Annotated in this window: 54 protein-coding genes, 1 tRNA gene and 17 pseudogenes (2 of these 72 running past the window's edge); 18 read left to right on the top strand and 54 right to left on the bottom strand. The window is 62.3% G+C overall.

Features of this window, described 5'->3' with window-relative positions; genetic code table 11:
• The 12 genes and pseudogenes from L0A91_RS15860 to L0A91_RS15805 all read right to left on the bottom strand — a co-directional run.
• Nucleotides 1–64: pseudogene (locus L0A91_RS15860) on the bottom strand (histidine phosphatase family protein); it reaches 583 nt to the left of the window's first position.
• A pseudogene (hemL, locus tag L0A91_RS15855) lies at nt 61–1399 on the bottom strand (glutamate-1-semialdehyde 2,1-aminomutase). The pseudogenes L0A91_RS15860 and hemL overlap by 4 nt, the downstream one beginning before the upstream one ends.
• A complete protein-coding gene (locus L0A91_RS15850; protein ID WP_235245261.1) occupies nt 1392–1985 on the bottom strand; it encodes a MarR family winged helix-turn-helix transcriptional regulator in 594 nt (197 codons plus the stop codon). The pseudogene hemL and the gene L0A91_RS15850 overlap by 8 nt, the downstream one beginning before the upstream one ends.
• Nucleotides 1982–2977 carry a porphobilinogen synthase gene (gene hemB / locus L0A91_RS15845; protein ID WP_235245260.1) on the bottom strand — a complete coding sequence of 332 codons (996 nt, stop codon included), beginning with the start codon at nt 2975–2977 and terminating at the stop codon, nt 1982–1984. Before hemB ends, L0A91_RS15850 begins: the two co-directional genes overlap by 4 nt.
• Nucleotides 2974–3549, bottom strand: a complete 576-nt coding sequence (locus tag L0A91_RS19350) for a uroporphyrinogen-III synthase (protein WP_311197884.1) — start codon at nt 3547–3549, stop codon at nt 2974–2976. The genes hemB and L0A91_RS19350 overlap by 4 nt, the downstream gene beginning before the upstream one ends.
• Nucleotides 3497–4603, bottom strand: a complete 1107-nt coding sequence (locus L0A91_RS19345) for an SAM-dependent methyltransferase (RefSeq protein ID WP_311197883.1) — start codon at nt 4601–4603, stop codon at nt 3497–3499. Before L0A91_RS19345 ends, L0A91_RS19350 begins: the two co-directional genes overlap by 53 nt.
• The gene (gene hemC / locus L0A91_RS15835) at nt 4600–5547 is read right to left on the bottom strand and encodes a hydroxymethylbilane synthase (protein WP_311198178.1); all 948 of its coding nucleotides are present in this window, start codon (nt 5545–5547) and stop codon (nt 4600–4602) included. The genes L0A91_RS19345 and hemC overlap by 4 nt, the downstream gene beginning before the upstream one ends.
• A 49-nt stretch (nt 5548–5596) precedes the next feature.
• Nucleotides 5597–7560 (bottom strand): annotated as a pseudogene (locus L0A91_RS19340) (redox-sensing transcriptional repressor Rex); the annotation flags it as partial.
• A gap of 100 nt (nt 7561–7660) precedes the next feature.
• Nucleotides 7661–7963, bottom strand: a complete 303-nt coding sequence (locus L0A91_RS15820) for a glutaredoxin family protein (RefSeq protein ID WP_235245258.1) — start codon at nt 7961–7963, stop codon at nt 7661–7663.
• Nucleotides 7964–8034: 71 nt separating this feature from the next.
• Nucleotides 8035–8133 (bottom strand): 30S ribosomal protein bS22, encoded by a 99-nt coding sequence (locus tag L0A91_RS15815; protein ID WP_003792170.1) that lies wholly within the window; start codon nt 8131–8133, stop codon nt 8035–8037.
• Between the two features lie 175 nt (nt 8134–8308).
• Complete coding sequence (locus tag L0A91_RS15810; protein ID WP_220121285.1) at nt 8309–8509, bottom strand: helix-turn-helix domain-containing protein; 201 nt, start codon at nt 8507–8509, stop codon at nt 8309–8311.
• A gap of 179 nt (nt 8510–8688) precedes the next feature.
• Nucleotides 8689–9871: pseudogene (locus tag L0A91_RS15805) on the bottom strand (acetoin utilization protein AcuC).
• Between the two features lie 138 nt (nt 9872–10009).
• Here L0A91_RS15805 and L0A91_RS15800 point away from each other — a divergent pair.
• The gene (locus L0A91_RS15800; protein WP_311197882.1) at nt 10010–10600 is read left to right on the top strand and encodes a TrkA family potassium uptake protein; all 591 of its coding nucleotides are present in this window, start codon (nt 10010–10012) and stop codon (nt 10598–10600) included.
• A gap of 24 nt (nt 10601–10624) precedes the next feature.
• Here L0A91_RS15800 and L0A91_RS15795 read toward each other — a convergent pair whose 3' ends face one another.
• The 5 genes and pseudogenes from L0A91_RS15795 to L0A91_RS15780 form a co-directional block, all read right to left on the bottom strand.
• Nucleotides 10625–11164, bottom strand: a complete 540-nt coding sequence (locus L0A91_RS15795; protein WP_220121288.1) for a GNAT family N-acetyltransferase — start codon at nt 11162–11164, stop codon at nt 10625–10627.
• A gap of 66 nt (nt 11165–11230) precedes the next feature.
• Nucleotides 11231–11493 (bottom strand): annotated as a pseudogene (locus tag L0A91_RS20155) (pyrroline-5-carboxylate reductase family protein).
• Nucleotides 11490–12035, bottom strand: coding sequence for a pyrroline-5-carboxylate reductase (locus L0A91_RS15790; RefSeq protein ID WP_311197881.1), 546 nt, complete (start codon nt 12033–12035; stop codon nt 11490–11492). The pseudogene L0A91_RS20155 and the gene L0A91_RS15790 overlap by 4 nt, the downstream one beginning before the upstream one ends.
• Before the next feature lie 133 nt (nt 12036–12168).
• Nucleotides 12169–12795, bottom strand: coding sequence for a proline dehydrogenase family protein (locus L0A91_RS15785; RefSeq protein ID WP_311197880.1), 627 nt, complete (start codon nt 12793–12795; stop codon nt 12169–12171).
• A gap of 271 nt (nt 12796–13066) precedes the next feature.
• Complete coding sequence (locus L0A91_RS15780) at nt 13067–13867, bottom strand: sugar phosphate isomerase/epimerase (protein ID WP_235245256.1); 801 nt, start codon at nt 13865–13867, stop codon at nt 13067–13069.
• 31 nt (nt 13868–13898) lie between these two features.
• Between L0A91_RS15780 and L0A91_RS15775 the strand changes: the two genes are divergently transcribed.
• From L0A91_RS15775 to L0A91_RS15760, 4 genes and pseudogenes are all read left to right on the top strand, one after another.
• Entirely contained in the window at nt 13899–14555 is a 657-nt protein-coding gene (locus L0A91_RS15775) for a hypothetical protein (RefSeq protein WP_311197879.1), read from the top strand.
• Between the two features lie 250 nt (nt 14556–14805).
• A pseudogene (radA, locus tag L0A91_RS15770) lies at nt 14806–16174 on the top strand (DNA repair protein RadA).
• Between the two features lie 117 nt (nt 16175–16291).
• The gene (disA, locus tag L0A91_RS15765) at nt 16292–17377 is read left to right on the top strand and encodes a DNA integrity scanning diadenylate cyclase DisA (RefSeq protein WP_235245254.1); all 1086 of its coding nucleotides are present in this window, start codon (nt 16292–16294) and stop codon (nt 17375–17377) included.
• Nucleotides 17374–18255 (top strand): annotated as a pseudogene (locus L0A91_RS15760) (A/G-specific adenine glycosylase). The gene disA and the pseudogene L0A91_RS15760 overlap by 4 nt, the downstream one beginning before the upstream one ends.
• A 1-nt stretch (nt 18256) precedes the next feature.
• On the opposite strand, the gene L0A91_RS15755 reads toward L0A91_RS15760, so the two are convergent.
• The 4 genes and pseudogenes from L0A91_RS15755 to L0A91_RS15735 form a co-directional block, all read right to left on the bottom strand.
• The gene (locus tag L0A91_RS15755) at nt 18257–19096 is read right to left on the bottom strand and encodes a peptidoglycan bridge formation glycyltransferase FemA/FemB family protein (RefSeq protein WP_235245252.1); all 840 of its coding nucleotides are present in this window, start codon (nt 19094–19096) and stop codon (nt 18257–18259) included.
• A gap of 365 nt (nt 19097–19461) precedes the next feature.
• Nucleotides 19462–21968 (bottom strand): annotated as a pseudogene (locus tag L0A91_RS15745) (ATP-dependent Clp protease ATP-binding subunit).
• A 154-nt stretch (nt 21969–22122) separates the two neighbouring features.
• Nucleotides 22123–22638, bottom strand: a complete 516-nt coding sequence (locus L0A91_RS15740) for a (2Fe-2S)-binding protein (protein WP_235245251.1) — start codon at nt 22636–22638, stop codon at nt 22123–22125.
• A complete protein-coding gene (locus L0A91_RS15735; RefSeq protein WP_235245250.1) occupies nt 22628–23521 on the bottom strand; it encodes a Ku protein in 894 nt (297 codons plus the stop codon). Before L0A91_RS15735 ends, L0A91_RS15740 begins: the two co-directional genes overlap by 11 nt.
• A gap of 40 nt (nt 23522–23561) precedes the next feature.
• Between L0A91_RS15735 and L0A91_RS19335 the strand changes: the two genes are divergently transcribed.
• From L0A91_RS19335 to L0A91_RS15725, 3 genes are read left to right on the top strand one after another with little or no spacing between them, the layout of a single operon-like run.
• Nucleotides 23562–23855, top strand: coding sequence for a hypothetical protein (locus L0A91_RS19335; RefSeq protein WP_311197878.1), 294 nt, complete (start codon nt 23562–23564; stop codon nt 23853–23855).
• Nucleotides 23852–24505: a hypothetical protein gene (locus L0A91_RS15730; RefSeq protein ID WP_311197877.1), complete on the top strand. Its 654-nt coding sequence runs from the start codon at nt 23852–23854 to the stop codon at nt 24503–24505. Before L0A91_RS19335 ends, L0A91_RS15730 begins: the two co-directional genes overlap by 4 nt.
• Nucleotides 24502–25329, top strand: coding sequence for an ATP-dependent DNA ligase (locus tag L0A91_RS15725; RefSeq protein WP_311197876.1), 828 nt, complete (start codon nt 24502–24504; stop codon nt 25327–25329). The genes L0A91_RS15730 and L0A91_RS15725 overlap by 4 nt, the downstream gene beginning before the upstream one ends.
• A gap of 176 nt (nt 25330–25505) precedes the next feature.
• On the opposite strand, the gene L0A91_RS15720 is transcribed toward L0A91_RS15725, so the two are convergent.
• The 4 genes and pseudogenes from L0A91_RS15720 to L0A91_RS15705 all read right to left on the bottom strand — a co-directional run bounded on the left by L0A91_RS15720 (nt 25506) and on the right by L0A91_RS15705 (nt 29715).
• Nucleotides 25506–25841: an Lsr2 family protein gene (locus L0A91_RS15720; RefSeq protein ID WP_220121302.1), complete on the bottom strand. Its 336-nt coding sequence runs from the start codon at nt 25839–25841 to the stop codon at nt 25506–25508.
• Between the two features lie 334 nt (nt 25842–26175).
• A pseudogene (gene lysS / locus L0A91_RS15715) lies at nt 26176–27610 on the bottom strand (lysine--tRNA ligase); the annotation flags it as partial.
• Nucleotides 27611–27691: 81 nt separating this feature from the next.
• On the bottom strand, nt 27692–28615 hold the full coding sequence (locus L0A91_RS15710) for a DNA-3-methyladenine glycosylase (RefSeq protein ID WP_235245249.1): 924 nt from the start codon (nt 28613–28615) through the stop codon (nt 27692–27694).
• Nucleotides 28615–29715, bottom strand: coding sequence for a calcium/sodium antiporter (locus L0A91_RS15705; RefSeq protein WP_235245248.1), 1101 nt, complete (start codon nt 29713–29715; stop codon nt 28615–28617). Before L0A91_RS15705 ends, L0A91_RS15710 begins: the two co-directional genes overlap by 1 nt.
• A gap of 25 nt (nt 29716–29740) precedes the next feature.
• Between L0A91_RS15705 and L0A91_RS15700 the strand changes: the two genes are divergently transcribed.
• From L0A91_RS15700 to L0A91_RS15690, 3 genes are read left to right on the top strand one after another with little or no spacing between them, the layout of a single operon-like run.
• A complete protein-coding gene (locus tag L0A91_RS15700; protein WP_235245247.1) occupies nt 29741–30526 on the top strand; it encodes an SAM-dependent methyltransferase in 786 nt (261 codons plus the stop codon).
• 1 nt (nt 30527) lies between these two features.
• Nucleotides 30528–30695 (top strand): hypothetical protein, encoded by a 168-nt coding sequence (locus tag L0A91_RS15695; protein WP_235245246.1) that lies wholly within the window; start codon nt 30528–30530, stop codon nt 30693–30695.
• A gap of 51 nt (nt 30696–30746) precedes the next feature.
• Nucleotides 30747–31880, top strand: a complete 1134-nt coding sequence (locus L0A91_RS15690) for an NADH-quinone oxidoreductase subunit D (RefSeq protein ID WP_235246655.1) — start codon at nt 30747–30749, stop codon at nt 31878–31880.
• 39 nt (nt 31881–31919) lie between these two features.
• Here L0A91_RS15690 and L0A91_RS15685 read toward each other — a convergent pair whose 3' ends face one another.
• Entirely contained in the window at nt 31920–32420 is a 501-nt protein-coding gene (locus L0A91_RS15685) for a DUF3180 family protein (RefSeq protein ID WP_235245245.1), read from the bottom strand.
• Between L0A91_RS15685 and L0A91_RS15680 the strand changes: the two genes are divergently transcribed.
• Nucleotides 32413–32658, top strand: a complete 246-nt coding sequence (locus tag L0A91_RS15680) for a hypothetical protein (RefSeq protein WP_235245244.1) — start codon at nt 32413–32415, stop codon at nt 32656–32658. The two genes, L0A91_RS15685 and L0A91_RS15680, sit on opposite strands and share 8 nt — an antisense overlap.
• Here L0A91_RS15680 and L0A91_RS15675 read toward each other — a convergent pair.
• The 12 genes and pseudogenes from L0A91_RS15675 to L0A91_RS15630 all read right to left on the bottom strand — a co-directional run.
• A pseudogene (locus tag L0A91_RS15675) lies at nt 32581–32766 on the bottom strand (2-amino-4-hydroxy-6-hydroxymethyldihydropteridine diphosphokinase); the annotation flags it as partial. The gene L0A91_RS15680 and the pseudogene L0A91_RS15675 sit on opposite strands and share 78 nt — an antisense overlap.
• 13 nt (nt 32767–32779) lie before the next feature.
• Nucleotides 32780–32923, bottom strand: coding sequence for a hypothetical protein (locus L0A91_RS15670; protein WP_235245243.1), 144 nt, complete (start codon nt 32921–32923; stop codon nt 32780–32782).
• Nucleotides 32920–33294 carry a dihydroneopterin aldolase gene (gene folB, locus L0A91_RS15665; RefSeq protein ID WP_235245242.1) on the bottom strand — a complete coding sequence of 125 codons (375 nt, stop codon included), beginning with the start codon at nt 33292–33294 and terminating at the stop codon, nt 32920–32922. Before folB ends, L0A91_RS15670 begins: the two co-directional genes overlap by 4 nt.
• 6 nt (nt 33295–33300) lie before the next feature.
• Nucleotides 33301–34128, bottom strand: coding sequence for a dihydropteroate synthase (gene folP / locus L0A91_RS15660; RefSeq protein WP_235245241.1), 828 nt, complete (start codon nt 34126–34128; stop codon nt 33301–33303).
• A 4-nt stretch (nt 34129–34132) separates the two neighbouring features.
• Nucleotides 34133–34718, bottom strand: a pseudogene (gene folE / locus L0A91_RS15655) (GTP cyclohydrolase I FolE).
• Nucleotides 34699–36671: pseudogene (gene ftsH / locus L0A91_RS15650) on the bottom strand (ATP-dependent zinc metalloprotease FtsH). The pseudogenes folE and ftsH overlap by 20 nt, the downstream one beginning before the upstream one ends.
• Nucleotides 36672–36809: 138 nt before the next feature.
• Nucleotides 36810–37361: a hypoxanthine phosphoribosyltransferase gene (hpt, locus tag L0A91_RS15645; RefSeq protein ID WP_235245240.1), complete on the bottom strand. Its 552-nt coding sequence runs from the start codon at nt 37359–37361 to the stop codon at nt 36810–36812.
• Nucleotides 37362–37435: 74 nt separating this feature from the next.
• Nucleotides 37436–38364 (bottom strand): annotated as a pseudogene (gene tilS / locus L0A91_RS15640) (tRNA lysidine(34) synthetase TilS).
• Between the two features lie 70 nt (nt 38365–38434).
• Nucleotides 38435–38839, bottom strand: a complete 405-nt coding sequence (locus L0A91_RS17790; protein ID WP_260115247.1) for a zinc-dependent metalloprotease — start codon at nt 38837–38839, stop codon at nt 38435–38437.
• Entirely contained in the window at nt 38817–39149 is a 333-nt protein-coding gene (locus tag L0A91_RS17785) for a zinc-dependent metalloprotease (protein WP_260115246.1), read from the bottom strand. Before L0A91_RS17785 ends, L0A91_RS17790 begins: the two co-directional genes overlap by 23 nt.
• A gap of 17 nt (nt 39150–39166) precedes the next feature.
• Complete coding sequence (locus L0A91_RS17780; RefSeq protein ID WP_260115245.1) at nt 39167–39490, bottom strand: zinc-dependent metalloprotease; 324 nt, start codon at nt 39488–39490, stop codon at nt 39167–39169.
• A 38-nt stretch (nt 39491–39528) separates the two neighbouring features.
• Complete coding sequence (locus L0A91_RS15630; RefSeq protein ID WP_235245239.1) at nt 39529–40971, bottom strand: D-alanyl-D-alanine carboxypeptidase/D-alanyl-D-alanine-endopeptidase; 1443 nt, start codon at nt 40969–40971, stop codon at nt 39529–39531.
• A 153-nt stretch (nt 40972–41124) separates the two neighbouring features.
• Here L0A91_RS15630 and L0A91_RS20150 point away from each other — a divergent pair, with 153 nt between their 5' ends.
• From L0A91_RS20150 to L0A91_RS15620, 3 genes are all read left to right on the top strand, one after another.
• Nucleotides 41125–41448, top strand: a complete 324-nt coding sequence (locus tag L0A91_RS20150; RefSeq protein WP_397333754.1) for an inorganic diphosphatase — start codon at nt 41125–41127, stop codon at nt 41446–41448.
• Nucleotides 41432–41638 (top strand): inorganic diphosphatase, encoded by a 207-nt coding sequence (locus tag L0A91_RS20145; RefSeq protein ID WP_397333753.1) that lies wholly within the window; start codon nt 41432–41434, stop codon nt 41636–41638. Before L0A91_RS20150 ends, L0A91_RS20145 begins: the two co-directional genes overlap by 17 nt.
• Nucleotides 41639–41812: 174 nt before the next feature.
• On the top strand, nt 41813–43357 hold the full coding sequence (locus L0A91_RS15620) for a DUF3352 domain-containing protein (protein WP_235245238.1): 1545 nt from the start codon (nt 41813–41815) through the stop codon (nt 43355–43357).
• A 503-nt stretch (nt 43358–43860) separates the two neighbouring features.
• On the opposite strand, the gene L0A91_RS15615 is transcribed toward L0A91_RS15620, so the two are convergent.
• The 8 genes from L0A91_RS15615 to L0A91_RS15580 all read right to left on the bottom strand — a co-directional run bounded on the left by L0A91_RS15615 (nt 43861) and on the right by L0A91_RS15580 (nt 48730).
• Nucleotides 43861–43933: transfer RNA gene (locus L0A91_RS15615), tRNA-Thr, on the bottom strand.
• A gap of 73 nt (nt 43934–44006) precedes the next feature.
• Complete coding sequence (locus L0A91_RS15610) at nt 44007–44207, bottom strand: alpha/beta hydrolase (protein WP_235245237.1); 201 nt, start codon at nt 44205–44207, stop codon at nt 44007–44009.
• Nucleotides 44120–44470, bottom strand: coding sequence for a hypothetical protein (locus tag L0A91_RS15605; RefSeq protein ID WP_235246693.1), 351 nt, complete (start codon nt 44468–44470; stop codon nt 44120–44122). Before L0A91_RS15605 ends, L0A91_RS15610 begins: the two co-directional genes overlap by 88 nt.
• A gap of 115 nt (nt 44471–44585) precedes the next feature.
• Complete coding sequence (locus L0A91_RS15600; RefSeq protein ID WP_235245236.1) at nt 44586–45572, bottom strand: alpha/beta fold hydrolase; 987 nt, start codon at nt 45570–45572, stop codon at nt 44586–44588.
• Nucleotides 45573–45588: 16 nt separating this feature from the next.
• Nucleotides 45589–46740 (bottom strand): DNA polymerase III subunit delta', encoded by a 1152-nt coding sequence (locus L0A91_RS15595; RefSeq protein WP_235245235.1) that lies wholly within the window; start codon nt 46738–46740, stop codon nt 45589–45591.
• Nucleotides 46677–47408 (bottom strand): dTMP kinase, encoded by a 732-nt coding sequence (tmk, locus tag L0A91_RS15590; RefSeq protein ID WP_235245234.1) that lies wholly within the window; start codon nt 47406–47408, stop codon nt 46677–46679. Before tmk ends, L0A91_RS15595 begins: the two co-directional genes overlap by 64 nt.
• A 14-nt stretch (nt 47409–47422) precedes the next feature.
• Nucleotides 47423–48115, bottom strand: a complete 693-nt coding sequence (locus L0A91_RS15585) for a MerR family transcriptional regulator (protein ID WP_311197875.1) — start codon at nt 48113–48115, stop codon at nt 47423–47425.
• Nucleotides 48116–48322: 207 nt separating this feature from the next.
• Entirely contained in the window at nt 48323–48730 is a 408-nt protein-coding gene (locus L0A91_RS15580; RefSeq protein ID WP_235245233.1) for an Lrp/AsnC family transcriptional regulator, read from the bottom strand.
• Between the two features lie 111 nt (nt 48731–48841).
• Between L0A91_RS15580 and L0A91_RS15575 the strand changes: the two are divergent.
• Together L0A91_RS15575 and L0A91_RS20140 are read left to right on the top strand one after the other, a co-directional pair.
• Nucleotides 48842–49866, top strand: a pseudogene (locus L0A91_RS15575) (trans-sulfuration enzyme family protein).
• Nucleotides 49867–50192: 326 nt separating this feature from the next.
• Nucleotides 50193–50696, top strand: coding sequence for a 2'-5' RNA ligase family protein (locus L0A91_RS20140; protein ID WP_397333881.1), 504 nt, complete (start codon nt 50193–50195; stop codon nt 50694–50696).
• On the opposite strand, the gene L0A91_RS15565 is transcribed toward L0A91_RS20140, so the two are convergent.
• From L0A91_RS15565 to topA, 6 genes and pseudogenes are all read right to left on the bottom strand, one after another.
• Entirely contained in the window at nt 50590–51078 is a 489-nt protein-coding gene (locus L0A91_RS15565) for an HAD hydrolase-like protein (RefSeq protein ID WP_235245231.1), read from the bottom strand. The genes L0A91_RS20140 and L0A91_RS15565 overlap by 107 nt on opposite strands.
• Nucleotides 51060–51251: an HAD hydrolase-like protein gene (locus L0A91_RS15560; RefSeq protein WP_235245230.1), complete on the bottom strand. Its 192-nt coding sequence runs from the start codon at nt 51249–51251 to the stop codon at nt 51060–51062. Before L0A91_RS15560 ends, L0A91_RS15565 begins: the two co-directional genes overlap by 19 nt.
• 8 nt (nt 51252–51259) lie before the next feature.
• Entirely contained in the window at nt 51260–51529 is a 270-nt protein-coding gene (locus L0A91_RS15555) for a topoisomerase C-terminal repeat-containing protein (RefSeq protein WP_235245229.1), read from the bottom strand.
• 141 nt (nt 51530–51670) lie between these two features.
• Nucleotides 51671–51724 (bottom strand): annotated as a pseudogene (locus L0A91_RS15550) (hypothetical protein); the annotation flags it as partial.
• Complete coding sequence (locus tag L0A91_RS15545) at nt 51721–52062, bottom strand: topoisomerase C-terminal repeat-containing protein (protein ID WP_235246654.1); 342 nt, start codon at nt 52060–52062, stop codon at nt 51721–51723. The gene L0A91_RS15545 and the pseudogene L0A91_RS15550, both read right to left, overlap by 4 nt.
• An 18-nt stretch (nt 52063–52080) precedes the next feature.
• Nucleotides 52081–53952, bottom strand: a pseudogene (gene topA / locus L0A91_RS15540) (type I DNA topoisomerase); the annotation flags it as partial.
• A gap of 237 nt (nt 53953–54189) precedes the next feature.
• Here topA and L0A91_RS15535 point away from each other — a divergent pair.
• Entirely contained in the window at nt 54190–54852 is a 663-nt protein-coding gene (locus L0A91_RS15535; protein ID WP_235245228.1) for a hypothetical protein, read from the top strand.
• A gap of 489 nt (nt 54853–55341) precedes the next feature.
• Here L0A91_RS15535 and L0A91_RS15530 read toward each other — a convergent pair whose 3' ends face one another.
• Together L0A91_RS15530 and L0A91_RS15525 are read right to left on the bottom strand one after the other, a co-directional pair.
• Nucleotides 55342–55620 (bottom strand): hypothetical protein, encoded by a 279-nt coding sequence (locus L0A91_RS15530; protein WP_235245227.1) that lies wholly within the window; start codon nt 55618–55620, stop codon nt 55342–55344.
• A 490-nt stretch (nt 55621–56110) separates the two neighbouring features.
• Nucleotides 56111–56538: pseudogene (locus L0A91_RS15525) on the bottom strand (ABC transporter ATP-binding protein); it runs 1562 nt beyond the window's last position.

Below are 56538 nucleotides of genomic sequence, written 5' to 3'. Positions count from 1 at the left end.
GGTCAGGGTTGAAGACTTCGCCGTGGCGAACCACGTGGATCACGGTCTCGGCTGAGGTCGTCATGGGCGAGATCCTGCCAATTCAACCTGAGTGATGTCTGACGCGGCGCCATGGATGGCATCGACGATGTGGGCTACAACTTCGTCGTCGTGCGAGGCACTGACAAACCACGACTCAAAGCAACTCGGCGGCAGGTGCACACCCCGTTGCAGCATGGCGTGGAAGAAACGACCGTACAGGGCAGAGTCCTGGGCTTTGCTTCCTCGAAGTTGGTCACTTCGTGCTCGGCAAAAAAGACGCTGAACATCGAGCCAGCAGTCTGGATGCGGTGTGGGATGCCGTGCTTGGTGAAAGCCTCGGTCACCGCGGCTTGCAAGGTCTCAGCGACCGCGAGCAGGCGTTCGTAGACCTCTGGCGTGCATTGCTGCAGCGTTGCCAGACCGGCAGCCGAAGCCACCGGGTTACCCGACAAGGTGCCGGCCTGATAGACCGGGCCGTCGGGCGCCAGCATGTCCATCACGTCGCGACGACCGCCGAACGCTGCCGTGGGGAAACCTCCGCCCATGACTTTGCCAAAGGTAAAGAGGTCAGGTGCGCCACTGGCTGGCTCGCCCTCCAGCCCATACCAACCTGCGGCGCTGCATCGGAATCCGGTCATCACCTCATCAGAGATGAGGAGCGCGCCATGCTCAGCCGTGATCCGGCGCAATCCTTCGGTGAAGCCCGAGGCCGGTGGCACAACGCCCATGTTGCCTGGAGAGGCTTCGGTGATCACCGCGGCAATCTCCTCGCCGCGAGCAGCAAAAGCCTCTTCGACTGCTGCCAGGTCGTTGAAGGGCAAAACAATGGTCTCGGCGGCGCTCGATGGCGGCACACCGGGCGAATCAGGCAGGGCAAATGTTGCGACACCCGAGCCTGCTGCAGCCAGCAAAGCGTCGACATGGCCGTGATAGCACCCGGCAAATTTCACGATGACCGAGCGGCCAGTGAAGCCGCGAGCGACCCGGACAGCGCTCATCGTGGCTTCGGTGCCGGAGTTGACGAGGCGAACTGCTTCGACCGGCTCAACTCGGGCAACGATTTCTTCGGCCAACCGCACTTCGCGCTCCGTTGGCGTGCCAAAGCTAAAACCCTCAGAGGCTGCTGTGGTCACCGCATCTAGGACCGCAGGGTGAGCGTGACCCAAGATCATCGGCCCCCAGGAGCACATCAAGTCGGCATAGCGATTGCCGTCCACATCCTCCAGCCATGGCCCAGACGCCTTGGCGATGAAGCGGGGGTTCCACCCACCGATCGAAAGGCCCGCACCGGCGAGTTCACACCACCAGGGATGACGCGTTTTGCTTCGGCGAGCAACTCAACAGATCGGGCTGCGGTGGTCGTATCAGCGTTAACCATCAGTGTTGGTGGTGCCTTTCGGATCGTTGTCGTCAGGGCTGGCCTCACCCAGGCCATCAATACCCTGCAAGTCAGAGGTGCGGTTGGCTAGAATGACTCGACGCATCACATCGGCCACGACCTGCGCCTCTTCATCAGTCATCAAATCGGTAAAGCCCTTGCGCACACTCTCGACGTGCAACGGGGCCATCCGCTCAAGCGTGCTCAGCCCAGCCGGGGTGAGATGCAACTCAATCCCGCGGCCGTCCTCCCGGATGCGTCGGCGGGTCACCAGGCCAGCGGACTCCAGTCGCTTTGCGGTATGCGTCAACCGGCTACGAGACTGCACGACCCGATCGGCGAGCGATGACATCCGCAGCCGGGTGCCGGGCGCCTCGGAGAGCATTGACATGATTTCGTACTCGCCCATGCGGTGACCGTGCTCGGCCAGGGCGCAGTCCAGAGCATCAAAGAGCAGGGAACTCCCCCGCAGCCAGGCGCGCCAAGCATCCTGTTGTTCGGTGCTCAGCCACTGCGGGTCGTGGGGTTCTGATTTTGAGCCCGAAGCCATCGCCTCAAGGTCGTGTGACGCGGTTGAATCATTCACGGGGATTCACTGTCCTCTATCCAGCGGGCCACGTCGGCGGCGTAGTACGTCAGGATGACGTCGGCACCGGCGCGCTTTATAGACTGTAAGGATTCCAGCACAGTGCGCTTGCGGTCTAGCCATCCCAATTGAGCTGCGGCCTCGATTTGGGCATACTCGCCAGAAACTTGATAGGCCGCGACCGGTACATCGCTGTGGTGAGCCACATCGCTGAGCACGTCTAAGTAGGGCCCGGCCGGCTTGACCATCACTAGATCGGCGCCTTGCTCTAGGTCGAGTCGCAGCTCTCGGGCTGACTCGCGCCGGTTGGCCGGATCTTGCTGGTATGTCGCACGGTTGCCTTGCAATGTGGAGCCCACGGCCTCGCGGAAGGGGCCGTAGTAGGCGGAGGCGTACTTGGCTGTGTAGGCCAAAATCACCACGTCGGTGTGGCCCGCTTCGTCCAGGGCCGCGCGGATCACGGCGACCTGGCCGTCCATCATTCCCGAGGGCCCCACGACGTGCGCTCCAGCCTCGGCCTGCGCAACAGCCATCTGCGCATACCGTTGCAAAGTCGCATCGTTGTCAACCGTTCCGGTTGCCGTGAGAACTCCGCAGTGACCATGATCCGTGAACTCATCGAGGCAAAGGTCAGCCATCAACACGAGACTTTCGCCAAACTCTGCACGCAGATCAGCAAGTGCGAGATTGAGAATGCCGTTTGGGTCAGTGGCTCCTGAGCCAATCGCGTCCCGATGCTCTGGGACGCCAAAGACCATCAGGCCGCCAACGCCGAGAGCGAGCGCTTCGCGGGCAGCCTCGAGCAACGAGGCTCGAGTGTGCTGCACAACTCCTGGCATCGACGAGATGTCGACGTCCTCTTCGATGCCCTCGCGGACAAAGACCGGCAAGATGAGATCAGCAGGGTGCAGCCGATTTTCGCGCACCAGGCGCCGGATCGCAGACGTCGAGCGGAGCCGTCGCGGCCGCTCGCCTGGCAAGACCAGACTCATGCACGTTCCTGGCTTGCTTTGCGGCCACGAGTGGTGCGTCGTTGGCTCGGGCGCAACGGACGCTCGCCCGTTGCACTCGCTGCGGCGGCCAACTCCAGGCCATAGTTGGCTAGAGCATTCACCAAAGATGCAGACGATGGCTCTGGGGCGATGACATCGACCCGCAGACCGTGCTCTTCTGCCGTCTTGGCCGTTGCCGGCCCGATGCACGCGACGACCGTCGTGTTGTGCGGTTTGCCAGCAATACCCACCAGATTGCGCACGGTGGAAGAAGAGGTAAAGCAGACCGCATCAAAGTCGCCAGCCTTGATGGCCTCGCGGATCGGCGCCGGGGGCGGCGAAGCGCGCACCGTGCGGTAGGCCGTCACATCGTCAACTTCCCAGCCCAACTCTTGCAGCCCTGCCGTGAGCGTTTCGGTGGCGATATCCGCCCGAGGCAAGAACACCCGGTTAATCGGGTCCAGCACCTCGTCGTATTCGGGCCACTCTTCGAGCAGTCCCTTCGCTGACTGCTCAGCCTCAGGCACCAAGTCGGCGTTCAGTCCCCAATCGTTCAGGGCGTTCTCGGTCACACCGCCGACCGCAGCGATCTTTAGTCCAGAGAACGAGCGAGCGTCCAACCCCACTCGTTAAACTTTTCACGCACCGCGCGAACGGCGTTGACGCTGGTGAAGCCGACCCACTCATACCGACCCGTGACCAAACCACGAATGGCCTTGTCCATCTGCGTCGGCGTGCGCGGGGTTCAACACTGATGGTGGGCACGACGGAAGCGGTGGCTCCGTGCGAGGCGATCTGGTCCACCATGGGGGCGGCCTGATCCTTGGTCCGCGGCACTAGCACGCGCCAGCCGAACATCGGCTTGGACTCATACCAGGACAACTCATCGCGCAGGCCAACCTGGGCACCAACCACGAGCACAGAGTCCTCGTTGTGGTCCATCCGCTCCAAGAACGAGGCAGCCTGGCCCAGAGTGGTGACGTCGGTGCGTTGGGTGATCATCGTCCCGTGTTCGGTGAGCGACACCGGCGTCTCCGCGCTGCGCCCGGCCGCCAACAGGCCCTGCACGGCGCGGCCCAGATCGGTGGCACCGCCCAAGACAACGACCGTGACTTCATCAGCCACCGATCGGGACCAGTCAACCTTGCCGGTGGAGGCATTGATCATGTGCAACTCGCCGATGCCCTTGCCGCTGAGCGGCACACCTGCATACGCCGGGACCGACCAAGCGGTAGAAACACCGGGAACGATGTCGAAAGGCACACCGGACTGCGAGCACGCGAGCGCCTCAGCCGAGAGACCGCTGAAGGCGCTGGGGTCCCCATCCATCAGGCGAACAACAAGGCAAGAGTTGGGGTATTTCGCGACCGTCTTGAGTAGCAACTTCGACCGCGAGTTCGCGTTCATCAGTTTGCCGGTGCCCGTTGCTGCGCCGTCTACGAACGCGACCTCGGCCTTGGTGAACGGCTCGATCTGCTCCGCGAGGTGATACGAGTCAAGGATGACCACATCAGCGGCAGCCAGATATTCGCGGGCGCGCACGGTCAGCAGACCTGGGTCACCCGGCCCGGCACCAACAAAGGCGACACGGGTCGAAGTGTTGTGGGAAGTGATCTGGGTGCTCAAGAGTCACGCTCCGTTGCTGTTGTCCGATCGCCCGCTAGGTCAACCGGAGTCGGAAGTTGCTTCAACAAAGAGTCAGCAAGCTGTTTTCCCAACTCGCTGGGATCAAGCCCGGTCATCGCCTCGCGTAGGGCAACGCCGTCATGAGCCAGGAAGGCCTCCAGGTGGAGACCGTGCTCGCCGTGCTGTGCCAAGGCACCAATCGGTGCCGTGCAGCCGGCCTCTAGGCGCGCAAGGAGCGCGCGCTCGGCAGTGACCGCTTGGTAGGTCGCCTGGTCATTAAGTGGTGTGCACGCGGCCACTACCTCGGCGTCGTCACTACGGCATTCGACTGCCAGCGCACCTTGCCCGGGTGCTGGCAGCATCTCGGTGAACTCCAAGGTCTGGGTCGCTTCACTCATCCGGCCAAGTCGGTTCAATCCGGCCGCGGCCAGGATGGTTGCATCGACTTCACCAGAGAGCACCTTAGTAATTCGTGTCCCGACGTTGCCACGGATGTCGACAAGAGACACTTGCGGCGCCAATAGCTGTAATTGAGCCGCCCGCCTTGGCGACCCGGTGCCGACCAGCGCACCCTGCGGCAGATCCGCCAACTGCGCTCCACGAGTAATCACGACGTCGCGGGGATCCTCTCGGACCGGCACCGCTGCCACCATCAAACCGTCTTCCGGTGCAGTGGGCAGGTCCTTCAAAGAGTGCACCGCAATATCGATGTGGTCTTCGCGCAATGCTGTGCGCAGCGCACTCGCAAAGACTCCTGAACCACCGATCTGGGTCAGTGGGGCACTGTTGACGTCGCCCTCAGTGCGGACTTCGACCAACTCAACGTCATGGCCCAGCGCCCTGAGCGCATCGGCAACGTGCCCCGCTTGGTCGTTGCCAAGGTGCTGCCCCGAGTGCCCAGCCGCAGGATCCGAGTCTGACGGTGTTCCGCCCCGGGTGCGCACTCTTGCTCCGCCGCAGTGAACGGCGGGGTATGCCGAAGGTTGGGGCTCATGCGTCATCACCTGGTCCGATCAACGGCGGCGTAGAAACAGCCGCCACGTCGTGGGGGTCGAGGTCAAAGAGGTCGCGCAGAGCGTGGGCATAGTCGCCCACGCTGTCGGTCGCTTCTAGCTCTTTCACCCGCACGGTTGGGGTGTGCAGCAACTTGTCGACGACCCGCTGCATACCCATTCGCACTTCGTCGAACTCGTCTGCGCTGAGGTGCGGCATCCGCGATTCGATCCGGCCCAACTCTTGGGCAACGACGGCCTCAGCTCGAGCCCGCAGGGCAACGACCGTTGGGCCTACCCGTCGAGCACGGCGGTGCGTTAGATACACGGCGACTTCGCTGGTCACCAGGTCACGGACCTGCTCGACGGCATCCGACTCATCGCCCTGCTGTGCGACGACCTGCAAGTCGGCAAGCCCCCAGACGGAAACGCCGGGCAGCGCAGCCACTTCGGGTGCCACGTCGCGCGGCATGGCTAGATCGAGCACCGCTGTCGCTTGGCTGCGTCGCCCACGAGCCGCCAACATCGCCTCGGCAGTCAACACGTGGCCAAGGGATCCGGTGCAGGTAATGACCAGGTCGGCCTCCGACAGCACCGTCTCGAGCTCGTCCCAGAGGTGCGCTGTGCCGCCGTTGGCGGCGGCTAGCCGCTCACCACGCTCGGCGGTGCGATTGACGATGTGTAATGACCCTGCCTGCGCCCGGGAAACCGTCGCGGCGGCCAATCCGGACATCGCACCGGCCCCGATCACGACGACATTGGCGCCAGCCATCGCGGGCATCACTTGTTGAGCCTGCTCAAGCCCCAACGCCACCAGAGAGCGAGCAACCATGTCGATATCAGTTTCCGTGTGGGCGCGCTTGCCAACGCGAAGCGCCTGCTGGACCAGACGGTTCAGGGCTGGGCCAACTTGGCCATTGCGCTGCCCGGCAGCCAGCGACTCGCGCAACTGACCGAGGATCTGGCTCTCCCCCACGGCCATTGAGTCAAGGCCACAAGCTAGCGAAAAAGGTGGCAGACCGCACGATCGTCGTAGTGGACGTAGAGGTGATTGCTTAGTTCATCGAGGTCAACGCCAGTCGTCACGGCCAGCGCAGCACCAGCATCGCGCAGTGCGCCGTGGAAGGTCTCAACCTCCATCACCATCTCTACCCGGTTGCAGGTGGCCACCACGAGGGATTCGGTGATGGCGCCGCTCTGCATGAGGCGAGCCGATAGGTCGGCAGCCGCCAACGGGCCTAGCGCCATGCTTTCAAGCAACGCAATGGGGGCGCTGTGATGCGAAACTCCGACAATCAGGACGGTCATCCGACTCCTCCTCCCCTTGGCCACATCGCGCCGCTGGGCGTGAAACGCCAAAATCTGCAGCTCGGTCGACAAGTCAACGCGACGAACGTCCACGGTGCTTGGGACTCGCAAGGCAATGGCAGCAAAATTGAGGATGCTGTGCACGCCGTGCTCGACGAGCCGATCAGCAATCTGCTGAGCCTGGTCGGCTGGCGTGGTGATGACACCGATCGCTAGCCGCTCATTGGCCGCGAGCGAATCGGCGAGCCGGCAAACCGGAAGCCCCTGAACGCTATCCCCAACAATGCTCGGATCGTCATCGGCGAGAGCCACGATGCGAAAGCCACGCTGACCAAAGCCACCGTAGGCAGCGAGCGCACGGCCCATATTGCCCATCCCGACGATGATGACTGGCCAGTCTTGGGTCAGCCCCAACTCGGCGGTGATCTCATCAATCAACTGAGACACGTCATACCCGACCCCGCGAACGCCATACGTGCCCAGGTAGGAAAGGTCTTTGCGCAGTTGGGCCGAACGGACGCCGGTCACGCTGGCCAATTCTTCGGAGGCGACCCGACGGCTGCCTGCCTCGCTCAACTCGGTCAGAGCCTGAAGGTATTCCGGGAGTCGGCCCACAGTGGCTCCAGGCACGACGCGCTTGTTGGACTGAGGCAACATCGGCACCGATCCCTTCACGAACTGGCCTGCAGATGCAGACCTTGAGGCGAACTCCGTAACCTCCAGAGTAGACCTTGTGAAGAAAAGCACAAAGTCGAAATCACCGTTTGGTTAAAGCTTCAACCAGCCTGGGGACGTCGAGTTGGTAGTAGTCGAACTGCTGCCCGTCAAGGAAAATCACGGGAATCCACTCCCCATACCTGCTGAGCAGGTCAGGATGGTCATCGATGCTGGCTTCGATGAAGAGCTCCGCAGTTTGGGCCGTGACCTGCTCCAGGCCCGTGCGCACTCGATCGCACAAGTGACAACCAGGCCGGCCGAGCATCGACACACGGATCGGCTTGCCAGAATCGGCAATCAGATCCTTGCGCGGAAAGGCTTCTTCCGCATCATGTGGACGCACAAACGGCGCCGAACCCGGTGAAGGGCGGCGCCGTACGTGTCTAAACATCGGTCCCTAGTGGTAGAGCCGAGTTACTTCTTGTTGCGACGCTGGTGACGCGTCTTGCGCAGCAGTTTGCGGTGCTTCTTCTTTGCCATCCGCTTGCGGCGCTTCTTGATCACAGAACCCATGTGTGAACCGTGGCTTTCGTCTCGAGGTGCATCGCGCGACGGCGACACTTGGTGCTGGTCGACCCGCACAGGCACGACACGTATGTCCGTGCCCCAGCGGGATAAGTCGGCTCACCTTACCTGTCCGGCTGGTGCTGCCTCAAATGCAGCGTTAGCGCAGGCGGCGAGGCTTCACTCAGGCAGTGCCGTGGTACGACTCGTTGAGGTAGTCGTCAACAGCTTGGCGGGGGACGCGAAATGAGCGCCCCACACGCACGGCGGGCAACTCATTGTTGTGCACCAAGCGGTACACCGTCATCTTGGAGACGCGCATCAAAGCGGCCACTTCGGCCACTGTCATGAAGTTCATCTCTGCCACTTGGCGGTCCTCAGCCATGGACGGTTCCCGTCTTGTTGTTCTGGGCCACTGTCGTGGCACCACGAATTCAGCAATTCCTGCGTGCCCCGTAACCATAGAGGCAAACGTGGCTATTGGGAAAGTCCAATCTTCATGTTGTCCATCGCGACACGCAGGCGCAGTCTAAATGTGCGACGAATCACAGAAGTGCCATTTGGCTAGTCGAAGAACGGGTCGAGCCCCCACCCCGGAAAGACTGCCTTGCGTGTTGCCATCACGGCGGAGTCCACGCCGTCTTCGGGGTTATACCCTGGGCCCAGTCACCAAAGTCAATCGTGACCCCGCCTAGGTCGCCCATGAGGGCGGGCGGCTCGACAGAAAGCGTCTCGCGCACATGCCGCTGCCATTCCGGCGGCGTGGGTGCTTGCAGATCAATGGGCTGATGGGCCGCGATAGCAACCGTGTGTCCACGCCCGCGGCACAACCTGCACGACCTCATAGCCTCCACCCCCAAGCGCGACCCACTTTCCGCCCGTGTGCTCATGAGCCAGCGCATCGACCCACTCATAGGCCTGCTTCATGCCATCAATAGAGAGCGAGAGGGTGGCCAGCGGGTCGGCAAAGTGCGAATCGCAACCATGTTGGCTCACGATGATCTCGGGCTCAAAGGCCGCCACCATTGCTGGGACCACGGCTTGGAAGGCACGCAACCAGCCAGCATCGCCAGTATGCGAAGGCAGGGCGACGTTGACCGCAGTATCGGGCGCCTTGCGGCCACCTGTGTCCCCTGGGAAGCCGCTTCCGGGATAAAGCGCCGCCCCTGTTTCGTGCAACGAAATCGTCATCACCCGGGGTCGTTCCAAAGATCGATTCAACGCCATCGCCATGATGGACATCGAGATCCAGATAGAGGACACGCTTTGCGCCCTGGTCCAGCAGCCACTGGATGCCGACGGCGATGTCGTTGTAAACACAGAAGCCACCCGATCGGTCGGCCATTGCGTGGTGCAGCCCACCCGCGAAGTTCACGGCGTGCTCGGTAGCCCCGGTCCACACTGAGCGCACCGCTGCGAGAGTGCCACCCACCTGCAGCGAGCTAGCTTCATGCATACCGGCGAAAGCAGGTGTTTCCTCATCGCCGATGCCATTGCGCGCCCGGCCGCTATATGGGTCGGCGGAAAACCGCTGCACGGTGTCGATCAAGGCTCGAGTATGCACCGAACTGAGGTGTTTGTCCGTGACCGGATCCGGTGGGCTGACTGAAACCCCCTCGGCCCCAAATAGTCCCAACTCTTCGCAAAGCGCCGCAGTGAGGTCTAATCGAAGTGGGTGCATTGGGTGCCCAGGGCCAAAGTCGTAGGCCGTGAAACCCTGGTCCCAGACGACTTTGGTGTGGATCATGGCACCTACGCTAGCGAATAGAAATCGGCATGAGACACATCGGCGCTACCAGGAGGCATCAATGAGCAGGCATAGGCTGTTTGACGAAGACATTTTGGTCATTGGCTTGGGTCGATTGGCGCGGCCGCCGCCCTGGAGATGGATCGTCTTGGCTACCGAGTCCACGCGGCAGAGAGCAACGGTGAAGTCGCCGAGCGCTACTCCCGCAAGCTAGTCCGGGTGCAGGTCTTGGACTCCACCGACCCCGAAGAGTTGCGCAAAGCCAAGCCACAGGACTTCCGAGTTGCCGTGGTGGGGATCGGCACCAACATTGAGGGCTCGCTGCTGACCGCTGGCAACCTCGTCGACGCTGGCGTGCCGGCCATCTGGGCCAAGGCCGTCAGTGTGGAGCACGCTCGGCTGCTGGAGCGCATCGGCGTGCACCACGTCGTTTTCCCCGAAGCTGAAGCCGGTGGCCGGGTAGCCCACCTGGTGAACGACAAGATGGAGGGCTACATCGAGTTTGAGGATGGTTATGCCATCGTCAAAATGCGCCCGCCGCAGGAGATGATCGGCTTCACCTTGGGCGAGACCGACATTCGCAAGAAGTACGGCGTCACTGTTGTTGGCGTCAAAGCCCCCGGTGAAGATTTCACCCACGCTGTCCCCGAGACCAAGGTTGGACAGCACCACATCATGATTGTGTCTGGCCCCAGCAAACACATTGAACAGTTGGCTGGCCGCCCCTAAGCGACCAGCCCTCCCCACTGGCCCCTAGAGGCTGGTGGGGATATTGCCCGACGAGGAGCCCAGAGGCAGGACCATGGCCATCTCTTCGGCGTCCTCGTCGTCGACGTCTGCGCCGCGGATTTCCATCGGGCGACGGTTATCGGTGGGTCGGAAACCGAAGCTGCTAGCGAAAGCCACTGCCCGGCCATTGTCGGTGCCTACCCAGTAGGCCAAGTGGGTCAGGTTGTCCTCGCGGGCTGCGTTGGCCGCGGCCTCCAGGAGTCGGCGGGCAACACCGGTGCCGCGGGCAGACGGGCTCACCCACAGACCGAAGAGTTCACCGATGTGGTCTTCTGCAGTGTTCTCAGTGCCGATTGATGCGACCCCTACCGCTTCAGACTCAGTCGATGCCAGCAGGCGCTGTGACCTGGTCATCCGACCACGCCAACGCTCTTCGGGGTAGTCCTCTTCTTCCTCGGCAGAGGCCACGAATGCTTCCGGAGATTCACTCAAAGATCGCAGGCGAAGGGCGCGGTATTCAGCCCAGTCCTCTTCGGTCAACCGGCGCACAGTGATTTCAGTCATAACGGTTACTCTCCCACATACTGTCTTGGTGTTACCCCTTTGGCGGGTGAACTTTTGGTGATTTGGCTAGGACAAACTACCGGAGGATAGTTCCGCTGAGCGTTTGGCCGCGGCCTCCATCGCCGACATAAAAGCGGCTCGAACCTTGTGATCCTCCAGTTGGCGCAGCGCCGCGACGCTCGTGCCTCCGGGGAAGAAACTTGCTCCCGCAACACTGTTGGGTGCTGGCCGGTCTCGCGCAACATGGTCGCGGCGCCAAACAAGGTCTGCACTGACAGCTCCGTTGCCGTCGCCCGAGGCAACCCGAGCAGGACCCCTGCTTCGATCATCGCCTCGACCACATAAAAATGTAGGCGGGACCGCTGCCACTGATGGCCGTCACCGCGTCCATGTGGCCCTCATCCAGCACCACCACCTTGCCCACCGTGGCAAGCAGATCTTCGGCCTGTGTCATATGCTCCTCGGTGCAGTGTTGCCCCGAAGCCAGCGCCGACATTGCCTGGTCAACGAGTGCTGGAGTGTTGGGCATGACCCGAACCACCGAGGTGCCAGCAGGCAACCTGTCCTCGAGGTAATCAGTGCTGATTCCGGCTGCGATGGAGAGCACGAGGGCATCGCTCGACACGTTTGCGTGGCATTGGGCCAGCAAGCCGGGCATATCCTGGGGTTTAACCGCGATGATGACGATATCTGCGTCTAGGACTGCCTGGTCGGGAGTTGTCCCAGTCACGCCAAACTCGGTCGCGACTTCGGCGGTGCGAGCCGCCATCTTGTCACTGACCGCCACATCGGCAGGGTCTTGACCAGCACGGATCAAGGCGGACAGCAGAGTCGCTCCCATGACACCAACGCCAAGGACAGCAATACGCATCAACTAGCCCTTGGTCGCGAGCGCGCGCAGGAAGAAGGCCATGTTGGCTGGACGCTCGGCCATCCGGCGGACGAGGTAGCCGTACCACTCTTCGCCGTAGGGGTGTAGACCCGGACCTTCGCGCCGGTGTTGGCTAATCGAACCTGCTCATCGGGCCGGATACCCAGCAGCATTTGGTATTCGAAGGAGTCGGCGTCGCGTCCGTTGCGATCGGCCAGCACGCCGGCGATCTCCACCATGCGGGGTCGTGGGTTGCCACCATTGGATAGCCCTCGCCCTCCATCAGCACCTTGAGGCAGCGCACGTAAGACTTATCGACCTCAGCCTTGTCCTGGTAAGCGACCGACTCAGGCTGCTTGTAGGCACCCTTGCAGAGACGCACACGGCTACCTTCGGATGCCAAGGCACGGCAGTCCTCTTCGCTGCGGTAGAGATAACTCTGGATGACGGCACCGACCCAGGGATAGGTCTCGCGCAGTTCGCGCAGCGCCGACAGGGTGGCATCGGTGGTGGTGTAGTCCTCCATGTCGAGGGTCACGGTGGTGCCGGCCGCTTGCGCCGCCTCACAAATCTCCCGAGCAAAGTCCAGCGACATTTGATAGCCATCGTCACCAAGGGCCTGCCCCAGCGCACTGAGCTTGAGAGACACCTCGGCGCGACCGTTGGCCGCCTGACCGTCAGCGGACAGTTGGGACAGCAGCTCCAGATAACTGTCTCGGGTATGCCGCGCCATCTCGATGTCGAGGGTGTCCTCGCCCAAAAGTCGATAGTGGCGAGGCGACCTGAGTCGAGCAACTCGCCCGTCACCTTCACCACGTCTTCGTTAGCTTCACCAGCCACAAAGCGCTTGACGACATCGCGGCTGATGGGAGCTTGCTCAACCACCGTCCGCAACTGATCGTTACGGGCCGCCACGAAAAGGCCCTGCCGCATCAAGTTCGCTGGGTCTAGTACACCGAGGTCCATTGGCACAGATTACGGCCTATAGCGCTCTGTTTGCACCCCGGTCCCCCGTCGGGTGTATTTCACCCCTACGCTGACGCGTCAACCCGACCCAGGTGCGCTCGGGCGAACGCGAGCGACTCGGCTAAATCGATCTCTCGCTGCTTGCGCCCCACGGTTCGAGTGCCGACTTCAAGGGTAACGATGCCACCGAAGTCGTTGGCAACAAGTTGCTCGAGCACCTCGGCACAGGGCTGTGATCCGCGACCGGGCACCAAGTGCTCGTCTTTGAAACTGCCGAACGAATCGCCTAGGTGAATGTGCGATAGCCGGTCGCCAATGCGGTTCAACAGGTCAATGGAATCAGTGCCTGCAGTTGCCGCGTGCGAGATATCCAGGGTCATATGTGCGTAGTCCTGGCTTGTTGGGTCGTGGTCAGGCAGGTAGGCCTGCATCTCACGACCCGCAGCCCGCCACGGGAACATGTTCTCCACAGCCAACACCATCCCGGTGGCTGCCTCACGCTGAGCCACTCCTGCGACAAACTCTTCGGCATAGCCGCGCTGCCACCGAAAGGGCGGATGCAAGACGACACAGCCGGCACCAACCTCGTGGGCTAACTCGATCGAACGGTCGATCTTGCCCCACGGGTCCCAGCCCCAAAGTCGCTGTGCCAACAACAACGTCGGCGCATGGATGGCACCAATCGTTAACTCGTGGAGTTCACAGAGATTCTTAAGAACGCCGGCCTCTTGGGTCACCGGATCGGTCCACACCATGATCTCAACGCCGTCGTAGCCAAGCCGTTGCGCCAACTCGAAGCCGTATGCGGCGTTGTTCGGATAGACCGCGGACGTGGACAGGTGGATGGGGATATCCCGGTTTGCCATGTGGCCCAGGCTAGCCGCTTAGGCTGTTGATATGCCCAGTGCTGACTTTGCCCCCGAAGTCGACCTCAACGCACCCCGCTGGTGGGTTGAGTTTGAGGATCCCGCTGACTCCGACCAGCGCCTGAGATGTGACCTCACGTGGCTGACCTCTTACTACAACTGCATTTTTGGCCAAGGGTGTCCCGGCATCTACGACGAGCGCCCTGACGATGGCTGCTGCACCCTGGGCGCGCATTTCACCGATCAGGACGACATCGATCGTGTCAGCAGCGTTGTCGAGGGCTTAGGGCCTGATGAGTGGCAGTTGCACGATTCGGGCCGAGACGGCTTCTGGCTCGATGTGGATGGAGATGACGCCTCGACGAAAGTCGTTGACGGGGCCTGCATCTTTCTCAACCGGCCCGGCTTTGCTCAGGGCGCTGGCTGCGCTCTTCACCAGGTGGCGATGCGGGCAGATGTGCCGCCACTGACGATGAAGCCGGACGTCTGTTGGCAGTTGCCGATCCGACGGACCTACCGCACCGTGGAGTTGCCCGACGACACGTCATACCTGGAGATCAGCATTGGTGAATATGACCGTCGCGGCTGGGGGCCCGGGGACACGAGCTTGATTGGTATTGCACGGGGCAACCGGGTGCTCACACCGGGGCGGATCCGGTGTACCTGTCATTGCGGGACGAGCTCGTAGAGTTAATGGGCCTGGCCGCGTATGAAGAGTTGGCTAGGCTGTGCGCCGAAGCAATGCCCGCGCCGCATGCCAGGAAGGCGCCCAATGGACGCACTTTGCTACCCGTGTTTGTCCACCACGCTACCGAAGCAGCCCTGAAGGCTTAAGCCTCCTGGCATCTGCAGCGACCTCATTCAGGCGCTCCTCATTGCCTAGCAAAATTCGAAGGGCCGGAGCAAGGTATGTCGGTGGCTGAACCTAGTCTCTAACTATGGCTTCACGTTCATCATCCGCACGCCCTAGCTTTCGTTGCACTGACTGCGGTTGGACCACCCTGAAATGGGTCGGCAAGTGTGGCGAGTGCCAAGCGTGGGGCACCGTCAGCGAGACAAACGCCATGACTGTCCGCACGGCTGCTGCAGCCCCTTCACGCCCGGCACTGCCGATTGCAGACGTCGACGCTGACGTCGCCAGGGCCACCAGCACAGGAGTCGGCGAGTTTGATCGCGTATTGGGCGGCGGCCTGGTGCCAGGTGCAGTGCTCCTCATGGCTGGGGAGCCTGGCATTGGCAAGTCCACTCTGGCCCTCGAGGTGGCGGCACGGGCTGCGCGTGCCGGACACACTGTTCTCTACGTGTCAGGCGAAGAGTCCGCGGCTCAGGTCAAACTCCGAGCACAGCGCATTGATGCGCTAGCACCGAATTTGTTTCTCGCATCAGAGACTGATTTGGGCGCAGCTCTGGGCTTGCTGGATCAAGTTAATCCAAGCCTGCTGGTGGTCGACTCAGTTCAGACCTTGGCCAGTTCCCAGATCGATGGCGCTGCTGGCAACGTGGGGCAGATCCGCGAGGTTGCCTCCGCTTTGATTCAGGCAGCCAAGGCCAACAACATCTCCGCGCTGCTAATCGGCCACGTCACCAAGGACGGCTCAATTGCCGGGCCTCGAGCCCTAGAGCACCTCGTCGATGTGGTGATTCAGTTTGAGGGTGAGCGTCACTCGCGGTTGCGTTTGGTGCGCGCAATTAAGAACCGCTACGGCCCCACCGATGAAGTCGGCTGTTTCGACATGGGCGATACTGGCATTGTTGGGCTCGCCGACCCCAGTGCACTCTTTCTCACCAGCCGAGATCGCCCCGTGGCGGGGACGTGTGTGACCGTGACTTTAGAGGGCCGCAGGCCCTGGTTGCAGAGGTTCAAGCTCTGGTGACCGACTCCACCGGTGGCAGCCCCGGCGCACCACCAGTGGGCTCGATTCCTCAAGGTTGGCCATGGTGCTCGCCGTGCTCACCCGCCGTGCAGGCCTCGACGTCAACGGGGCTGACTGCTATGCCTCCACGGTCGGCGGGGTTCGTCTAGGCGAGCCTGCGACGGACTTGGCTGTGGCCCTCTCGGTGGCCGGCGCCAAGCTTGATCGCGCGCTCCCCCAGGGCCTCGTGGCCTTCGGGGAAGTGGGGCTGGCGGGCGACCTTCGCCCAGTCACCGGAGCGCCCCGGCGACTCGCTGAGGCAGCGCGGATTGGCTATCGCCGAGCCATCGTGCCCGCTGGCTCGATGTCCGAGGGCGACGCGCCTAAAAACATGCGAGTGATTGAGGCCAGCACCTTGCCCGAGGCGATTCAATTGGGCTTAACCGGATCGTGACCGCTACGCACGTGGCCCACTAGTTACGGGCCGGTACGATTGCAGCAATACTGTGTGGGCTCCGATCACTCTTCGACGGCATTATTCGCACACAGCGTCACGGCAAAGCGGGGATGGATGAGCAACGAAGGGCCCACAGACCAGGAAGTCCTGCGCTCGGTCATTGCTGCTATTGCCCCCGGCACCGATTTGCGTGACGGGCTGGACCGCATCTTGCGAGGGCGCACCGGCGCCATGATCGTCTTGGGCGACGACGACGCCGTCACCGCCATCAGCACGGGTGGCTTCCAGTTAGACATCGAGTTTTCTGCTACCCGCTTGCGTGAGCTAGCCAAGATGGACGGCGCGATCGTGCTCGACCGTGCCGGCAGCAAAATCGTCCGCGCAGCCACCCAACTCGTGCCCGACCCCACGATCGAGACGCGCGAGAGCGGCACCCGGCACCGCACCGCAGAGCGAGTGGCCAAACAGACTCGTCACCCAGTGGTGTCAGTCAGCCAGTCGATGGCCATCGTTGCTATCTACGTCGGCGACGTTCGTTATGTCCTTGAAGACTCAGGTCAGATTTTGGCGCGCTCTAACCAAGCCCTGCAGACCCTAGAGCGTTACCGCTCCCGCTTTGATGAGGTTGCGGGCTCCTTGTCAGCCCTGGAGATCGAAGACTTGGTCACGGTGCGTGATGTCGCCAGTGTGCTGCAACGCCTCGAGATGGTCAGCCGCATCAGCCGTGAGATCGAGCAGTACGCCGTGGAGTTGGGCGTCGATGGACGCCTCATCAGCCTGCAATTGGCCGAGCTCACCGGCGGGATTGGCAATGACCGTGAGTTGGTCGCCCGCGACTACACCGGCCAAGGTGGCGCGCAGCGCTCGCCCAGCGAGGTCCTGGCCTGCCTGGGTCGGCTTTCTGGTCCCGACCTGCTCGACTTGGCCCAAGTCGCTCGGTGTATGGGCTTCTCTGCTCAAAGCGACGCTCTCGACACATCGGTGTCGCCCTGCGGCTACCGTCTCCTGGGCAAGGTGCCCCGCTTGCCCATCGCCGTAGCTACTCGACTGATCATCCACTTTGGCACGTTGCAGGCGCTGCTCGCCGCTGGCGTTGGCGACCTTACTCAGGTCGATGGGGTGGGCGAACACCGCGCCCGCACCATCCGCGAAGGGCTTTCCAGACTGGCCGAGACCAGCATCCTCGAGCGCTACGTGTGACTTCCGCAGTTGAGGAGCAACTTCAATCTGAAGTGCTCGACTGGTTTTCCCGAGCTGCCCGCGACCTGCCGTGGCGAGCGGCCGACTGCTCGCCCTGGGGTGTTCTCGTCAGCGAAATCATGCTGCAGCAAACTCCCGTGGTGCGGGTCTTGCCGGTATGGCACGAATGGCTGGCCCGTTGGCCAACCCCGGTGATCTCGCCGCCGAAAGCTCCGGCGAAGCAGTCCGCGCTTGGGGCCGACTGGGCTATCCACGCCGGGCCCTTCGCCTACACGCCGCAGCAACCTTGATCGCCCAAGATCACGACGGCCGTGTGCCCCGCGACCCCGTCGAGTTGCGCGCGTTGCCCGGCATTGGTGAATACACCGCAGCCGCGGTCAGCGCCTTTGCTTTGGCGACCCAGCCACCGTCGTGGACACCAATGTCCGCCGTGTGTTGGCTCGGGCTCGCAGCGGTGAGGCCCTGCCAGCAATGAGCCTCAACCGCGCCGAAATGCGATTGGCCCACGAGAACGTCCCGGCTGATCGCGAACGTGCTGCCGCTTGGAATGCTGGCGTCATGGAGTTGGGCGCTCTCGTCTGCAAGGCTCGCTCCCCGAGTGCGATGTCTGCCCGATTCGCTCACACTGCGCATGGCGGGCTGCAGGCTATCCGCCCTATGCCGGCCCGCCGCGCAAGGGGCAAGCGTGGGATGGCACCGATCGCCAATGCAGAGGTGCCCTGCTGCAGGTGCTGCGATCACGCGATCAGCCAATCCCGGCCGAGCAACTCTCGCTAGCCTGGGCCGATGCCGAGCAGCGCGAGCGCTGTGTGGCATCGCTCCTTGCGGATCAACTACTCGAGAAAGCTCCCGCAGGGCATTACCGGCTCCCCGGTTAAGTCACAGAATGTCGTCAGTGGTGCCGCGCGAGCGATAGTTCACATACTGCTTGCGCACCTTCAGTGCCTTTTGCAGCACTGGGCTGACCGGGCTGAGCGCCAAGTCATAGGCCGGGTACCAGTAGCGCTTGGTGCTGAACTTCAACTTCATCTTGAACACGCCGTACGAGTGCTTGGATTCATCCAACAAACGCGGGATGCCCCAGAAGTCGAACGTCGTGTAGCCGTGCGCTTTGGCATCCCGCATCGACTCCCAGTAGAACGCGTCAGGGGCCTTGGTATCCTTGCGCTTCTGCCCCTCTAGCGGCGGGCGGTCATCACGGATCGAACCGCCATAGAGGTAACAGGTTGAGTCACCGATAGCGAGGAACATGCCCCCGGCTAGCGGTCGGCCCTCATGTCGGGACAGCACGATGTATGCCTCACTGCCATCGCCATTCGCTTCACGCAGCAGCGTTTCGTAGTAGGCCCGCGGGAAAGAGCCCAACTGGGCACGCTCGTTGGTCGCCGTGAAGATGTCCCAGAAGCCCTCGAAGTCGTCATCGCGCCCCGCTTCAACGCCCATGCGCTGCGAGCCACGGACGTTGCGCCTGGCCATTTTGTGCAGGCCGTTAAACAGTTCGTCTTCACTAGCACTGAGATCGGCCAAGATGGTGTGCTCTGGCTGCTCGGCGACACCACGCTTGAACGGTCCCAGAGCGGCCGGAATCACCGACTGCTCTTCGTCAAGGTCCGTTTGGGTGGCTTCGGTCCCAGCCAAGATCGGCACTGAAGGCTCAATCTTGACGTGAATATCGGTGCGCCGGGCAATCTTCTTGATTGCCTTGGCGACCTCGGGCAAATCGTCCAGCGTCTGCAGCGCCGGGCCGCGGGGGCGTACAGTGTGGCCACACCGGGGACCAGCGTTTTGCGGATCAACTGGATCGCGCCAACGGTCTCGCCGTCTCGGCGGATGAAGAACCTCATCGGCTCTTGGCCGATGACCTTCCGCGCCTCGCCATAGCCCCAACTTTGCAGCGGGCTCGTGATGGGCATCTGCGCCACAACAGCGTTGTAGGCGTTGCGGTCGACGGCTTCAATCAGGAGAGGGACACGCTTTGACCATAGCGACAACCTATGGGCCGCACATAACTTGACGCGGCCCAAAACGCCGAATTGGCGAGCCCGTTTCCGGGCCCGCCATTTCGATGTCTATTCAGTGCAGAACTACTCCGAGGGCAGTTCCTCAACCTCGATCACATCTGGCAACTCCGACTTGTCGGTGCCGCTGAACGTGAACTCAGCCTTCTTACCCTCGCCGACAGCGTCGACCAAGATGATCTGGCCAGCGCTGATCTCCTTGAAGAGGATCTTCTCGGACAGTTGGTCTTCGATGTCGCGCTGAATCGCACGGCGCAGCGGACGAGCACCCAAGACCGGGTCATACCCGCGCTTGGCCAACAGTGCCTTGGCAGCCGGCGTGATCTCCAGGCCCATGTCCTGGTCCTTCAGACGGACATCGACCTTGGCGATCATCAGGTCCACGATCTGCTCGATCTCGACCTGAGTCAGCTGCGGGAAGACGATGGTGTCGTCAACACGGTTGAGGAACTCGGGGCGGAAGTGCTGCTTGAGCTCATCCGTCACCTTGTTCTTCATCCGGTCGTAGTCGCTGCTGGAGTCTGCGCCGGGGCTGAAGCCCAACGAGACGCCCTTGGCAATGTCGCGGGTTCCCAGTTGGTCGTCATGATGATGACGGTGTTCTTGAAGTCGACGACACGTCCCTGGGAATCGGTCAAGCGACCGTCTTCCAAGATCTGCAGCAGCGAGTTGAAGATGTCCGGGTGGGCCTTTTCGACCTCATCGAACAGCACCACCGAGAACGGCTTGCGGCGCACCTTTTCGGTGAGCTGGCCACCCTCTTCATAGCCGACATAGCCGGGAGGCGAGCCGAACATACGAGACACCGTGTGCTTCTCGGAGTACTCCGACATGTCCAAGGTGATGAGGGCATCCTCGTCACCGAACAGGAACTCGGCGAGTGCCTTAGCCAACTCGGTCTTACCAACACCGGTCGGACCAGCGAAGATGAACGAGCCACCAGGACGACGCGGGTCCTTCAGACCAGCACGAGTGCGTCGAATGGCCTGAGACATTGCCTTGATGGCCTCGTCCATACCAACGATGCGCTTGTGCAGTTCGTCTTCCATGTGCAGCAGACGGCTGGACTCTTCCTCGGTCAACTTGAAGACCGGGATGCCGGTCGATGCAGCAAGCACCTCAGCAATCAGCTCTTCGTCGACCTCGGCAACGACGTCCATGTCGCCGGCCTTCCATTCCTTCTCACGAGCAGCGCGCGCCTGGGTGAGCTTGTGCTCCTCGTCGCGCAGACGTGCTGCCTTCTCGAAGTCCTGGCTGTCGATGGCCGACTCCTTCTCCAACTTGGCGGCCGCGATCTTGTCGTCGAACTCGCGCAGGTCTGGCGGAGCGGTCATCCGACGGATGCGCAAGCGCGCACCAGCCTCATCGATCAAGTCGATGGCCTTGTCCGGCAAGAACCGGTCGTTGATGTAGCGGTCTGCCATGTTGGCAGCAGCAGCCAATGCGCCGTCGGTGATCGAAACGCGGTGGTGTGCCTCGTAACGGTCGCGCAGGCCCTTGAGGATTTCGATGGCGTGCGCCAGCGTCGGCTCATTGACCTGAATCGGCTGGAAGCGACGCTCAAGAGCGGCGTCCTTCTCAATGTGCTTGCGGTACTCATCCAGCGTGGTGGCACCAATGGTCTGCAGCTCACCACGAGCCAACATCGGCTTCAGGATGCTGGCAGCGTCAATTGCGCCCTCGGCTGCACCTGCACCGACCAGAGTGTGAATCTCGTCGATGAACAGAATGATGTCGCCACGGGTGCGGATCTCCTTGAGAACCTTCTTCAGGCGCTCTTCGAAGTCACCGCGGTAGCGGCTACCGGCAACCAATGCACCGAGGTCCAAGGTGTACAACTGCTTGTCGCGCAGCGTCTCGGGCACCTCGCCGCGCACGATGTCGGCAGCGAGACCCTCAACAACAGCGGTCTTACCAACACCGGGCTCACCGATGAGGACAGGGTTGTTCTTGGTGCGGCGCGACAGCACCTGCATGACGCGCTCAATCTCGCTGGAGCGGCCAATCACCGGGTCAAGCTTGCCCTCGCGGGCAGCCTGGGTGAGGTTGCGACCAAACTGGTCAAGCACCAACGAGCCAGCCTGCTGGCCCTCTTGGGCTCCGGCGCCAACTCCAGCGGAGGCGGCCTCCTTGCCCTGGTAGCCCGACAGCAACTGGATCACGGTCTGGCGCACGCGGTTGAGGTCGGCACCCAAAGCGATCAGCGCCTGGGCAGCCATGCCCTCGCCTTCGCGGATGAGGCCGAGCAGGATGTGCTCGGTGCCGATGTAGTTGTGACCCAACTGCAGACCCTCACGGAGGGAAAGCTCCAGCACCTTCTTGGCACGTGGCGTGAAAGGAATGTGCCCGGTTGGGGACTGCTGGCCGGGGCCGATGCTCTCTTGCACCTGGTTGCGGACAGCATCTAGTGAGATGCCGAGGGATTCAAGGGCCTTTGCGGCGACCCCTTCGCCCTCGTGGATCAGGCCGAGCAAGATGTGCTCGGTGCCGATGTAGTTGTGGTTGAGCATTCGCGCTTCTTCCTGCGCGAGAACTACAACCCGGCGGGCCCGGTCGGTAAACCGTTCGAACATGGTCTCTCCTGACGTTCGAGATACCTCGATGGTATGTGCGTCTGACTGGCTCAACGCCGCTTTGCGCAGGACTGTTCCACATTCAGGCCCAATATGAGCCTATGTTCGCCCACGGCATAAGGCGCTGGAGGGAATCAGGCGAAATTAACGGCGCCTAGCGACGTCGGGGACATCCTGCGCACTCGCTTGCACCTGGCAACGCGAAGATAAAACAGCAGGCTTGGCGGCCTGCCCCAGTGTTAGCGCTTGGCTGGGCCGCCGCATTCCACACGTCCTCGACCAATCCGAGTCGCTGCTTGCTGCTCATCGCCGCCTCAGGGCGATAGCCAGCAAGGAACTGCGCGGCCCACTCCCGGTATGCCCGCTCTGCAGGAGCCGCCCAAGCCTGGCTGCGTGCGGTGTTGCTTCCAGGCTCCTTCGCCAGGCAGAGGACCCGCGGGAAGAACGTGCGCGGGTGTAATGACACCGTCGCTCCGTCGGTGATCACGCCGGGCGCCTTGCCGAGGTGACTCGCCACGATCGCGGCTGACACCAACACCTGCAGGCTCCACTGGGCGACAAAGGTTGCAGCGACCGCGGGTGGAGCCTGCGTCCCGGCGCTCTGCGCATCACGCGTCGCACGCCGCCAGCCCACTTGCCGCCGCCCGGTAAGGACATCGTCAAAGGTCAACTGCGAGCCGGCACCTGGGTGGCCCTGGCAACCAATATGGACGGGCACTGGCAGCGCGGCCTCGGCGGGAGCGGCCAGCGACGTCACCCCGTTTCGAGTCTGTGCTGCTGGTGTCGTCTGAGCGGCTGGCCTTAGCCCGATCGACACTGCGCTGCAGGGCGGCCAGCAGGTCGACAACCTCACCGCCGTCGTCCTCAGCGTCGGCTGCCGGCTTGGTTTGCGTGTCTCCGCCCTCGATCTTGGACTTCACCAGCGCCTCGACCGCCTGCTGATAGTCGTCTTCGTAGTCCTCAGGCTCAAAGTCGCCGGCCATCGACTCGATCAGCATCCGAGCCATCGCCACTTCGGACTCTTTGGGCTCGGTGTCGGTGTCGAGATGGTTGAGCTCTTTGGTCGCCCGAATCTCGTCGGGCCAGAGCAAGGTCTGCAGCAGGATCGCATCATCTTTGACCCGCAGGGCCGCGATCGTCATCCGGTTGCGGATAGCGACGGTGACGATCGCGACGCGGTCACTATCGCGCAGAGATTCGCGCAGCAGCGCATACGCCTTGGCACCCAGCGCATCGGGCTCGATGTAATACGGCTTGTCATACAGAATCGGGTCGATCTGGCTGGCCGGCACGAACCGCTCCACCGCGATCTCTTTGGAGCTGCGGTTAGGCAGCGACGCAAAGTCCTCATCGGTCAGCACAACCGTCTGGCCGTCCTCTGATTCATACGCCTTCGCGATGTCGCGGTAGGCCACTTCCTCCCCGTCGGCCTGCGCGATCCGCCGCAGCCTGATCCGGCTGCCATCGCTGGCTCGTACCTGGTGGAAACTCAAGTCGTGGTTTTCGGTCGCCGAGTAAAGTCGCACCGGGACGTTAACCAACCCGAACGACACTGCGCCCTTCCAAATAGCTCGCACCCCTCAGGATGGACCCATGAGACCCATGCTCGCCACTCCCGGTGCTGCAGCGGGCCCAGTATTGGTGCCTCAAGGTGCAGGGTGGCGCCACGAAGTGAAGTGGGACGGCGTGCGGTTGCTGGTGGATATCGGGGCCGATGGCCTCGTCGCCACGTCCCGCTCTGGCCGCAATGTGTCGGTGGGATTCCCCGAGTTTGCCGGTCTGCAGAGCCTCGCCTCCGACATGCTGCTCGATGGTGAGGCCGTGGCCCTGATTGACGGCAAGCCGGACTTTTCCACATTGTGGACCGGGTCCACCACTCGTCGGTGACATCAGCGGCCCAAGCCGCAGCCAGCCGCCCAGCGACCTTCATGATCTTTGACCTCTTGCGCTTTGATGGGATGGACTTGAGCGGTCTGCCCTGGGCCGACCGGCGGCGATTGCTCGAGGACCTCATCCCACCGGCCCGTCACTGGCAAGTGCCACCCACGTATGCCGATGGGCAGCAACTCTTGGAAGCCACCGCTGAGCAGGGCCTTGAGGGCGTGGTCTCCAAGAGGGTCACCTCGCGCTACTACTCCGGCCAGCGCAGCGAAGACTGGCTGAAGTTCCCCCATCGACGGACCCAAAGCGTGGTCATCGGCGGCTGGCGCCCTGAGATGGGGCGCCAGGTGCTCGGTGGCCTTCTGGTGGGGACACCTTCGGCTAGCCAAAATCAACTCACTTTTCTGGGACGAGTTGGCAGCGGACTCAGCGGCGCTGCGGGACGAGCACTGCAGGCGACCATAACGGGTTTGGCCAGCGACCACAGCCCTTTTGCTCAACAGATCCCAGCCGAAGACTCCGCGAGAGCCCGCTGGCTTCACCCCTCACTCGTCATCGACGTCGCCTCACTCGGCGCCACCCGCGGCGGGCGCTTGCGGCAACCATCTTTCCAACGAGTCCGCACTGACCTCACACCCCAGGACGTCACGCCGTGAACAACCCAGCAAAATCCGTCACCACGGTCGAGGTTGATGGCCGAGCCCTCCAGATCAGCAACTTAGACAAAGTGCTCTACCCGGCCACGGGGACCACCAAGGGCGAGGTTTTGCAGTACTACGTCAGTGTTGCCGATCGGATCCTGCCGCAACTCAAAGACCGACCCGTGACGCGCATCCGCTGGCCACACGGCGTTGCCGACAACCATTTCTTTGAAAAGAACCTGCCCAGCGGCGCGCCTGATTGGCTGCCACGCGTCGAAGTCACCGGGCACGGCTCTCGTGGGGGCGCCAGGGTGACCTATCCCCTGGTCCGTGATGTCGCCACGTTGGTCTATCTAGTCAATCTCGGCTCGCTGGAGTTGCATTCTCCCCAGTGGCGAGTCGATGGAGACGGCAAACCGACGAACCCCGATCGGCTAGTCATCGACCTTGACCCTGGCCCCGGCGCAGGCCTGGCGGAATGCGCCCAGGTCGCGTTGTTGGTCCGGGAAGTGCTGACCTCGGCTGGCTTGGCCTCGTGGCCGTGCACCAGTGGCAGCAAAGGCATGCAAATGTATGCCGAGTTAGATGGTCAACGAGGCAGCCATGAGGTCAGCGCTGTGGCTAAGTCACTCGCCATGCACCTCACCGACAAGCATCCCGACCTGATCTTGTGGAAGATGACGAAGGCACTGCGCGACGGCAAAGTCTTTTGGATTGGTCACAGAATGTCGCAGCGAAGACGACGATCACCCCTGGTCGCTGCGCGGGCGGGAGCAGCCTCGCGTTGCTTGCCCTCGCGAATGGTCAGAAATCGAAGATTCGGTCAGCGGCAAGGCTGAACTGCAGCACGTTTCGCTCGCCGAGGCGATAGAGCGCGCACGGGCCTAAGGCGCGAACAGGCATAGGAAAGGCCCTCACCACACAATTCGTGTGGTGAGGGCCTTAGCCAATAGCTCAGATCAGCGAGTTAGTTCGCTGCCGCGCAGAACCGTTAGTTCGCTGCCGCGCAGAACCGTTAGTTCGCTGCCGCAAACGCATCCTGCAGCTCCTGCGAGACACGGCCACGGTCGCTGACGGCGAAGCCGTTGTTGCGGCCCCACTCACGCATGCGGGCCAGCTCTTCACGGCCTGCGCCGGATGCGCCGGTAGCCCCGCGACGGCGAGTCTGACGACGGCCGCCCGAACGACGTGCCTGCCCGACCCACTTGGCCAAGTCATCGCGCAACTGCGCCGCGTGAGCGTCATTGAGATCGATCTCGTAGGTCACGCCATCGAGAGCAAACTCAACTGTCTCCGATGCCTCAGAACCGTCAACGTCGTCTTCAAGAATCACTTGCACACGTTGTGCCATTAAAACCTCATCAAATACGGGAGCCTGTTGGCGATAACTATGCGCAACAAGCAATGGAACGTCTAGGACATCTTAAAAGTATCACTAATTACGACCGTCAAACGACAAACGACAATGCTACTGCGGAGTATCCTTCCGCGGCTCTTGAACGTCCTCCTCCGCGGCCGCTGCACGCGAGTTCTCCCATTCACGTTGAGCCGCGCGTTCTCGCCTGTCGCCCTCAAGAATGTGCTTCATGATCACCCAAAAGAGGAACAGCAATCCAGCTGTGGGGATCAATGCCGCGACATAGGGCCAAACGTTCGCAAGCGCGTCCATAGTCAGGCCTCCGGCTTAACAAAGGAAAGAGAATCGTTTCGCGAATACCGGAACCGCTCAACAGCATCATGACCCGGTCTAGGCCGAGCCCAAGCCCACCCATGGGCGGGGCGGCATACTCCAGAGCCTGCAGGAAGTCCTCGTCGAGTTGCATGGCCTCCGCGTCGCCACCTGCGGCCTTGAGCGACTGTTTGGTCAGTCGCTGCCGCTGCATCTCAGGATCGACCAACTCACTAAAGGCGGTGCCACGCTCGGTGCCATCAATGATTAGGTCCCAGGCTTCAATCAGCCCAGGCTCAGTGCGGTGCGGCCGGGCTAAGGGCTGCGCTGACGCGGGGTATTCGCAGACGAAGGTGGGCTGCAACAACGTCGGCTCTACCAACTCGGAGAAGAGCTCCATGGCGATCTTTTCGCCATCCCAGACTGGGTCAATGTCCACCTCGTGCTGCTTCGCCAGCGCCGTGAGCTCTTCTGCCGGTGTTTGCACAGTGACAGCAACGCCGAGCGTGTCAGACAGGCCGCGATAGAAGGGCAGCCATTCCCACTGCGCGTCAAGATCAATCTGGCCGCGCGGAGTCTCAATCTGGCGAGACCCAATCGCGTCGGCCGCGGCCAAAATCATCTCTCTAGTGAGATCAGCCATCGATCGCTGATCGCCATAGGCCAAATACGCCTCAAGCATCGTGAACTCAGGGCTGTGGGTGGAATCAATTCCCTCGTTGCGGAAAATACGACCGATTTCAAATACTCGGTCGATTCCGCCCACAACGGCACGCTTCAAATACAACTCCAACGCGATGCGCAACGTCATCGGCAGGTCCATGGCGTTCAAATGCGTGTGAAATGGCTTTGCATTCGCTCCACCATGAACAGGCTGAAGGATCGGCGTTTCGACCTCGATAAACTCATGCGCCTCAAGCACCCCGCGAATGGCCCGCACCATAGCGGCCCGGTTCATCACCATCTGGCGCGCCTCATCGCGAACAATCAAGTCCACGTAGCGCCGACGCACGCGCTGCTCTTCAGAAAGTTCTTTATGCAAGACCGGCAACGGGCGCAGCGCCTTGACGCCATCTGCCACCGGCTCGCCATCACCGACAACTCACCGCGGCGCGAGGAGATGACCCGGCCATCAATGAACACGTGGTCACCCAGGTCGACGAGAGACTTCCAGTCCGCCAACTGATCGCCCCCCACCTCAGCCAAACTCAGCATGGCTTGCAGCCGGGTGCCATCACCAGCCTGCAAGGTGGCAAAGGCCAATTTCCGGTGTTGCGCACAAAGACAACGCGGCCAGCAACCCCAACAGCGTCCTGGGTCTCCTCGCCGGTCCCCAGGTGGCCCCATTCGGTGCGGACCTGGCGCAACGTGTGAGTGACCGGAACCGTGACTGGATAGGCCTCACGGTCTGAGTCCAGGAGTTGCTGGCGCTTAGCGCGACGCACCTGCATTTGCTCAGGAAGCTCGTTTTCCAGCGGAGCATCAGTCGGCTCGTTTGATCCAGCGGAAGCAGCGGGGTTTCAGTCACACCCTCAGGATACCGACCGATCCTGGGGCATCTGGGCAGCCTCGTGTCCTGAGCTTGCCCAGAGCAGTTGAGTCGCATACGAACGCCATGGGCGCCAAGCCTCACCCCGTGCTGCCAGCGCTCGCGGTTGGTCGGGTAAGCCCGCGCCTTTCGCGGCCACCAGCACACCTAAATCGGCGTGCGGGAAGGCGTCCGGATAGCCCAAGCCACGCAGCGCGATCATCTCGACCGTCCACGGGCCCACCCCTTTCAGCGAGTGCAATTGGGCCCGGGTTTCTTCGATCGGAGCGGCAGGATCAATCACTAGTGACCCGTCGGCCAACGCGGTCGCCAGGCGGCGCACAGTCTCTCGCCTGGTGCGCGGCATACCGGGGAAGTTGTCATCACTGAGCTCGGCGACACAGCCCGGACTCGGAAACAACCTGCCTGGCGCCTCCGGCACGGCTGCCAGCAGTTCGGCCCGCACCGATTGCCCGCAGGCATCGACAAACTTTCGCGCCATCGTTGCTGCCGCTTTGGTGGAGACCTGCTGCCCAAACACCACCCTTAGCGCCATCTCTGCCGGATCTACTGTCCCGGGCAGTCGAACGCCGGGGTGCTGTGTCACGAGGGCTGCAAGGTCAGGGTCAGCACCGAGTCGCTCGTCGATGGCCGGTGAGTCGGCATCCAGATCAAGCCAGCGCCGCACGGTTGGCTCCACCAGGCTCAGGTCGCCACCTTCGGCAAACCAGCCCCGTACGAGTAAGGGGTAGCCCGGTGTGATGTGCAGAATCGCCTGGCCCCGGCCCAGTTGCAAAGCGCGCATCAAGCCGCCATCAATCCACCGCTCCACACCGGGGACCAGCGTGGCAGCGAAGTGGCCAAAGAGGCTGGGCGCGTGCAGCGGATGCTCGTAGGCCAGCTCCCAATGCCGCTGTGTGATCGCCACTAAGAAACGCGAGCAGCCGTCTCGGCCCGCCGCTTCACCTCATGGAGCAACGACCCAGCCAACACGACTCCGAGCACGGGGAGCACGAAGATCACCATGGTGCTGGTGAAGCCTTCCAGCGCGTCGTGGTGAGTAGCGGCCAAGACGACGTATGCGGTGTAGGCAACGTAGAGCGCCACAAACACCAGGCCCTCCCAGCGCACGATCCAAGCCCCGGTGAACGCCACGATGAAGAGCCCCCCGACCGTGGCAACCATGACTGGCACGTCAAAGGCGCCCACCGACGCGGGCACGTCGAGACCACCGGGAGCCAGCAACGATGGCAAACCCAGGACCAGACCAATGTTGGCCAGACAACTGCCGACGACGTTGCCGACCGCGAGATCGGTCTGACCACGGATGGCAGCAATTGCAGAGGCGGCCAACTCTGGCATCGAGGTGCCGATCGCCACGACGGTCAGTCCAATCACCAATCCACTGACGCCAAGGGCCGAAGCAATGCTGGCCGCTCCATCGACTAGAAGTTGCGAGCCCACCACCAGCAGAGCAACGCCCAACAACACAAACCCGGCGGCGATCGGCATCTTCATTGTCTTGGTGTCGGCCTCTTGTGAGGGGTCCGCTGGCTTTGCCCTGCTCGCGCGGATGCTCATGGCGATGTAGGCAATCCAGACGCCCAGCAACAGCATGCCCTCGACAGTGCCGATCCTGCCATTGTTGGCAAAGAGCAACAGGGCCAGGGTCAACACCAGCAAGGCCGGCAGGTCGAGTTTGAGCATTTGACGCCGCACCAGCAGCGGTGTGATGACGGCGCAAACACCCAAGATCAGCAGAACGTTTGCAATGTTTGATCCCACGACATTGCCAATCGCCAGATCAGTTTCGCCACTGAGCACTGCGCCGGTGGTAACCGCCAACTCGGGGGCCGAGGTTGCCACCGAGACGACTGTGAGCCCAACAATCAACGGGGAGAGGCCGGTCTTGATCGCGAGCGCCGAAGCACCCCGCACCAAGACTTCTCCCCCGCCGACCAACATCACGAGGCCGACAAGAACAAAGACACCATCAAGAATCACTGCCTCAGTGTAGGTGGGCGCCAAGCAGGCGCGGTGAGAGGATGCCCAGGTGGCAGGCTCCCCAGACTCAGTGCCGTGGCATGACGCCTGGCACGCCGCGCTTTACGGCTCTCAAGGCTTCTATCGTCGCCCCGAGGGCCCCGCTGGTCACTTCACAACTTCAGCCGTCGGCATCCCCCACGCGACGCCGATCTTGGCTCAAGCGCTGATTAACCTCGCGGACCGCCACCACCTGAGCACCATCGTCGATTTTGCTGCTGGTGGAGGCGCGTTGATCGCCGCCATCGCTGCCCACGACTCGAGCAAGCACTGTGTTGCCGTCGATATCACCGAGCGCCCCACTTCACTACCAGCCAATATTGGATGGTGGCGAGCAGATGGTGGCGCCATGCTGCCGTCGGAATGGGAGGGACTGCACGATTGCCTTGTTGTTGCGCACGAGTGGCTCGATGTGGTGCCCTGCCCGGTGGCCCAGCGCGACCAGGACGGCTCCTGGCGACTCGTCCTCGTCAATAGCGCTGGGGCTGAATCGCTCGGCGGACTAGTCACGGGCGCCAACCTGGACTGGCTAACTGAGTGGGTCTCCTCAGCGGTCGAGCGCGCAGAAGTCGGTTCTGCCCGCGACCAGGCTTGGGACGGGCTCTGCGCTGGCATCAGCAATGGGCTTGCCGTGTCCATCGACTACGGCCATGAGTATGCCGAGCGTCCAGTGGGTGGGACGCTCATCGGTTTTCACTGCGGCCGGGCGGTCACTCCTGCTCGATGGCAGCACCGACATCACCGCGCATGTGGCTGTCGACTCCCTCGCTGCGGACGTTCGATCGCAGCAACGTGACATGTTGGCTGACCTCTTGCCCACGATGGCTCCCCCGAGTCACGCCCTGGCGAGCACCCAGCCAGCGGCATACCTGCAGGGTCTGGCGACCCACGGCGCCTGGACAACCTTGCGCGCGGCTGACGGCCTGGGCGAGTTTTGGTGGGTTCAGCGACGCCTGGGGCGATAACGTGGCAGTGTGACCGGCGCTGAGATTCCCCAACGGACGCTCGATGTCACGATGGGCGCGGCCGGGCTGAGCACCACCGAAATGGTCCTCAACATCGGCCCGCAACACCCAGCGACCCACGGCGTGCTGCGCATCAAGATCACCGCCGACGGCGAGCGGATTCGTGCCGCTGAGCCGATCGTTGGCTATATGCACCGGGGTGCCGAAAAGCTCTTTGAGGTGCGCGACTACCGGCAGATCATGATGCTGGCCAACCGGCACGACTGGCTCTCCGCCTTTAGCAATGAGATCGGCGTCGCGCTGAGCGCTGAGTCGTTGATGGACATTGAGGTGCCCGAGCGTGCCACCTGGGCCAGGACCCTGCTCTCCGAGCTCAACCGGGTGCTCAATCACCTGATGTTTCTGGGCTCCTACCCACTCGAACTTGGCGCGATCACGCCGATCTTTTATGCGTTCCGCGAGCGCGAGCAGTTGCAAACCGTGATGGAAGAAATCTCCGGCGGCCGTATGCACTACATGATCGCGCAGATAGGTGGCCTGCGGCATGACCTTCCGCCGGGCTGGCTGGATCGTGTCGACGATGCCGTGGCACAGGTGCGGGGGCGACTTCCAGATCTGGAATCGCTGTTGGTCAGCAATGAGATCTTGCGTGCTCGCACCGTTGGCGTTGGCGTCTTGAGCAAAGACACGGCGCGGGCGTATGGCGTCAGCGGGCCAATCGCTCGGGCTAGCGGTGTAGATCTGGACTTGCGCCGAGATGAGCCCTATCTGGCCTATGGCGAACTCTTTGCCCCTGGCGGCCCCGGACGTGTCGTGACGCGCACAGCGGGGGATGCTCATGCCCGACTCGAAGTGCTGCTGGAGCAGGTGCAGGTGAGTCTGGATCTAGTCACTGCCTGCACGGAAAAGCTGCGCTCGCTGCCCGAGGGGCCGATCAACGTGCGACTGCCCAAGATCGTCAAGGTGCCCGCTGGCAGTCACTACTTCGCCACCGAGAATCCTCTGGGTTTCAACGGCTACTACCTCGTCAGTCGCGGCGAGAAAGTGCCCTGGCGGCTCAAACTTCGCTCTGCTTCGTTTAACAATGTGCAGGTCCTGACTGAGTTGCTGCCAGGCACGGTCGTGGCCGACATGGTCGCGATATTGGGCTCGATGTTCTTCGTCGTTGGGGATGTCGATAAGTAGGTCTCGCATCTGATTGACTGCGAGAGCATGGTCTATCGCTCAGCCTCGCTCTAAGAAGCGGAGCCTGGGGTCGTCGTCGTCATCATCTGGCGGCACCCGGCACCACTCTTGGGCGACGAAGCCACTGACGCTGACGGCCAGGGCCGCCAGAGCAGCCAGGCCCGCCCGCAGGATCAACATCTGCACCGAAGGCACGTCGACGTTCGCCAGGTGCAAAGCGATGTAGGAGAGATAGAGGCCAACCAACGTGGCTCCGCCGAGCGCGGCCGCTTGGGCTGCCACCAACGAACCTCGCGCGCGCTGCGGCGTCGGCATCGTGGTGGCCTTGCCCTTGGTGTAGCCACGGATCTGCCAACCGCTGTAGAGCACCAGGACAGCTAAGAGCAGCAGCGGCACAACACTGATCCAGGGCACCACCGGCAACTCGATGCTGGTGCGTGCCCAGCGCATACCGAGTCCACCCAAGACGAGTGCGGCGAAGCCGATCAGCAGCGCACCGCGGATGGTGATGGCGGAGTCTTCGGGCTCTTCGTTGCTCATCGGAGCTCCGGCTTGGCAAGGCCCGGACGCCGTCGGCATCAGCCTGCTCGGCCAACTCAGCCACTGGCACCACAGCCTCACCGACGCGCAGCGCAGCGGCTGGGTCAACGTCGAGCCAGGGGATCAGCACAAAGCCACGCTCGTGGGCGCGAGGATGGGGCAAAGTCAGGCTGGGATCGTCACTGACCAGGTCGTTGCCGGTCAGCGGATCGCCGTGCTGAATAAGGTCGAGGTCTAGAGTGCGGGCACCCCACCGGACTTCCCGAGTGCGGCCAAACTCTGCCTCAATAGCGTGCAACCGGGCCAGGAGGTTTGCCGCAGTCAAGCTGGTGTGGGCTGTGGCCACCGCGTTGACGTAGTCAGGCTGCTCGGGCCGCCCACGGGGTCAGTGCTGAACAATCCCGAAGCCCGCACACCCCATACCCCCGTATGCGGCGCAGGTGCTGGACCGCGCGCACCACTGCCTTCCTCGGGTCTTCGAGGTTGGCGCCCAGCGCGATCACGACGGGCACGTCGCGTCGACGCGTGAGGGCCACGGCAACATCGGTGAAGGGGACGCCGACTGGCGCTTGCGGCTTGTGCACGGTGACCGCGATCGACTGCACCAGGGTTGGGCTGCCAGCACTTGATCGCCGATCTTGCCAGCGACGGCCTCGATCAGGTCAAATGAGGGGCCCTCGATGACCTGAACAGCGACCGCAGCCACTTCGGCATAGTTCACGGTGTGGCTGAGGTCGTCGGTGGCAGCTGCACTACTCAGATCGACGTCGAGATCAATGTCGACGATGAAGTCCTGTCCCTGCTCCTTTTCGAAGTCAAGGACACCGTGATGGCCGTAGGCCTTCACCCCGCGCAGCCAGATCGCGTCAACCACTGTTTGTCATCTCCCAAACGGCAAGGGTGTTTTGAGTGGCCGGGACATCGTGCACGCGCACGGCCCAGGCCCGGCTTGCGCGGCCAGCAGGCTCGTTGCTGCCGTCGCGATGTCGCGCGCGTTGGTTGCCGACGGCGCGGCGTCCGGGTCGAGATCTGCACCGGGTCGGCTAGGCAATTGGCCCAAGAACCGCTTGCGGGACGTCCCCACCAAAACGCGGAGGCCCAGCGCGGTGATCTGCGGCAGACCAGCCAACAGCGTCCAGTTGTGCTCAGCGTCTTTAGCGAAACCAAACCCAGGGTCCAGGATGATCTGTTCGCGCTGGACCCCAGCAGTGGTTAAGGCCTCGACTCGCGACTGCAGGGCAGCCAGGACCTCATCGACAATGTTGTCGTAGTGAGCCAGATCGTTCATCACATCTGAGTGGCCGCGCCAATGCATCGCCACAAAAGGCAACTGACGCTCGGCTATCAGCGCAGGCATCTGCGGGTCAGCCAGTCCACCTGACACATCGTTGACCAGGGTGGCGCCCGCATCGATGCAGCGACGAGCAACGTCGGACTTCATCGTGTCAATCGACACAGTGACGCCTTCTTGGGCCAGCCCAGCGACGACCGGCAGCACCCGGTTTAACTCTTCTGCAGGCTCGACTCGTCCCGCACCTGGCCGAGTCGATTCACCGCCCACGTCCACAAACCGCGCCCCTTGGCTGACCAGTTCGAGACCATGCGCAACGGCGGCATCCGGGTCAATCCAGTCGCCGCCATCGCTAAAGGAGTCAGGAGTGACGTTCACGATGCCCATAATCTGCGTGGGCTCGCGAGTCGCCGACACTAGATCACCGCCGCGGGGCAAGGATGAGGCTCATCGCCTCGGCGCGAGTGGCCGTGTCCCGCAATTGGCCACGCACTGCCGAGGTCAAGGTGCGCGCCCTGGCCTTGCGAATGCCGCGCATCGACATACACAGGTGCTCTGCCTCGACCACGACGATGACACCCTTGGGGTCCAACTCTGCCTCAATTGCGTCGGCGATCTCGGTGGTGAGCCGCTCTTGGACTTGAGGGCGGCGGGCAAAGATATCGACGAGGCGTGCGAGCTTGAGAGCCCGGTCACTTTGCCATCATCGCCAGGGATGTAGCCCACGTGCGCGACGCCGTGGAAAGGCACCAGGTGGTGCTCGCACACGCTGTACAACTCGATGTCTTTAACCAAGACCATTTCGTCGTGATCCACGTCAAAGTGGTGCTCAAAACCTTTGATGGGTCTTTGGAAAGACCAGCAAAGATCTCAGCGTATGCGCGCCCCACGCGGGCGGGAGTGTCCTGCAAGCCATCTCGGTCCGGGTCTTCACCAATGGCGAAGAGGATCTCGCGGACCGCAGCCTCGATGCGAGGCTGATCGAAGTCAGGCTTGTCCGAACTCATTCGTGCCACCCTCGCTGGTGTTCTGCCATGACGTGGAGGGCATGCCCTCCGAGACCTGGTGGCCATTGGACTGTGCGCGCACCTCTGCGGGCGTCAAAACCGGTCCGCGTTCATGCACGGTGCGGGCATCGTTGGACAGCCAGATCGGACGACGAGGACGCTTGATGACATCAGCAAACATGACCGCCAACTCTTCGGCGTTTAATGTCTCCTTTTCCATCAACTCCAGCACCAACTTGTCGAGCAAGTCACGGTTGTCGTTGAGTGCGTGCCAGGCCTCGTCGTGAGCGGCCTCAATGAACCTACGCACCTCTTGGTCAACCAGGCTTGCGAGGTTTTCGGAGTATTCGCGCTCGTGACCCATGTCGCGGCCCAAAAGACTTCACCCGATCCTGAGCCCAACTTGATGGCGCCGACGCGCTCACTCATGCCGTATTCGGTGACCATCTTGCGGGCCATCCCAGTGGCCTTTTCGATGTCGTTCGAGGCGCCGGTGGTCGGGTCGTGAAAGATGATCTCTTCGGCGACGCGGCCACCCAGGGCGTAGGCCAACTGGTCAAGCAACTCGTTACGCGTCGTGGAGTACTTGTCATCCAGTGGCAACACCATGGTGTAGCCCAATGCGCGGCCCCGCGGCAGGATCGTGATCTTGCTGACCGGGTCAGTGTTGTTCATGGCCGCAGCCACCAGTGCGTGTCCACCCTCGTGGTAGGCGGTGACCTTGCGTTCCTTTTCGCTCATCACTCGGGTCCGCTTCTGCGGGCCCGCAATGCTGCGGTCGATGGCCTCATCAAGGTGCTTGTCCGTGATGATCTTGGCGTCTTGACGGGCAGCCAGCAAGGCAGCCTCGTTTAGCACGTTGGCCAGGTCAGCACCGGAGAAGCCAGGCGTGCGGCGAGCGACGGTTGCGAGGTCAACATCGTCAGCAACCGGCTTGCCCTTGGCGTGCACCTGCAAAATGTGCAAGCGGCCCTCCATGCCGGGCGCTTCAACAGCGATCTGGCGGTCAAAACGACCTGGACGCAGCAAAGCCGGGTCAAGAATGTCGGGGCGGTTTGTCGCAGCAATCAAGATGACGTTGGTGGTGGAGTCGAAGCCGTCCATCTCAACCAGCAACTGGTTCAGTGTCTGCTCACGCTCATCGTGCCCACCGCCGAGGCCAGCGCCACGGTGACGACCAACAGCGTCGATCTCGTCAACAAAGATGATGGCCGGTGAGTTTTCCTTGGCCTGCTCAAACAGGTCACGCACACGGGAGGCACCGACACCAACGAACATCTCAACGAAGTCAGAACCGGAGATGCTGTAGAACGGCACGCCGGCTTCACCTGCGACAGCGCGAGCGAGCAGAGTTTTACCTGTCCCGGGAGGGCCGTAGAGCAAGACACCCTTGGGGATCTTGGCGCCGACATCCTGGAATTTACGAGGCGCAGCCAGGAAGTCCTTGATCTCGGCGAGCTCTTCGACAGCCTCATCGCTACCGGCGACGTCGGCAAACGTCACCTTGGGTCGGTCAGGCGCTGCCAACTTGGCCTTCGACTTGCCGAACTGCATGACGCCACGGCCGCCACCCTGCATACGCGTCATCAAGAAGAGGAAGAGACCCAAGATCAGCAGTAGTGGGACAACGGTGATCAGCAAGGAAACGAACCAGTTTTGCTGAGCCGGGTCGTCGTTGACGCCATCGGCCGGCACGTTGTCGCTCAGCGCGGTAACAACACTCTCGCCACGCGACTCGACGTAGAAGGCCTGCACCTTTTCAGTGGCGTCGCTGCCATCATTCGGGCTATAGGCACTGGTCAGCGTCAAGTCGACCCGGTTGGGGGTCACCTCAGCCGAAGCAACGTCACCATCGTTGATCAGTGTCATCACTTCGGAGGTGTCAACGCGGGTGTATTCACTCGGCTGCAGCACTGTGAACCAGAGGAAGCCCAGGCCCACGATCAAGACGATCCAGACCCAGGGCTTAGTGCGCGGCTGCTTCTTCTTTTGCTCATTCGCTCTCGGGGCAGGGCCCCGCTCCTTTTGCTCGAAATGACAGGGGAAGTCTCCTGTCGTCAACGTGTCGCAGCGTCCTAGTGTTCCAGAGGATCACTCATACATGTGCGGGGCGAGAATGCCGATGACCCGCAGGTTGCGGTATGCCTCGGCAAAGTCCAGGCCGTAGCCCACGACAAACTCGTTTTCAATGTCGAAACCGACGTACTTAACATCGATCTCGACCTTGGCTGCTTCGGGCTTGCGCAGCAGGGTGCAAATCTCGACGGACGCGGGGTTGCGGGACAAGAGGTTGGTGCGGATCCAGCTCAGGGTCAGGCCAGAGTCGATGATGTCTTCGACGATCAGGACGTGCCGTCCACCGATGTCAGTGTCAAGGTCCTTCAGGATGCGCACCACACCGGAGGACTTGGTGCCCGAGCCATACGAAGAGACCGCCATCCAGTCCATCTCTGCCGATCCCGGCAGCGATCGCATCAGGTCCGCCATCACGACGACGGCGCCCTTCAGGACGCCAACAAGCAAGACGTTCTTGTCTGCATAGTCTGCCCAGATGTCTTGGCCCAACTCTTTGAGGCGTCCCTGAATCTCATCCTCGGTCAGGAGAACCCGCTCGAGGTCGGCTCCCATGTGCTGTGCGTCCATGACTACTCCAAAGCTGTGAGCGATTGCAGGGGTGGCGTGGTGCGTGAGCGAAAGAACACGCTCGGGTCACGAGGTTAAGGGGCTTCCAGCCACACAGCAGAGTGCTTGCGCTGCGCTTGGACGCCTCCAGGCAGATTGATGGGTCCTTGACCATGCCAGTCAACCAGCAACCGGTCGATTTCGCCCAAATGGGTCGAGGTCAACGCTCCCGGTGCGCTGCCGATCGCATGGGCAGCTCGCTGCCAACACCGTATCCTGACGGCAGCCGGGAGGGCCAGCAGGTCTGTGACATCCCAGGGCTGCTCCCCCAACTCTGCGTATGCCGTCTCGGCCCACCCGTCCAACGCTTCAGTGTCGGTGCGCAGCAACGAGGCGCTACGCGCCAGCGCCGCGCTGATGCCGGGGCCAAGCTGAGCGTCCAACGTGACGATCGCTTCGCGTGCCCGCACTCGGGCGAATCGTTGGTCGGCGTTGTGCGGGTCTTGCCACGCGGTGATGCCCAGGTCGTCGCAGCACTGCACCGTTATGGACTTGGGGACAGACAACAGCGGTCGCAGCAACTGCGGGCCGGCTGGGTCATCGGGCATGAGATTCCGTGCAGCTGGCATTCCAGCTAGTGCGTTGGCCCCGGATCCGCGGGCCAGACCGAGCAGCACACTCTCGGCTTGATCGTCTTGGGTGTGGCCAACCAACACTGCCGATGCCCCGATGTCTGCGGCATAGCGAGCCAACGCCGCATACCTCGCGGCCCGAGCATCGGCTTCAACCCGGCTTCGGTGAGCTCGACGGTGACGGACGCGATGTGCGTCTGCTCGATGCCAAGGTCAACACATTGACGCGCAGCCTGTTGCACAACCTGGGCCGAGCCATCTTGTAAGCCATGGTCAACGATCAGTGCAAAAGCTTGACCAGGACCTCTCGACATTTCGTGGGCTACGCCCGCTGCGAGCGCCAACGAGTCGGCTCCGCCGCTGCAGGCAACGACAACCCTTTGATCGCGCACACCTGCGTCTGCGAGCGCCTGTCGCACCGCGAGGCGCACTGCTGCGACAGCCGCAGGCGGACCAACCACGCTACCCGTGGACCCGGCGCACCCAGGCTGCCGGATCACTGATTTCGCTGGGGAGCGGAAGGGTCTGCGGTGATGTCCAGATGGTGTTGAAGTCGTCGCGGCCAATCTGGTCGACGACGGCACGCACAAAGACGGCACCGTCGCGGTATTGCTTCATCTTGGCGTCGAGGCCTAGCAAGCGCCGCAAGATGACGTCGATGCTGCCGGCGCCCTTGCGTCGCTCATTGAACCGTTTGCGGATCTGGTCAACGCTGGGGATCACGGCCGGGCCAACTTCGTCCATTACGACATCAGCGTGCCCTTCGAGCAGCGACATGATGGCGGTGACCTTGGCGATTTGCTCGCGTTGCTCGTCATCGGCCAACAACGTGGTGATGTCGACTTCACCGCGAATGACGCCCGGCAACCCTTGGGCAAAGGCTTAACTTTTGCGCGGTGTCTGCGCCGCCGACCATGCCTTGCCCGAGGCTTTGCGCGCTCTCGATGAGGTGCTCGCGCAACCAGGGGACGGCGGTGAATTGCACTCGGTGAGTTTCTTCGTGCAGGCACACCCAGAGGCGGAAGTCACTCGGGTTGACCTCCAACTCGCGCTCAGCCGACAAGATGTTGGGCGCCACGAGCAACAAGCGAGGCGTGCCTTGCGGTGCTAGGTCGTATTGACCCAAGACCTTGGTGCTGACAAAGGCGAAGAGGCCAGCGACTTCACCCCCGGTCACCACCCCGACTCGGTTGGCTAAATCGCTCGGTGCGCCGAGGTCTTTGCCTGACTCCAGGCGCTTGTCGCGCTCACGGTCGACCGCCGCGTCGAGGACGGCCCCAGCATGCCGCGCGCTGACTCAACATTGGCTGAGATCCAGCCCGCACGGTCGACGACCAGCGGTGGCGCTGCACCTGGCGGCGCTTGCAGGCCGCTGGTTTCGGCAACGGGGTCGATCGCCAACTGTGTTGCTCGCCGCAACTCCGACACCACGTCCTTGACCTGCACCCGTGATGCTTTGGGCCGGCCGGCACCATTTTGTGGCAGCGGATGCAGCAAAACTCCAGTTGACGTAGTCACGCCCAGCGATGGCAGTCATGTCTCCAACGTAACCCGGCTCAACAACCGCAATCGGCGACGTCGGCCAAAATCGAGTCAATCTGAGCCCGCGCATTGAGGAAGTCGCCACCGATGCCTACATCGTTATCGGTCAGCGCGAACGCCAGCAGCCGACCATCATCGGTGACGATGTAGCCAGCCAGTGCTGTCACCTCTGGCAGCGATCCCGTCTTGGCTCGGATGACGCCTTTGCCCTCAGTGGCTGCATCGGTCAAGAAGCGGTCAAAGAGGGTGCCGTTGAGGCCAGCAATCGGCAACTCATCCAGTGCGTCCTGGAAGGCGGGGTGCTGCCCACTTGCCCCGTGAACGAGCAGATCGCCGAGAACTCGCACGGGGATGGTGGTGCCATCCGACAGGCCAGAAGTGTCGGACAACTGCACACCGGTGGTGTCGACGCCATAGACGTCTTTGATTTGGCTGGTGACCCACGCGTTGACGGACTCTTGCTCGCCTGACTCACCTGCCCTGACGGTGGCCTGCCGGGCCAGTTGCTCGAGCATCGCGTTATCGCTGGTGCGTAGGCCAACACCCAACACCTCGGCAAGTGGCGCCGACTCAACCATCGCGATTTGGCCAGCATCACCCGGGGCTTCGGCGCGCTCGATATCGCCTGAGACGACATCGACCCCTTCGTCGCTCAGCGTCTGCACGAACGCTTCGGCCACAACCATCGCGGGATCTCGTGGGGATGGGTCAAACGGCAGGGCACGATCGTCAGCAAAACCCAGCATGGTGATGCGCCCAGCAAAGCCGTTGGTGACCCAATAGTCAGTCCACGCTGGGACGGTCGATGCGCCAGAGGCATACGAGGTGTCTAGTGAGATCGTGATGGGGCCAGCAATGCCCTGCATCTCAAGGGCCGCAGCCGTCTGCCTGGCTAGATCGGTGATGCCAGCGTGCCCCACGACGTTGTTGGCGTTGCCGTTGCCCGCGCTCAGGAGCATGTCTCCGCCAGCGACCAACGCGATCGTCGCGCTGGGGGACGCGGTTGCTGTCGCGCTCTCAGAGTCACCGCCAGCACCCTCTTGAGGCACCAAGACAACAGACGTCTTTAGCGTCTCCAGCGGATCGAATTGCGTCACGACAGCGGCAGCGGTCAGCAACTTGGTCGTCGAAGCAGGTGTCAGTGATTTGTTGGCGCGGATGTCATAGAGGGCCTCGCCGCTCTCGACATCGCGGATCGTCAGGGCTCGGTCGCTCACGTCGCCGAGCGCATCGTCACTCCACCCGGCGGACACGATTGGCTCTAGCGCTAAGGGATCGACTGCAGTGCCCTCGGTCAACGCTGCGAGGCCTGGCTCAGCCACCGGCTCAGTCACCGTAGGGCGAATGGCAGCCTGTGCCGCTAAGACGTCGCCGTCACCCTCGACGTTGGTCTGCGCAACTGCCATTGGGGCACAAAGCACGCCGGCCGCGAGGGCAGCCAAGGCGACGCCCGGCATACCCCGTCTCCCCCGTGCCATCTGGCCTCCTGATGAATTGTCCTCGTCGATCTGGCAACCACTCTAGGCGCGGGCCCGACAGAGGGCGAAGTGTGAGATTCTGCTGGGAAACGTTTGACTGTCAGCATCCACTCATGAAGGGACCAAGTCTCTATGTTCTTCGACGTCACGGTAGAAATCCCGCGGGGAAGCCGTAACAAGTACGAGGTTGACCACGAGACCGGTCGCATCCGCCTCGACCGTCTCCTCTTCACGCCCATGCACTACCCGGCCGACTACGGCTACATCGAAGACACCTTGGGCGAAGACGGCGACCCGTTGGACGCCTTGGTCCTGCTCGATGAGCCGACTGTCCCCGGCTGCGTGGTGTCGGCCCGTCCGGTGGCGATCTTCCACATGACCGACGAGGCCGGGGGCGACGACAAGCTGGTGTGTCCCCAACGACCCGCGCAAGGAGCACGTGCAGGACGTTGCTGACCTGGGCGAGTTTGCCAAGCAGGAGATCCAGCACTTCTTTGAGCGCTACAAGGACTTGGAGCCGGGCAAGGAAGTCACCGGTGCCGATTGGGGCGGCCGCGAGGCAGCTGAGAAGGTCTACAACGAAGCAGTTGTGCGCGCCAAGGAAAACGGCGTCAGCACCCTTCGCTGGGACGGCCCCACGCACTGAACTGCACCTTAAGCACAGTCAACGACCGCCATACCTCATGAGATCTGGCGGTCGTTGACGTTTAAACGTCACGTTTGGGTCACGGAAAGAGAAAGTCGTGAAACCTGCGGAACGATGATCACGTCCACACAGCATCAGCCCCTGACGGGGGAAAGAGATTCAGGAGCGCACATCATGAGTTACGGAAATGCCAATTACGGCCAAGTGTCGGGGCGCCTCTCCAAGGGCGTGTGGCTGCTGATCACTTTGGCGTTGATCTTCTCGCTGGTGATTATCGGCGGAGCGATCGCTGCGGTGCAGGTGCTTTCCGGCGGCGGCGACAAACCGTCCTCTGCACTGCCACAGGAGAGCATCGGTTACCTCGAGCTTGACCTCGACCCTAGCGCGAGCCAAAAGTTGTCGGCGCTGAGCTTTATCTCCGAGATCGACGTCGAAGAGCTCGACGACATGAAGAACGGCGACGGGTTCGGGTCGTTGATCAACGAGGGTTTCGCTAGCGACCCCGAGTTGGCTGGCATGACATACGAAGAAGACGTTGAGCCGTGGCTGGGGCAGCGTGCGGGCGTCTCAGGTCTGATGGTCGACGGTGAGCCCGAGCCAATCCCCGTCCTAGCCGTGCAGGTGACGGATGAGGATGCAGCACGCGAGTTCCTCGAGTCACCCGGAGTCGCGGATGAGTCGAGCGAGTTCACCTTCACCGGCGACTACCTCGTCATGACCGACGCTGGTCACCTGTCATCCTACGAAGCTGCCATGGACGAGGGCAGCCTCGATGACAACGAAAAGTTCAACGAGGCCATGTCCGAGTTGGGCGATCAGGGGATCTTGACGGTGTGGGGTGACTACGCCGCACTCAGCGAGCTCGAAGATGCACAGGTCGCTATGGACGACTTCGGTGTCGAAGAAGACTTCGGCCTTGAGGATGACATGGCCAACGCCTACGGACTGAGCCCCGAAGACTACGCGGATGCCAGCGCAGCCATGACGATTCGTTTCGGCGATGACTACTTGGAGATGTACGGCGTCACGGTTGGCGTTGACAGCCCCGTTGACTTGAGCGGCGACTCCGCGCACTTGATCGGCGATCTGCCAGATGACACCTCCTTTGCCTTGGGCGTCGAGAACGGTGACGTGCTGGCCAACCACGCCTGGGACCAGTTCGCCACATCCTTCCCGGACGAGGCACAGTCCCTGGTTGACGAAGCTGCTTACGAAGGCTTCGAACTGCCCGGCGACATCGCCACCGTCTTTGGCAACAGCATGACGATTAGCGGTGGGCCGGGCGTTGGCACCCAGATCGAAGAGATGGCCAACTACGGCACTTCAGGCACCGTCGACATGGGCTACCAGGCCGACACCGACGTCGAGCGTCTTAACGAACTGTGGTTCGCCTTGACCGCTGGTCAGGACGTCTCGCCTGTTGTGGTCGGTGACGACGGCAACGTCTGGCGGATGACTGGTGGCCAGTCCTACCTGGACCAGCTGACTGATGGCGGTTCGTTGACTGGCAGCGATGTCTTCCAGACGGCGGTCCCCGAAGCGGACGACGCCCAGTTCGTCGCCTTCGTGAACCTCGACGACTTTGAGTCGATGTACCTGGATGAGATGCCCGCTGAAGGTCGCTCGGCAGTGGAGTCCATTGCCGCAGCCGGCATAACGAGCCAGTTGAGCGAGGACGGCAACGGCTCGTTCAGCCTGCGGATTGTCGCGAACAACTAGTCACTAGCGGTATGAGAGGTGCCCCGGTCTCTCATAAGGCCGGGGCACAACTGCGAATAAGGCGGGCGCTATTCGCAGTCAGCGCAGATAAGTGCAAACAACGCAGGCCCTATTGGGCGAGCTGGCGTGGTTAGACCTGGCCGGCTGTCCATCGCACCCATCGCGATCGCTGACGCTCCGCACAAAACGGGCTCTAGGGGGCTAACCTTCCTGGTGTGGCTGCTGATTGGGAATCGCTTTGGGGTCCGCACATGGGTGGCTGGGCCCGGTTCATGGCCTACGCGACTACCTGTGTTGGGGTGCTGATGGTGGCGTCGGCGTTCTTCCCAGGCCGCGGCTGGTGGGCGGTGGTAGGGGTCTTCTGGCTTTTGTTCGGTGGTCTTTCGTTCTGGCGTGCGCATCACCCAACTAGTTCTAAGCGGCATTGATGTTGCGCTGACCGTGCTGTTGCGCTGACCGCTTACAGCAGAAATGCCCCCGACGTGTGTCGAGGGCATGATCTGAGCCACCTGTCGGAGTCGAACCGACGACCTATTCATTACGAGTGAATCGCTCTACCGACTGAGCTAAGGCGGCGTGGCCACTGAGGCCTCAAAGAGAATACGTCATCGGGCCCGACTGTTGCGAATCGGCGGGCCCGATGACGACCTCAGCAGGTCAGTCCGTCTTCGGGGACCACATCGTCAATCAGGAATCCGTCGATGGCGTCATCGATGCAGGAGTTGGACCGGCCATAAGCCGTGTGGCCTTCACCTTCATAGGTCAGCAAGACACCGGAGTCGAGGGTGTCGGCCAGCTTGACTGCCCAGTCATACGGCGTGGCCGGGTCGCCGGTGGTGCCAACGACCAAGATCGGGGCGCACCTGCGGCCGAGTAATCATCGATCGTCTCGACTGCCGTCTCGGGCCAGATGCCACAGGCACCTTCGCCGTTGAGGTACTTACCAAACACCGGAGCAACCTCGTCGAACTGTGGCTGCATCTCCTCGGCGGTCGGCGCACCCTCAGGCGATGGGCGGTCTAAGCAGTTCACTGCGTAGATCGCCTGGCCGCTGTTGCCGCTGTAGACACCCTCAGCGTTGCGGTCGGCGTAGAAGTTGGCGAGGTACATCAACGACGAACCGTCACCGTCCTGAGCGGACTGCAGAGCCTGAGTCAGCAGCGGCCAGGCTCCTCGTCATACATCGCAACGATGATTCCCAGCAGTGCCCAACCCTCGGTCAGCTCGGTCACGCTGTCGCCAGAGACCGGGAGGGGTTTTCATCGACTTCAGCAAGGAAGTCGACCAGGTTCTGCATACCGGCATCCACGTCGTCACCCAGCGGGCAGTCGCCGGAGTCGATGCAGTCCTGCACGTAGGCACGTGTCGACTCTTCGAAACCACCAGCCTGACCCAAGCTGACCTCTTGGTCACTCAAGGTCGGGTCGAGTGCACCATCGAGCACGAACTGGCCCACGTTTTCTGGGAACAGCGAGGCGTAGGTAGCGCCGAGGTAGGTGCCGTAGGAGGCACCCAAATAATCAAGGTCCTCTTCACCCAAAGCTGCGCGCAACACATCCATGTCGCGAGCGGCTTCAACGGTGGAGACGTGACCCAACAACTCTGGCGCGGCGGCCTCGCATGCCTCGACAAACTCTTCGTTCAGGGCATCGGCCTCGGCTTCTTCGGCAGCGTCATCGGGGCTGGGGTCGCTGCCATAGAAGTCATCCATCTGCTCATCGTCAAAGCACATGATCGGCGCTGAGCGAGCAACTCCGCGTGGGTCGAAGCCCACCACGTCGTAGACCTCGCGCACATCGGTGGAAAACGCCAACGGCGCAGCCTGGGCATACTCAACGCCTGAGCCACCGGGACCGCCGGGGTTCACCACCAGGCTGCCCTGCTTGTCACCGCCAGCAGCAACGCGCAGCAATGCCAACTCGATGGAGCCATCCTCGGGAGCCTGATAGTCAATGGGGACCTCAAGAGTCGCGCATTCACCGCCATCGCACTCGTCCCATGCCAGAGACTGGTCGTAGAACGTCTCCAAGCCCTCGGGGACAGCAGAGGTCAACTCGCTCGGCGCGGCGGACTGGCTCGAGGACTCACTCGTTCCCTCAGCCGACGTCACCTCGCCTTCATCCGTGCAGGCGGCCAACACCGTCAACGCCCCCACCATTGCGGTCGCGGCGACAAACCTGCCGCTTCGACCCTTCACCTTTGACGTTGCGCGCACAGCACTCCTCTCCCGATCATCCGCGAGCGCCCGAACGAGCGCGCGGCAGTATTAACCCAACCATCATTGCTTCCATCACCAGCAGTGGCGCACCGTTGGCAATCAATCTCTGTCGCGCCAGCGCGATTGTTTCAAGCGCACCGAGCAACTCTTCAGAGCTCATCGCCTTCGCCAGTGTGCGGATCTGCTCCAACTCACTGGCATTGACGGGATCAACCTGGGCTCCGGTTCCCAAAACCAACGCATCGCGATACATCGAAGACAGATCAGTCAGCGCTGCATCAAGCGTGTCGTGCTGGCGGCGCCTGGCCTGACGCTTCTGGTCGTCCTCCAGCGTGCGCAGGTGAGAACGCACCGCCGGCGGCTGAGTGCGTGCGTGCGGATCGGCGCCTAACTGACGCAACAACTCGGCACGGGCCTCGCTGGCATCTTGCCCCGAGGTGTTTTCGGCACCCGCGGTGGCCTCCTCAACCAGGTCGGCAGCACTATCCAGCGCTGCACCAAGCGACGACAACTTCACCGGTATGGAGATCAGTCGCCGCCGACGGCCACGTGCATCTTCGTTGGTGGCTAGCCGCTTGGCGATGCCGATATGGCTCTGGGCTGCCCGCGCCGCGTAATGCGCCATGGCTGGGTCAATGCCGTCGCGCACGATCAGTAACTCCGCGACCGCATCGACCGGCGGCGTCCCAAGACGGACGTGACGACACCGACTGCGGACCGTGACGATCAGGTCATCCAGAGTCGGGGCGCACAACAGCCAAACCGTGCGCGGCGGCGGCTCCTCCAGTGTCTTCAGCAGGGCGTCTGCGGCTTGTTCGTTGAGTCGGTCGGCGTCTTCGATGATGATGACGCGCCATTTGCCCATGGCTGGTCGTGACGCTGCAGCGAGCGCCAACTCTCGGGCCCGGTCGACACGAATAAAGGTCTCGTTGGTCGCCACGACAGTGACATCCGGGTGACTGCCCAGCATCACGGTGCGGCAGCCCTCGCATTCTCCGCAGCCGGTCTCCCCTGGGCGGTCACACTGCAACGCCGCTGCAAAGGCACGTGCGGCGACCGAGCGGCCTGAACCGGGAGGCCCCGTGAAGAGCCACGAGTGGGTCATGCTGGCCGGGTTCGTGGCGGCTCGGCGCAACGTCTGCACGACCTTGGTTTGGCCGACCAACTGGTCAAAGACACTCGCGAGCCCTGCTCCCCCATTCGCTGACCAACGGCACCTCGCACCTGATGCTGCAGCTCTGCAATCGATTCGCCAGCTGACACCACCAGATAGCGATCCGGGTCGGCGGCCGCCAACTCCAAGAATCCATCTCGCACGGCGGTGTGGAAGTTGTCGGCTTCGCGCTCGAGTCGGTCGTGCTGATCTCCGCGCCGCTGCCGGCCCTGATCGGCGGTGACATCGAGCAAGACCACCAAGTCAGGCAGTAAGCCTTCAGTTGCCCACAGCGACAACTGACGAATATCGCCCTGGTCTAGCGCGCGAGCCACGCCTTGATAAGCCACCGAAGAATCCAGATAGCGGTCAGTCAGCACGACGGCACCCCGATCAAGCGCTGGCTTGATCAGGGTGTCGACGTGATGTGCTCGATCGGCGGCAAAGAGCAACGCCTCGGCCCGCGGAGCGACATAGTCGCCATGCAAAACCAACTGCCGAATGGCCTTGCCCAACTCGGTGCCACCAGGCTCGCGAGTCGTGACGACCTCATGGCCTTCGCCGCGAAGCCACTCACTCAAGAGCCGAGCCTGAGTTGATTTGCCAGCGCCGTCGCCGCCCTCAAAGGCCACAAAGAAACCTCGGTGGGGTTCACCATCGGGAGCGTCAGGAAGAGGCATACCCAGACTCTAGGTCAGGAGGCTGACAGGCCACCTGCACGCTGTGCATTGGCGTGCACGGCGTCATGCACAAACTGCGCGAGACCGGGAGCAATGTCCTCATAGGTCTTGGTGAATCGCGGGTCGCTGACATACATCTGCGCGATCCCAGCATGCATTTCACGCGAGCAGGTGTAGAAGCGCTGGTCGATCTGCAATCGCGCGGCCTCGGCAACATCCATCGCCGCTTCACTGGTCGCCGGCTCACCCACGCTCAGCAGTGCGACATACCGAGCGTTGATTTCGTCGGCTTCAGCCTTGATCGCTTCCCAGTCGGCCTTGTTGTAGCCTTTGGTTCGCTTCGATGACTGAGCCCACGCATCGGTGTCACCCCAACGCTGCTCGGCCTCAACCGCATACTCCTCGTCAAAGCCGTTGCCAAAGATTTCGCGCATTTCCGCGTCGCTTACTGGCTTGTTGTCCATCTGCGCCTCCATCGCTGTGTCGATCGCGGCCACCATGCCTTGCAGGTCAGCCACCTTGGTTAAGACCGCTTCGCGTTGGCGTTGCAGGTGGGCCACCACATCACCGCCGCCATCGAGCAACTCGGCCACTTCCTCAAGGGAGAAGCCAAGACGTCGATAGACCACGATGTGCTGCAGGCGCTGCAGGTCGTCGCCGGTATAAAGGCGGTAACCCGCATAGCTGCGCTCGCTCGGCTGCAACAACCCGATTGCGTCATAGGTGGTGCAACGATCGGATCGTGATGTCGAAGCGGGCGGCCACTTGCCCAACTGTCTGCTCTTCGGTCATGAGACTGAGCCTGCGGCCTCACGCCGCGTGAGGGTCAAGCCCTGGTTACGTGAGCGTCCCGTGACCATGCAGCGACTCAAAGATCAGCGCAGTCTCGGCGTGCAAAACACCGGGCCGATTGGTCAGTGGTCGAGCACAAAGTCGCGCAACTCATCGGCAGACTCGGCAGCCACGTGGACGAGATAGTCCGTCGCACCAGAGACGTGATAAGCACTGATCACGCCAGTCAACTTGGGCACTTCGGCGCGGAACGTCTCAAAGTGATCGCGTCGGTGACCACCAAAACGAACAGCGATCATGGCCTCGACGGGACGGCCCACTGCGGCAGGATCGATGTCGGCATGGACTCCCCTGATGACGCCCCGCTCGCGCAGCGAACGCACCCGGACCAGGCACGTCGACTCGGCAATCCCAGACTCTCGCGCGAGCATCGAGTTGGACATCCGACCATCGGCAGCGAGCAGTTGCACCAACTTTTGATCGGTGGCGTCAGGCGGGCTGTGGTCTCCGCCCTGTGATTGCTTCGGCATAGGGCGAGTCTACTCACTAGTTGGCGGTGGTTTATTCGTATATTTATACGGTGCGACGCAGACCCTGCGTCTCTATTGCAATACTCACGCATTATCTGCACAATTGGGAGCATGATGGACAACGACGTCGCTCTCGATACCCGTGCTGTGCACTCCGCCCGCGAAGACCTGACCGCGCTGGGCGTGCACGTCCCGCCGATCGACCTGTCGAGCACCTACCCCGTGCCCGATGTCGCCACCGGCGGCGCTGACTACGAGCACCTCGCCACTGGCGGGGCACTCACGCAGGGTCAGAGTGGCGTCTACCAGCGGCTGTGGAACCCCACCGTTGCTCGGTTCGAGCGCGCCCTGGCCGACCTGGAAGACGCTGAAGAAGGCGTCGCCTTCGCTTCCGGTATGGCGGCGCTCTCGGCAGTCCTTTGGCATGCGTGAGCGCTGGAAACCACATCGTGGCCGTTCGCCCGCTTTACGGCGGCAGCGACCACCTGCTGGCTACCGGCTTGCTCGGCACCTCGGTCACCTGGGCTACTCCCGGCGAAGTTGCTGGTGCTATCACCGAGCAGACCGGCCTTGTCATTGTCGAGACCCCGGCGAACCCCACGCTGGACTTGGTCGACATCGCTGCCGTGTCGCGCAGCGGGCGACGTCCCGGTGATGGTCGACAACACGTTCGCCACCCCGGTGCTGCAGCGCCCGATCACCTCGGCGCTGCGATGGTGCTGCACTCGGCCACCAAGTTCCTCGGCGGCCACGGTGACCTACTCGCCGGCGTCATCGCCACCAACAGCGAGTGGGCCGGCCGCATCCGCGGCGTGCGCGCCATCACCGGCGCCATCCTCTATCCACTCGCCGCCTACCAAGCACACCGCGGACTGCAGACTCTCCCGGTGCGAGTGCGCGCGCAGCAGGCCACCGCAGGCCTGTTGGCCCAATGGCTGTCCACCCACCAGTCAGTCAAGGCCGTGCACTACCCCGGCTTCGGTGACTCTGACCCCGCTGGCCTCGTTGGCACGCAGATGTCTGGTGGTGGCGCTGTGCTGGCCTTCGATCTCGGCTCGTTCGAAGCGGCCGCTGCAGTCACTCAGCAGTGCAAACTGATCACCATGCTGTCAGCCTCGGCGGAGTCGACAGCCTGATCCAGCACCCGGCATCGCTGACCCACCGCCCGGTCGCTTCGAAGCCAAGCCCGGCGAAGGCATTGTGCGCCTGTCCGTTGGTCTCGAAGACGCTTCGACCTGATTGCCGACTTGGGTCAAGCCCTCGCGCAGGCAGTCACCACAAACACCTGGGAGTCAGTGCGCGGCTGAGGCCTGGCCTGCTTGTGGTTGGCCCGCTCTAGGATGGCGTTGTGCCTGACTACGCCCTCGAACTCAGCTTTGACGAGGTCAGCGACCGTGCCATTCGGCACCAATGGGCGGCGCTTCAGGCCGCTGGCTTGCCCTCGCAGGCTGATCACAAGGGGATGACCAACGCCCCGCACGTCACGGTGGTGGCGGCCCAAGACATACCTAACGAGAGCGTGGACCTGGCTCGAAACAAGCTCGCGCTGCCTGCAGAGCTGACCGTTCGCGGTTTGGTGCTCTTTGGCGACGGGCCGCGGGTGACCATCGCTCATTTGGTCGAGCCTGATCACGAGTTCGCTGCGCTGGTCGCCGAAATTCATCGCGGAGTCCCCGCCAATCGGTATCCGGTGTGGACTCCGCACATCACCCTTGCGCGACGAGTGCCGCGGGCCAAGGTTGCCGAAGCCCTCGACGTGCTCAGTGCAGGCGAGCCACTCGGCACCATCACTGCCACCCGATTGCGCTGGTGGGATCCAGTGCAAAGGTCGTCGAAGACGTGGCCGTCGCGGCTAAGCCCTAGAGCAGGTCGAGCAACTCAGCCGGGGTCTGGGCAATCGCGCGGGCTCCAGCATCGGCCAACTCACCTGGTGCGCCATATCCCCAGGCCACGCCGACTGCCTTGATGCCGTGTTCGGCGGCGCCGTGCACATCGTGCTCACGGTCGCCGACCATCTTGATCGAGTCCACTCCCCCAACCACTGGGGTATGCGCCAGCGCGTGCTCGATCACGCTCGCCTTGTTGGGTCGCTCAACACCGGCCTCATCAGCCCCAAAGACCGACTCGAGGCCATCGACGAAGAACTCAGCCAAGCCGAAGTGGTCGATGATGCGCCGCGCAGCAGGCTGCGGCTTTGAGGTCGCCACTGCCATGTGGACACCGCGCTGCTGGAGTTTGGTCAACAACTCGACAACGCCGGGATAGACCGAGTTGCCGGTGTAGATGGCGCCCGCCTCAAAGTGCACGCGATAAGCCTCAACAGCCTCGGCTACTCGCTCTTCAGGCACGCCAATGGTCGGCAGACTGACCCAAAGGGCGGGCCCAACAGGCCAAACAGCACCCCGTCGTCGGGTGCGGGCAAGCCCAAATCGGCGAGCGCCAACTTCAGCGAACTGATGATGCCCGGCGCCGAGTCGGTCAGCGTGCCGTCAAGATCAAACAGGACAAGCTCAGCAGACATACCCGGCCTTAGGCCTTCTTAGCCGCAGTCTTGCGGGTAGCCGTCTTTGTCGTTGTCTTCTTCGCTGCCGAAGCCTTCGCCGTGGTCTTCTTGGCGGCAGTCTTTTTGGTCGCGGCCTTCTTTGTCATCGCCTTCTTGGTGGTCTTTTTCGCTGCCTTCTTGCGAGTGGTCGGACCCTTGGCCCGCTTCTCCGCCAGCAACTCAAAGCCGCGCTCGGCCGTGATGGTCTCGACGTCGTCGTCCTTGCGCAAGGTGGCGTTGGTTTCGCCATCCGTCACATAGGCACCGAAGCGGCCATCCTTGACGACAACCGGCTTTTCGCTGACTGGGTCGTTGCCAAGTTCCTTGAGCGGCGGCGCGGCGGCGCGGCCACGCTGCTTGGGCTGGGCATAGATCGCCAGGGCCTCTTCGAGCGTGATGTCGAAGATCTGGTTTTCGGTGGCCAGCGAGCGCGAGTCCGTGCCCTTTTTCAGGTACGGGCCATAGCGACCGTTCTGCGAAGTGATGATGTCGCCAGACTCGGGTCTGCTCCAACCTCACGCGGCAGGCTCAGCAACTTCAGCGCCGTGTCCAACTCGATCGTGCCCAAGTCCATGTCCTTGAACAGCGAGCCAGTGCGCGGCTTCACCTTGGCAGCCTTCTTGGTGCCCTTGGCCGGTGCCTCATCGCTCTCGGGCAGCACCTCGGTGACATACGGGCCATAGCGCCCGGCCTTGGCGACAATGTCGCGACCGGTCTCGGGGTCTTGGCCCAACACGCGGCCATCATCTGATGCCGTCTCCAGGAGTTCGCGGCCCTTTTCAGCGCTCATCTCATCGGGTGCGATGTCGTCGGTGATGCTGGCACGCCTGGGGTCACCTTCAGTGTTGGTGTCTTCGACGTAGGGGCCATAGCGACCCACGCGCACCACGATGCCTTCGCCGATCTCGATCGTGGAGACACCACGAGCATCAATATCGCCCAAGTCGGCCACCAGGTCCCGCAGGCCCTCAGCGTTCGTGGACTCATCGCCGAAGTAGAAGCGCTTGAGCCAATCGACGCGCTGCTCGTCGCCGGAGGCAATGCGGTCCAGGTCGGCTTCCATCGACGCGGTGAAGTCGTAGTCGACCAACCGCGGGAAGTGCAGTTCCAGCAATCGGGTGACGGCAAACGCCAGCCAAGTCGGGATCAGCGCAGAGCCACGGGTACGCACGTAGCCGCGGTCTTGATGGTGCCGACGGTCGCGGCGTAAGTCGACGGGCGACCGATGCCTTTCTCTTCCAGCGCCTTGACCAGCGTCGCCTCGGTATAACGAGCCGGCGGGTTGGTCTGGTGGCCCTGCGCTTCTGCCTCGAGGGTGTCGATCGCGACGCCCTGCGACAACTTGGGCAGTCGGCGCTCTTGATCAGCGTCGTTGCGTGCGTGGCGGTCTTCGTCTCGGCCCTCTTCGTATGCAGCCAGGAAGCCGCGGAAGGTGATGACGGTTCCCGATGCAGAGAACTCAGCGTCCTTGGCACCAGCGCCTTCAGCCAGCGCGACGCCCAACTTCACGGTCGCAGTGGAGCCGCGCGCATCAGCCATCTGCGAGGCGACGGTGCGCTTCCAGATCAGCTCATACAACGCATACTCGCCGCCGCGCAGTTCGCCACCAACCTGAGCCGGGGTACGCATCGAGTCACCGGCGGGGCGGATTGCCTCGTGGGCCTCTTGGGCGTTCTTCGCCTTCTTGCCGTAAACCCGGACCGCTTCGGGCACGAACTCAGCGCCGTAAAGGTCACGCGCCTGCTGACGGGCGGCAGAGATTGCCGAGCCAGACAGCGTCGTCGAGTCGGTACGCATGTAGGTGATGTAGCCGTTTTCGTACAGTCGCTGCGCGGTCCGCATCGTCGACTGGCTGTTCATCCGCAGTTTGCGGCTGGCTTCCTGCTGCAACGTCGAGGTCGTGAAGGAGCCGACGGGCGGCGGGTGTAGGGCTTTCGTTGACTTCGCGGACCGTGACGACGGATTGCTCCATCGAGTCAGCGATCGCGGTGGCCAGTTTGGCGTCGAGGTGCTTGACGGTCTCGGTCTTGAGCACGCCAGCATCGGAGAAGTCCCGACCGGTGGCAACACGCTGGCCATCCACGCCAGTCAGTCGAGCCTTGAAGGCCTGACCTGAGTTGGACGACGGCGAAAACTCACCTTCGACATCCCAGTAGGACGCCGACTTGAAGGCCATCCGCTCGCGCTCACGCTCAACGACAATGCGAGTGGCGACGGACTGGACTCGGCCAGCCGAGAGGCCCTGCTTGACCTTGCGCCACAGAACGGGCGACACCTCATACCCATAGAGGCGGTCGAGGACGCGACGGGTCTCTTGAGCGTCGACCATCCGGGTGTCGAGATCGCGGGTCTCATGGGCGGCGCGCTGGATGGCTTCCTTGGTGATTTCGTGGAAAACCATGCGCTTGACCGGGACCTTGGGCTTCAGGACTTCGAGAAGGTGCCAGGCGATCGCCTCACCTTCGCGGTCCTCATCAGTTGCCAGCAGGAGTTCGTCGGCGTCTTTGAGCGCCCGCTTGAGCTCGGCAACCTTCTTTTTCTTGTCGCCGTCGACGACGTAGTAGGGCTCGAAGCCGTCCTCAATGTTGATCGAGAACTTGCCGTAGGGGCCCTTTTTCATTTCCGGGGGCAACTCGCTCGGGTTCGGCAAGTCACGAATGTGGCCGACGCTGGCGTCCACCTGATAGTCGCTGCCGAGGAACTCACCGATCTTTTGGCCTTGGCCGGTGACTCGACGATGACAAGTTTGTGAGACACGAAAACTCCTTGCTGGGCAACGCGGTCGTGGATTCGTCACGACGAAAGACGCGAGACCTCTGTGCGCCACACGGTAGCGGACGTTCACGAATGCTTGGTGTGCGCCTCAACATGTGTCGCTATGGTGTGCCAGTTGGCCTAACGAGAGGAGAGCACCTTGTTGCTCAACCCGCGACACATCCTGGCATGCCTGGGCGCAGCCGCCGCGATCGTCCTGACCGGGTGTTCTGGCACTGAGGTTGGCCCCAGTGTCGAAATCGGTGACCCGATCACCTCGGCACCCGCCAATGGCTCTGATGACAGTGAAGCCACCGGTGATTCCAACACGGCGACGGCTGACGACAGCGAGCGCACAGTTTCTGCTGCTGCCGACGGAACTATCCTCACCACCGGTGACCAGGCCAGCTTCGTGATGCCGTCGGGCAACATTCAGTGCGTGATGCGGCCAGGCTCGGCCATCTGCCAAATCGCCTCAAAGCAGTTTGACCCCAGCGAAGGCGACATGGACCCGAACGCGCTCGGCGACTGCACCACCGAGTCTGCCGACGCGGTCACCGTCATCGACGACGCGGCCGCGACCTGGGGTTGCACCTCAGAAACCATCCGCGGTCAGGCTGCTCTGGACCTGGGCGGCTGGTGGGCGGCTGACGACGTGGGCGACACCGAAAATGTCGATGGCACTGACCTCGCAGTGCTGTCTTATGGGCAGAGCCTGCAGTTAGGCCAGATGCTCTGCGTGAGCGAAAGCACCGGCATCTCCTGCCGCGACCTCAACTCCAGCGCCGGATTCACGCTGGCTCGTGAGGACTATTCCGCCTCTTAGACGGGCACTCGGCGGGCAGCGCGCTCGCCAGTCACGACTGCAATCCCGCCGATGACGACCAGGCTGGCCAGCATCGAGACGATGCCCAACGAAGCCTGTGTCCGTGTCGACGGCATAGCTGACAGCGACCATCATCGGCACACTCGGCGGTAGGGCCGCAGCCCCGACAAGCGGGGTGCTGCAAGCGGCGCGGTGTGCGGCATACCAATGCTGTGGGCTTTTGGTTGTCGTTGATGTCTTGATGCCCAAGAAAACCTGCGGGTTGTCGCTCTACGCCCTGCCCACTTGTGCCATCAGGTAGAAGAGCACGGCCCCAAACATGATGTAGCCGGCCATCATCCAGCCGATGCTGATCAGGCTAACGGACGTTACAACGATAACTCGAGGCCATGACCACCTATGACATGGGTTCGCCCGGGGCCAATGGCGACTGTTTCTTGTCACTTCCGCGCGATGCGCGAGCCTCGCATTAGCGGTGACGGGCGGCCCTCAACTTGGGGCGATGAGCCCCAAGGCTACGCCGATCAAGAGAAAGAACAATGCTCCACCTTTCACGATCGCGCTCGGCTTATCACGAACAAAAAAGCCGAGAATCACCGAGAAAGGAAGGCCAATCACGACGAGACCAAAATCAACTTTCCCCTCGGACCCAAAAACTCCTCCCACTACGATTCCAACTGCGAACCCGATGGCGGGTAACAGCCAAGGAACGCCTGGTGAAAGCAGACCCGAGGATTCTAATTTCTTCCGATCTTCACTCACAGCCATCTCCGCACCTCCTAGCAGTTGTTACGAATAGTGTCGATACCAAGGAAATAAGTGGCCGCCCCCGTTCCGGCCCTACCCAATACCTTTTGAAATACCCTCGTCAACAGGGCCACCTTCAAAGGGCAGGTCCATGGTGAGTACGTCACCGTCGCCTACTGCCACAACGATCGGACCTTGGGCATCAGTCGGAAGCGCGACATCGGGATTGGCGACAGACGGGGTTTCGCCCATTTCCGTCACGACTGCTTCAGTGAAGGAGAGCGGATCCTCACTTACATCGGAGGCTGAGGCACCAGCGGCCGTGCAAAGTAAGGATACGACAGCAACCGATCCGACCAAAGAATGCGCGTGCTTGATTTCATGATTCCCCCTTCGAATCGCCCCCCCATTGAGGGACAGATAAGAGAAGAATGAGTGATCTTCCTGCCACTGTCAATAGCAGATTAGGACGAGTTTAGGGCAAGCACCCTTTCCGCAGATCAGGAGCACCTCAGACGGTCTCCATATCGACTTCAGGGGCGGCAAACTGACTGCGATAGAGCGCCGCGTAGGCACCATCGGCTGCCAATAACTCCTCGTGGCTGCCCTGCTCGACAATGTGTCCGGCCTCCATCACCAGGATCAGGTCGGCGTCACGAATCGTCGAGAGCCGGTGCGCAATCACAAACGAGGTCCGGTCTTGGCGCAGCGCATTCATCGCCTGTTGCAACAACAACTCGGTGCGGGTGTCGACCGAGCTCGTCGCCTCATCCAAGATCAGCAACGACGGGTCCATCAAAAAAGCCCGGGCAATCGTGATCAGTTGCTTCTCGCCCGTGGAGACGCTGCCGCCCTCAGAGTCGAGGACCGTGTCATAGCCATCAGGCAGGGAGTGCACAAACCGATCCACGTATGTCGCCTGCGCGGCTTCCACGATCT

Origin of the sequence: Ornithinimicrobium sp. INDO-MA30-4, from assembly GCF_021535045.1 — a bacterium.
In the GTDB taxonomy this organism is placed as follows: Bacteria; Actinomycetota; Actinomycetes; order Actinomycetales; family Dermatophilaceae; genus Ornithinicoccus.
The sequence above is the reverse complement of the archived record's forward strand: the minus strand, read 5'-3'. Positions and strand labels throughout refer to the sequence as shown.

Bases quoted from the DNA above. Each gene is read 5' to 3' on its own strand.
- L0A91_RS19335 (WP_311197878.1), top strand. From the start codon at position 23,562: ATGAGACCCATGCTCGCCACTCCCGGTGCTGCAGCGGGCCCAGTATTG.
- L0A91_RS15810 (WP_220121285.1), bottom strand. From the start codon at position 8,509: ATGGCTGAGGACCGCCAAGTGGCAGAGATGAACTTCATGACAGTGGCC.
- L0A91_RS15800 (WP_311197882.1), top strand. From the start codon at position 10,010: ATGGATCGTCTTGGCTACCGAGTCCACGCGGCAGAGAGCAACGGTGAA.
- L0A91_RS15545 (WP_235246654.1), bottom strand. From the start codon at position 52,062: ATGAGCGCTGAAAAGGGCCGCGAACTCCTGGAGACGGCATCAGATGAT.
- hemB (WP_235245260.1), bottom strand. From the start codon at position 2,977: ATGAGTCTGGTCTTGCCAGGCGAGCGGCCGCGACGGCTCCGCTCGACG.
- L0A91_RS15530 (WP_235245227.1), bottom strand. From the start codon at position 55,620: ATGGCTGTGAGTGAAGATCGGAAGAAATTAGAATCCTCGGGTCTGCTT.
- L0A91_RS15620 (WP_235245238.1), top strand. From the start codon at position 41,813: ATGAGTTACGGAAATGCCAATTACGGCCAAGTGTCGGGGCGCCTCTCC.
- L0A91_RS15790 (WP_311197881.1), bottom strand. From the start codon at position 12,035: ATGCGTATTGCTGTCCTTGGCGTTGGTGTCATGGGAGCGACTCTGCTG.
- hpt (WP_235245240.1), bottom strand. From the start codon at position 37,361: ATGGACGCACAGCACATGGGAGCCGACCTCGAGCGGGTTCTCCTGACC.
- L0A91_RS15775 (WP_311197879.1), top strand. From the start codon at position 13,899: ATGCCCAGTGCTGACTTTGCCCCCGAAGTCGACCTCAACGCACCCCGC.
- L0A91_RS15580 (WP_235245233.1), bottom strand. From the start codon at position 48,730: ATGCCGAAGCAATCACAGGGCGGAGACCACAGCCCGCCTGACGCCACC.
- L0A91_RS15630 (WP_235245239.1), bottom strand. From the start codon at position 40,971: ATGCCGGGCGTCGCCTTGGCTGCCCTCGCGGCCGGCGTGCTTTGTGCC.
- L0A91_RS15685 (WP_235245245.1), bottom strand. From the start codon at position 32,420: ATGAGCAACGAAGAGCCCGAAGACTCCGCCATCACCATCCGCGGTGCG.
- L0A91_RS15720 (WP_220121302.1), bottom strand. From the start codon at position 25,841: ATGGCACAACGTGTGCAAGTGATTCTTGAAGACGACGTTGACGGTTCT.
- L0A91_RS15560 (WP_235245230.1), bottom strand. From the start codon at position 51,251: ATGTCTGCTGAGCTTGTCCTGTTTGATCTTGACGGCACGCTGACCGAC.
- L0A91_RS15690 (WP_235246655.1), top strand. From the start codon at position 30,747: ATGGGCGCGGCCGGGCTGAGCACCACCGAAATGGTCCTCAACATCGGC.
- L0A91_RS15795 (WP_220121288.1), bottom strand. From the start codon at position 11,164: ATGACTGAAATCACTGTGCGCCGGTTGACCGAAGAGGACTGGGCTGAA.
- disA (WP_235245254.1), top strand. From the start codon at position 16,292: ATGAGCAACGAAGGGCCCACAGACCAGGAAGTCCTGCGCTCGGTCATT.
- tmk (WP_235245234.1), bottom strand. From the start codon at position 47,408: ATGCCTCTTCCTGACGCTCCCGATGGTGAACCCCACCGAGGTTTCTTT.
- L0A91_RS20150 (WP_397333754.1), top strand. From the start codon at position 41,125: ATGTTCTTCGACGTCACGGTAGAAATCCCGCGGGGAAGCCGTAACAAG.
- L0A91_RS20140 (WP_397333881.1), top strand. From the start codon at position 50,193: ATGACCAACGCCCCGCACGTCACGGTGGTGGCGGCCCAAGACATACCT.
- L0A91_RS15780 (WP_235245256.1), bottom strand. From the start codon at position 13,867: ATGGCAAACCGGGATATCCCCATCCACCTGTCCACGTCCGCGGTCTAT.
- L0A91_RS15815 (WP_003792170.1), bottom strand. From the start codon at position 8,133: ATGGGTTCTGTGATCAAGAAGCGCCGCAAGCGGATGGCAAAGAAGAAG.
- L0A91_RS15695 (WP_235245246.1), top strand. From the start codon at position 30,528: ATGTTGGCTGACCTCTTGCCCACGATGGCTCCCCCGAGTCACGCCCTG.